The 56,305-nt window shown below is 65.1% G+C and carries 48 protein-coding genes and 2 pseudogenes (2 of these 50 running past the window's edge); 26 read left to right on the forward strand and 24 right to left on the reverse strand.

Going from position 1 to position 56,305, the window contains the following annotated elements; genetic code table 11:
* The 3 genes and pseudogenes from ACI2KK_RS02845 to coaBC all read right to left on the reverse strand — a co-directional run.
* Positions 1–440, reverse strand: a pseudogene (locus ACI2KK_RS02845) (phosphomannomutase/phosphoglucomutase) (its annotated part extends 934 nt beyond the left edge of the window); the annotation flags it as partial.
* A gap of 134 nt (positions 441–574) precedes the next feature.
* A complete protein-coding gene (dut, locus tag ACI2KK_RS02850) occupies positions 575–1,030 on the reverse strand; it encodes a dUTP diphosphatase (protein ID WP_217840966.1) in 456 nt (151 codons plus the stop codon).
* Between the two features lie 5 nt (positions 1,031–1,035).
* Positions 1,036–2,247, reverse strand: a complete 1,212-nt coding sequence (coaBC, locus tag ACI2KK_RS02855; RefSeq protein ID WP_404667794.1) for a bifunctional phosphopantothenoylcysteine decarboxylase/phosphopantothenate--cysteine ligase CoaBC — start codon at positions 2,245–2,247, stop codon at positions 1,036–1,038.
* A 131-nt stretch (positions 2,248–2,378) separates the two neighbouring features.
* Between coaBC and radC the strand changes: the two genes are divergently transcribed.
* Positions 2,379–3,059: a DNA repair protein RadC gene (gene radC / locus ACI2KK_RS02860; protein WP_404667795.1), complete on the forward strand. Its 681-nt coding sequence runs from the start codon at positions 2,379–2,381 to the stop codon at positions 3,057–3,059.
* Between the two features lie 22 nt (positions 3,060–3,081).
* Here the strand turns inward: radC and ACI2KK_RS02865 are convergent, their stop codons facing one another.
* Positions 3,082–4,671: an ABC transporter substrate-binding protein gene (locus ACI2KK_RS02865; RefSeq protein ID WP_404667796.1), complete on the reverse strand. Its 1,590-nt coding sequence runs from the start codon at positions 4,669–4,671 to the stop codon at positions 3,082–3,084.
* Between the two features lie 363 nt (positions 4,672–5,034).
* Here ACI2KK_RS02865 and rpmB point away from each other — a divergent pair, with 363 nt between their 5' ends.
* The gene (gene rpmB, locus ACI2KK_RS02870; protein WP_054894119.1) at positions 5,035–5,271 is read left to right on the forward strand and encodes a 50S ribosomal protein L28; all 237 of its coding nucleotides are present in this window, start codon (positions 5,035–5,037) and stop codon (positions 5,269–5,271) included.
* Positions 5,272–5,282: 11 nt separating this feature from the next.
* On the forward strand, positions 5,283–5,438 hold the full coding sequence (gene rpmG / locus ACI2KK_RS02875) for a 50S ribosomal protein L33 (protein ID WP_003253507.1): 156 nt from the start codon (positions 5,283–5,285) through the stop codon (positions 5,436–5,438).
* A 143-nt stretch (positions 5,439–5,581) separates the two neighbouring features.
* On the opposite strand, the gene ACI2KK_RS02880 is transcribed toward rpmG, so the two are convergent.
* The gene (locus ACI2KK_RS02880) at positions 5,582–5,941 is read right to left on the reverse strand and encodes a cupin domain-containing protein (RefSeq protein WP_217840961.1); all 360 of its coding nucleotides are present in this window, start codon (positions 5,939–5,941) and stop codon (positions 5,582–5,584) included.
* 196 nt (positions 5,942–6,137) lie between these two features.
* Between ACI2KK_RS02880 and ACI2KK_RS02885 the strand changes: the two genes are divergently transcribed.
* Both ACI2KK_RS02885 and ACI2KK_RS02890 read left to right on the forward strand, forming a co-directional pair.
* Entirely contained in the window at positions 6,138–7,631 is a 1,494-nt protein-coding gene (locus ACI2KK_RS02885; RefSeq protein ID WP_404667797.1) for an aldehyde dehydrogenase, read from the forward strand.
* A 200-nt stretch (positions 7,632–7,831) separates the two neighbouring features.
* The gene (locus tag ACI2KK_RS02890) at positions 7,832–8,971 is read left to right on the forward strand and encodes an MFS transporter (RefSeq protein WP_404667798.1); all 1,140 of its coding nucleotides are present in this window, start codon (positions 7,832–7,834) and stop codon (positions 8,969–8,971) included.
* Positions 8,972–9,136: 165 nt separating this feature from the next.
* Here the strand turns inward: ACI2KK_RS02890 and ACI2KK_RS02895 are convergent, their stop codons facing one another.
* Together ACI2KK_RS02895 and ACI2KK_RS02900 are read right to left on the reverse strand one after the other, a co-directional pair.
* On the reverse strand, positions 9,137–10,693 hold the full coding sequence (locus ACI2KK_RS02895; RefSeq protein ID WP_404667799.1) for a phospholipase D family protein: 1,557 nt from the start codon (positions 10,691–10,693) through the stop codon (positions 9,137–9,139).
* Between the two features lie 60 nt (positions 10,694–10,753).
* Positions 10,754–12,184, reverse strand: a complete 1,431-nt coding sequence (locus ACI2KK_RS02900) for a PLP-dependent aminotransferase family protein (protein ID WP_404667800.1) — start codon at positions 12,182–12,184, stop codon at positions 10,754–10,756.
* 177 nt (positions 12,185–12,361) lie between these two features.
* Here ACI2KK_RS02900 and ACI2KK_RS02905 point away from each other — a divergent pair, with 177 nt between their 5' ends.
* Entirely contained in the window at positions 12,362–12,592 is a 231-nt protein-coding gene (locus tag ACI2KK_RS02905) for a DUF1127 domain-containing protein (RefSeq protein WP_217840956.1), read from the forward strand.
* Between the two features lie 102 nt (positions 12,593–12,694).
* Here the strand turns inward: ACI2KK_RS02905 and ACI2KK_RS02910 are convergent, their stop codons facing one another.
* A complete protein-coding gene (locus ACI2KK_RS02910) occupies positions 12,695–13,987 on the reverse strand; it encodes an NAD(P)/FAD-dependent oxidoreductase (RefSeq protein WP_404667801.1) in 1,293 nt (430 codons plus the stop codon).
* Positions 13,988–14,138: 151 nt separating this feature from the next.
* Between ACI2KK_RS02910 and ACI2KK_RS02915 the strand changes: the two genes are divergently transcribed.
* On the forward strand, positions 14,139–14,492 hold the full coding sequence (locus tag ACI2KK_RS02915) for a YkgJ family cysteine cluster protein (protein ID WP_404667802.1): 354 nt from the start codon (positions 14,139–14,141) through the stop codon (positions 14,490–14,492).
* Positions 14,493–14,663: 171 nt separating this feature from the next.
* On the opposite strand, the gene dadR is transcribed toward ACI2KK_RS02915, so the two are convergent.
* Positions 14,664–15,152: a transcriptional regulator DadR gene (gene dadR / locus ACI2KK_RS02920; protein ID WP_003258963.1), complete on the reverse strand. Its 489-nt coding sequence runs from the start codon at positions 15,150–15,152 to the stop codon at positions 14,664–14,666.
* 155 nt (positions 15,153–15,307) lie between these two features.
* Between dadR and dadA the strand changes: the two genes are divergently transcribed.
* The 5 genes from dadA (at position 15,308) to ACI2KK_RS02945 (ending at position 21,110) form a co-directional block, all read left to right on the forward strand.
* Positions 15,308–16,609 (forward strand): D-amino acid dehydrogenase, encoded by a 1,302-nt coding sequence (gene dadA, locus ACI2KK_RS02925; protein ID WP_404667803.1) that lies wholly within the window; start codon positions 15,308–15,310, stop codon positions 16,607–16,609.
* 131 nt (positions 16,610–16,740) lie between these two features.
* A complete protein-coding gene (gene alr, locus ACI2KK_RS02930; protein WP_404667804.1) occupies positions 16,741–17,814 on the forward strand; it encodes an alanine racemase in 1,074 nt (357 codons plus the stop codon).
* Positions 17,815–17,923: 109 nt separating this feature from the next.
* On the forward strand, positions 17,924–18,472 hold the full coding sequence (locus ACI2KK_RS02935) for a cupin domain-containing protein (RefSeq protein WP_404667805.1): 549 nt from the start codon (positions 17,924–17,926) through the stop codon (positions 18,470–18,472).
* A gap of 136 nt (positions 18,473–18,608) precedes the next feature.
* Complete coding sequence (locus tag ACI2KK_RS02940) at positions 18,609–19,031, forward strand: c-type cytochrome (RefSeq protein WP_404667806.1); 423 nt, start codon at positions 18,609–18,611, stop codon at positions 19,029–19,031.
* Positions 19,032–19,250: 219 nt separating this feature from the next.
* Complete coding sequence (locus tag ACI2KK_RS02945) at positions 19,251–21,110, forward strand: acetyl-CoA hydrolase/transferase C-terminal domain-containing protein (protein ID WP_404667807.1); 1,860 nt, start codon at positions 19,251–19,253, stop codon at positions 21,108–21,110.
* Positions 21,111–21,299: 189 nt separating this feature from the next.
* On the opposite strand, the gene ACI2KK_RS02950 is transcribed toward ACI2KK_RS02945, so the two are convergent.
* Together ACI2KK_RS02950 and rep are read right to left on the reverse strand one after the other, a co-directional pair.
* Positions 21,300–21,872 carry a xanthine phosphoribosyltransferase gene (locus ACI2KK_RS02950; protein WP_217840949.1) on the reverse strand — a complete coding sequence of 191 codons (573 nt, stop codon included), beginning with the start codon at positions 21,870–21,872 and terminating at the stop codon, positions 21,300–21,302.
* Positions 21,873–21,935: 63 nt separating this feature from the next.
* The gene (gene rep, locus ACI2KK_RS02955; protein WP_217887034.1) at positions 21,936–23,945 is read right to left on the reverse strand and encodes a DNA helicase Rep; all 2,010 of its coding nucleotides are present in this window, start codon (positions 23,943–23,945) and stop codon (positions 21,936–21,938) included.
* A 300-nt stretch (positions 23,946–24,245) separates the two neighbouring features.
* Here rep and ACI2KK_RS02960 point away from each other — a divergent pair, with 300 nt between their 5' ends.
* Complete coding sequence (locus tag ACI2KK_RS02960) at positions 24,246–25,913, forward strand: putative bifunctional diguanylate cyclase/phosphodiesterase (protein WP_404667808.1); 1,668 nt, start codon at positions 24,246–24,248, stop codon at positions 25,911–25,913.
* A 130-nt stretch (positions 25,914–26,043) separates the two neighbouring features.
* On the opposite strand, the gene ACI2KK_RS02965 is transcribed toward ACI2KK_RS02960, so the two are convergent.
* On the reverse strand, positions 26,044–27,426 hold the full coding sequence (locus ACI2KK_RS02965; protein WP_404667809.1) for a NorM family multidrug efflux MATE transporter: 1,383 nt from the start codon (positions 27,424–27,426) through the stop codon (positions 26,044–26,046).
* A gap of 153 nt (positions 27,427–27,579) precedes the next feature.
* Between ACI2KK_RS02965 and ACI2KK_RS02970 the strand changes: the two are divergent.
* Positions 27,580–28,506, forward strand: a pseudogene (locus ACI2KK_RS02970) (LysR substrate-binding domain-containing protein).
* 256 nt (positions 28,507–28,762) lie between these two features.
* Positions 28,763–30,670, forward strand: a complete 1,908-nt coding sequence (locus ACI2KK_RS02975) for a methyl-accepting chemotaxis protein (RefSeq protein WP_404667810.1) — start codon at positions 28,763–28,765, stop codon at positions 30,668–30,670.
* A gap of 93 nt (positions 30,671–30,763) precedes the next feature.
* Here ACI2KK_RS02975 and ACI2KK_RS02980 read toward each other — a convergent pair whose 3' ends face one another.
* Positions 30,764–32,149: a VOC family protein gene (locus ACI2KK_RS02980; RefSeq protein WP_404667811.1), complete on the reverse strand. Its 1,386-nt coding sequence runs from the start codon at positions 32,147–32,149 to the stop codon at positions 30,764–30,766.
* Between the two features lie 185 nt (positions 32,150–32,334).
* On the reverse strand, positions 32,335–33,225 hold the full coding sequence (locus ACI2KK_RS02985; RefSeq protein ID WP_404667812.1) for a LysR family transcriptional regulator: 891 nt from the start codon (positions 33,223–33,225) through the stop codon (positions 32,335–32,337).
* A 134-nt stretch (positions 33,226–33,359) separates the two neighbouring features.
* Here ACI2KK_RS02985 and ACI2KK_RS02990 point away from each other — a divergent pair, with 134 nt between their 5' ends.
* Positions 33,360–34,850 carry an aldehyde dehydrogenase family protein gene (locus ACI2KK_RS02990; protein ID WP_404667813.1) on the forward strand — a complete coding sequence of 497 codons (1,491 nt, stop codon included), beginning with the start codon at positions 33,360–33,362 and terminating at the stop codon, positions 34,848–34,850.
* Positions 34,851–34,997: 147 nt separating this feature from the next.
* Positions 34,998–36,284, forward strand: a complete 1,287-nt coding sequence (locus tag ACI2KK_RS02995; protein WP_217840940.1) for an FAD-binding oxidoreductase — start codon at positions 34,998–35,000, stop codon at positions 36,282–36,284.
* Between the two features lie 156 nt (positions 36,285–36,440).
* Here the strand turns inward: ACI2KK_RS02995 and ACI2KK_RS03000 are convergent, their stop codons facing one another.
* The gene (locus ACI2KK_RS03000; RefSeq protein ID WP_404667814.1) at positions 36,441–37,868 is read right to left on the reverse strand and encodes a mechanosensitive ion channel domain-containing protein; all 1,428 of its coding nucleotides are present in this window, start codon (positions 37,866–37,868) and stop codon (positions 36,441–36,443) included.
* 329 nt (positions 37,869–38,197) lie between these two features.
* Between ACI2KK_RS03000 and ycaC (ACI2KK_RS03005) the strand changes: the two genes are divergently transcribed.
* The 4 genes from ycaC (ACI2KK_RS03005) (at position 38,198) to ACI2KK_RS03020 (ending at position 42,565) form a co-directional block, all read left to right on the forward strand.
* A complete protein-coding gene (ycaC, locus tag ACI2KK_RS03005; protein ID WP_217887042.1) occupies positions 38,198–38,827 on the forward strand; it encodes an isochorismate family cysteine hydrolase YcaC in 630 nt (209 codons plus the stop codon).
* Between the two features lie 117 nt (positions 38,828–38,944).
* Positions 38,945–39,511: an antibiotic biosynthesis monooxygenase gene (locus ACI2KK_RS03010; RefSeq protein ID WP_404667815.1), complete on the forward strand. Its 567-nt coding sequence runs from the start codon at positions 38,945–38,947 to the stop codon at positions 39,509–39,511.
* Positions 39,512–39,552: 41 nt separating this feature from the next.
* Positions 39,553–40,371 (forward strand): alpha/beta fold hydrolase, encoded by an 819-nt coding sequence (locus ACI2KK_RS03015; protein WP_404667816.1) that lies wholly within the window; start codon positions 39,553–39,555, stop codon positions 40,369–40,371.
* 352 nt (positions 40,372–40,723) lie between these two features.
* Entirely contained in the window at positions 40,724–42,565 is a 1,842-nt protein-coding gene (locus ACI2KK_RS03020) for an amidohydrolase (RefSeq protein WP_404667926.1), read from the forward strand.
* A gap of 185 nt (positions 42,566–42,750) precedes the next feature.
* Here ACI2KK_RS03020 and ACI2KK_RS03025 read toward each other — a convergent pair whose 3' ends face one another.
* The 3 genes from ACI2KK_RS03025 to ACI2KK_RS03035 all read right to left on the reverse strand — a co-directional run bounded on the left by ACI2KK_RS03025 (position 42,751) and on the right by ACI2KK_RS03035 (position 46,619).
* On the reverse strand, positions 42,751–44,340 hold the full coding sequence (locus ACI2KK_RS03025) for an MFS transporter (protein WP_404667817.1): 1,590 nt from the start codon (positions 44,338–44,340) through the stop codon (positions 42,751–42,753).
* Position 44,341: 1 nt separating this feature from the next.
* Positions 44,342–45,595, reverse strand: coding sequence for an OprD family porin (locus ACI2KK_RS03030; protein WP_404667818.1), 1,254 nt, complete (start codon positions 45,593–45,595; stop codon positions 44,342–44,344).
* A gap of 160 nt (positions 45,596–45,755) precedes the next feature.
* On the reverse strand, positions 45,756–46,619 hold the full coding sequence (locus ACI2KK_RS03035) for a LysR family transcriptional regulator (RefSeq protein WP_404667819.1): 864 nt from the start codon (positions 46,617–46,619) through the stop codon (positions 45,756–45,758).
* A gap of 129 nt (positions 46,620–46,748) precedes the next feature.
* On the opposite strand from ACI2KK_RS03035, the gene ACI2KK_RS03040 reads away from it, so the two are divergent.
* A complete protein-coding gene (locus tag ACI2KK_RS03040) occupies positions 46,749–47,948 on the forward strand; it encodes a YbfB/YjiJ family MFS transporter (RefSeq protein ID WP_404667820.1) in 1,200 nt (399 codons plus the stop codon).
* On the opposite strand, the gene ACI2KK_RS03045 is transcribed toward ACI2KK_RS03040, so the two are convergent.
* Positions 47,909–48,820, reverse strand: coding sequence for a LysR substrate-binding domain-containing protein (locus ACI2KK_RS03045; protein WP_404667821.1), 912 nt, complete (start codon positions 48,818–48,820; stop codon positions 47,909–47,911). The genes ACI2KK_RS03040 and ACI2KK_RS03045 overlap by 40 nt on opposite strands.
* 273 nt (positions 48,821–49,093) lie before the next feature.
* Between ACI2KK_RS03045 and ycaC (ACI2KK_RS03050) the strand changes: the two genes are divergently transcribed.
* Complete coding sequence (gene ycaC / locus ACI2KK_RS03050; RefSeq protein ID WP_111533157.1) at positions 49,094–49,723, forward strand: isochorismate family cysteine hydrolase YcaC; 630 nt, start codon at positions 49,094–49,096, stop codon at positions 49,721–49,723.
* Between the two features lie 295 nt (positions 49,724–50,018).
* Entirely contained in the window at positions 50,019–50,648 is a 630-nt protein-coding gene (ycaC, locus tag ACI2KK_RS03055; RefSeq protein ID WP_404667822.1) for an isochorismate family cysteine hydrolase YcaC, read from the forward strand.
* An 83-nt stretch (positions 50,649–50,731) separates the two neighbouring features.
* Here ycaC (ACI2KK_RS03055) and ACI2KK_RS03060 read toward each other — a convergent pair whose 3' ends face one another.
* The 4 genes from ACI2KK_RS03060 to ACI2KK_RS03075 form a co-directional block, all read right to left on the reverse strand.
* Positions 50,732–51,109: a hypothetical protein gene (locus ACI2KK_RS03060; protein WP_404667823.1), complete on the reverse strand. Its 378-nt coding sequence runs from the start codon at positions 51,107–51,109 to the stop codon at positions 50,732–50,734.
* A gap of 96 nt (positions 51,110–51,205) precedes the next feature.
* Complete coding sequence (locus ACI2KK_RS03065) at positions 51,206–51,586, reverse strand: hypothetical protein (protein ID WP_404667824.1); 381 nt, start codon at positions 51,584–51,586, stop codon at positions 51,206–51,208.
* Complete coding sequence (locus ACI2KK_RS03070; protein WP_404667825.1) at positions 51,583–52,959, reverse strand: PAAR domain-containing protein; 1,377 nt, start codon at positions 52,957–52,959, stop codon at positions 51,583–51,585. Before ACI2KK_RS03070 ends, ACI2KK_RS03065 begins: the two co-directional genes overlap by 4 nt.
* 177 nt (positions 52,960–53,136) lie before the next feature.
* Positions 53,137–53,433, reverse strand: coding sequence for a DUF6124 family protein (locus ACI2KK_RS03075; protein WP_217887048.1), 297 nt, complete (start codon positions 53,431–53,433; stop codon positions 53,137–53,139).
* A 519-nt stretch (positions 53,434–53,952) separates the two neighbouring features.
* On the opposite strand from ACI2KK_RS03075, the gene ACI2KK_RS03080 reads away from it, so the two are divergent.
* Together ACI2KK_RS03080 and ACI2KK_RS03085 are read left to right on the forward strand one after the other, a co-directional pair.
* A complete protein-coding gene (locus ACI2KK_RS03080) occupies positions 53,953–54,231 on the forward strand; it encodes a type II toxin-antitoxin system RelE/ParE family toxin (protein ID WP_404667826.1) in 279 nt (92 codons plus the stop codon).
* Positions 54,232–54,244: 13 nt separating this feature from the next.
* Positions 54,245–54,529 carry a HigA family addiction module antitoxin gene (locus ACI2KK_RS03085; protein WP_404667827.1) on the forward strand — a complete coding sequence of 95 codons (285 nt, stop codon included), beginning with the start codon at positions 54,245–54,247 and terminating at the stop codon, positions 54,527–54,529.
* Positions 54,530–54,532: 3 nt separating this feature from the next.
* Here the strand turns inward: ACI2KK_RS03085 and ACI2KK_RS03090 are convergent, their stop codons facing one another.
* Positions 54,533–56,305: the 3' portion of a monovalent cation:proton antiporter-2 (CPA2) family protein gene (locus ACI2KK_RS03090; protein WP_404667828.1), read on the reverse strand. It continues 15 nt past the right edge of the window; only the last 1,773 of its 1,788 coding nucleotides appear in the window; its start codon lies off the right edge, out of view; it ends in the stop codon at positions 54,533–54,535.

Raw genomic sequence — 56,305 nt, forward strand, 5'->3', positions numbered from 1 at the left:
ACTTTTTGCACGCTGCCTTCAGCGCGGGTCAGGTCGTTGGTCTTCAGGCGGGTCAGCAGGGCCTGGATCTGTTCGTTGGCCAGGGTGTCGCCGGCGATGACGATCTTGAAACCGTTGTAGTCCGACGGGTTGTGGCTGCCGGTGAGCATCACCCCCGACTTGCCGGCCAGCACGTTGGCTGCGTAGTACAGCGCAGGGGTGGGCACCAGGCCGACGTCGGTCACCTGGCAGCCGGCCTCGACCAGGCCCTTGATCAGTTGCTCGACCAGCATCGGGCCGGACAGGCGGCCGTCACGGCCGACCGAGATCTGCGGCTCGCCCTGGGCGAGGGTCTGTGCGCCGATGGCGCGGCCGATCCAGTAGGCGGTTTCGCCGTGCAGGGTCTTGCCCACCACACCGCGGATGTCATAGGCGCGGAATATGCTGTCGGGCAGTGCGGGGACCAGCTGGGCCATGTCGTTCATCTCTGGGACTCCAAGTATTCAAAGGCTTCTGGGCAGGCACAAACTGAACGCTTGGACGGTGGAATGCCCCGAGAGTTCGCCATCCATGGCCCGAACGGTCGGTGTTCGGCTCAGCGGGTGCCGGAGTGGCCGAAGCCGCCAGCGCCGCGTTGGGTCTCGTCGAACTGCTCGACCAGCTCGAAATGCGCCTGCACTACTGGCACCAGAATCAGCTGCGCAATGCGCTCGCCAACGGTGATGGTGAACGGCGTATTGCCGCGGTTCCAGCAGCTGACCATCAGCTCGCCCTGGTAGTCCGAGTCGATCAGGCCGACCAGGTTGCCCAGCACGATACCGTGCTTGTGGCCCAGGCCCGAGCGCGGCAGGATCATTGCCGCCAGGCCCGGGTCGCCGATGTACACCGACAGGCCGGTGGGGATCAGCAGGGTCTGGCCCGGCTCGAGGACGGTGTCCTCTTTGAGCAGGGCGCGCAGGTCGAGGCCGGCGGAGCCGGGGGTGGCGTATTGCGGCAGCGGGAATTCGCTACCCAGGCGGGGGTCGAGGATCTTGGCTTGAAGAGCGTGCATGTAACTTATTGAACCTGGTTGAGCCGTTCGGCGATGAAGGCAACCAGCTGGCGGGCGATCTTGCCCTTGCTGGTCTGCGCGAAGAGGGTCTGGTGCTGCTGGCGGTCGATCACGGTCAGGGCGTTTTCCTCGCTGTTGAAGCCGATGCTGGGGTTGGCCACATCATTGGCGACGATCAGGTCGAGGTTCTTGTCCTTGAGCTTGCGCGTGGCGTAGTCGAGCAGGTGCTCGGTTTCGGCGGCGAAGCCTACGCTGAACGGGCGGTCGGGCCGGCCGGCAATGGTCGCAAGGATATCGGGATTGCGCACCATCTGCAGCAGCATGCCGTCGCCGGTGGTGGGATCTTTCTTCAATTTTTGCGGGGCGACGACTTCCGGGCGGTAGTCCGCGACCGCAGCCGAGGCAATGAACAGGTCGCAGCCCATGGCCGCTTCGCAGGCCGCGAGCATGTCCCGCGCGCTGACCACGTCGATGCGGCTGACCCGGTCAGGGGTGGGCAGGTGCACGGGGCCGGTGACCAGGGTCACCCGGGCCCCGGCTTCGGCGGCGGCTTCTGCCAGGGCGAAGCCCATCTTCCCTGAACTATGGTTGGTGATGTAGCGCACCGGGTCGATGTTTTCTTGGGTAGGGCCGGCGGTGATCAGCACGTGCTTGCCGGTGAGGGCCTCGCGCTTGAAGCTTTCGGCGGCGCACCAGGCAAGGTCGGTGGCCTCGAGCATGCGGCCCAGGCCTACGTCGCCACAGGCCTGGCTGCCCGAAGCCGGGCCGAACACCTGGATGCCGCGGCGCTTGAGCAGCTCGAGGTTGTCCTGGGTGGCCGGGTCGCGCCACATGGCCTGGTTCATCGCCGGGGCCACGGCCACGGTGGCGTCGGTGGCCAGTACCAGGGTGGTCAGCAGGTCATCGGCCATGCCCTGGGCCAGGCGCGCCATCAGGTCGGCGGTGGCCGGGGCGATCAGCACCAGGTCGGCCCACTTGGCCAGTTCGATGTGGCCCATGGCCGCTTCGGCGGCGGGGTCGAGCAAGTCCATGTGCACCGGGTGGCCGGACAGCGCCTGCAGGGTGAGCGGGGTGATGAATTCGGCACCGCCGCGGGTCATGACCACGCGCACCTGCGCGCCGTGTTCCAGGAGTCGGCGAATCAGCTCGGCGCTCTTGTAGGCGGCAATGCCGCCACCCACGCCGAGAACGATGCGCTTGCGATACAGCCGCTGCATAGGCTTGCCTTTATCCAGTGAAAGCGGGCGGCGACGTTCACAACTGCCTGCGGCAGAACGTCGCATTTTCGAAGCGAACTAGATTAACACAGCGGTCAAATTCGCCGCAGTACCACGCGAGGAGGGGGTGGATGAACATCAGGGAGTGGCCGCTCGAGGAGCGGCCGAGGGAAAAACTGTTGCGGCGTGGCGCGGGTAGCCTGTCGGATGCCGAGTTGCTGGCGGTGTTTCTCGGTTCGGGGGTAAAGGGCCGTAGCGTGCTGGACCTGGCGCGCGGGCTGCTGGTGAAGTTTGGCGGTTTGCGCCAGGTGCTCGAGGCCGACCGGCAGGCTTTCGTTGGCGAACTGGGGCTGGGGCCGGTGCGCTACAGCCAGTTGCAGGCCTTGCTGGAAATCGGCCGCCGGCACCTGGCCACGTCTATCGAGCGCGAGTCGGCCATGGACAGCCCGCAGGCCGTGCGGCGTTACCTCAAAGCCATGTTGCGGCATGAGGTCAGTGAGGTGTTCGGTTGCCTGTTCCTCGATACCAAGCACCGGCCGCTGGCATTCGAGATCCTTTTTCGCGGCACCATCGATCGGGCCAGCATCTACCCGCGTGAGGTAGTACGCCGGGCCTTGCTGCACAACGCGGCGGCGCTGATCCTGTGCCACAACCACCCGTCAGGCAATTGTGAACCGAGCCAGGATGACGTGCACCTGACCCAGGTGCTCAAGCGCTCACTGGCGCTGATCGATGTGCGGGTGATGGACCATGTGATCGTCGGCGACGGCGAGCCGCTGTCGATGGTCGAGCGGGGGTGGTTGGCGGGTTAGTGCTGTACAGGCTGTACCGGCCTCATCGCCCCACCGAAACCTTGCTGAAATCCAACCGCCCGAACGGGCTGGCCTGATACCCCTGCACATCCTGGCGCAGCAGCGTCGCGGCGGTCGGATGCGCCAGCGGCACCCACAGCGCCTGCTGCTGGATCAACGTCTGCGCCTGCTGGTACAGCCGGCTGCGCACGCTCTGGTCGTTGGTGGTGCGCCCGGCGTTGATCAACTGGTCCAGGCGGTTGTCGCAGAACCGCGCGAAGTTGGTCCCGGACTGCACCGCCGCGCAGGAAAACTGCGGGCTGAGGAAGTTGTCCGGGTCGCCGTTGTCGCCGGCCCAGCCCATGAACAGCAAATCATGCTCGCCCGCTTTGGCCCGGCGGATCAGCTCGCCCCATTCGATGGTGCGGATCTCGGCCTTGATGCCGACCTTGGCCAGGTCTGCCTGCAGCATCTGCGCGCCTAGCGCCGGGTTGGGGTTGAGCAGGCTGCCCGACGGGCGGGTCCAGATGGTCGTCTCGAAGCCTTTGGCTAGGCCAGCCTTGTTCAGCAGCGCCTTGGCCTTCTTCTGGTCCATGGCATAGCCCGGCAGGTCCTTGGCGTAGCTCCAGGTGTTGGGCGGGTAGGGGCCATTGGCGGCGGTGGCGGTGTCTTCGAACACGGCCTTGATGTAGGCCTGCTTGTCGAAGGCCAGGTTGATTGCCTGGCGCACCTCGGGCTTGTCCAGCGGCGGGTGCTGGCTGTTGATGGCCACGAACGCGGTCATGAACGCAGGCGTTGTTGCCACCTTGAGGTTGCCATCCTTGCCGGCCTCGGCCACATCCAGCGGCTTGGGCGACAGCGCTACCTGGCACTCGCCGCGCTTGAGCTTCTGCAGGCGCACGTTGGCGTCGGTGGTGATGGCGAAGATCAGCGGGTCGACCGCCGGCTTGCCGGCGAAGTAGTCGGGGTTGGCGCGGTAGCGCACCACGGCGTCCTTCTGGAAGCGCTGGAACACGAACGGGCCGGTACCGATCGGCTGGCTGTTGAGCTTCTCGGGGGTGCCGGCCTTGAGCAGCTTGTCGGCGTATTCGGCCGAGTAGATCGAGGCAAAGCCCATGCTCAGGGTGGCCAGGAAGGTGGCGTCCGGGTGGGTCAGGGTGAAGCGCACGGTGTGCGGCTCGGGGGCGTCGATCGACTTGATCAGGCTGCCCAGTTGCAGCGACTGGGCGTGCGGGTAGCCGCCAGGTGCGGTCTTGTGCCAGGCATGGGCGGGGTAGAGCATGCGCTGGAAGCTGAACAGTACGTCATCGGCGTCCAGTTCGCGGCTGGGCTTGAAGTACGCCGTGCTGTGGAATTTCACGTCTTTACGCAGCTGGAAGTCGTAGATCAGCCCGTCCGGCGACACGCTCCAGCTTTCGGCCAGGCTCGGCACCACCTTGCCCTGCTGGGCATCGAACTCGACCAGGCGGTTCATCAGCACGTCGGCCGAGGCGTTGGTGGTGGTCAGCGAGTTGTACTGGACCACGTCGAAGCCTTCAGGGCTGGCTTCGGTGCACACCGACAGCGGCGCAGCCTGGGCCAGGCCGGTGGCGCACAGGGCGGTGAATAACAAGGAAAGGGCGGCGGCACGCATGGTGGCTCCTTGGCTGGTCAGATGGCCCATCTGCCGGTGCAGTCTGGAAATGGCCCTACCCTAGTGTGCGTAACAGCAAATGACCACCTTCTTTTTCAGACCCTTGGCGACGAGCGGTCGACAGCGCGGCGAGCGAGTCGCTATGCTGCTCGGCCGCGATTGGCAGTACGTGGATGCTCACTTTCTGTTGTTGCGGCGTAGTCTTTCTGGTATAAAGCAGCGCTCTTTTCTAGGGGCTCGGCCTGTCGCATCAGCGGATCCGGTCGATAAGACCTCCAGAATCACGGCGCCTGGCGCCAAAGACTGAGAGATTAAGCGGCCAACCCATGCCGGGTTGGGCATGTGGTTTTAGAGGGCTGAGTCATGTCGAGAGTCTGTCAAGTTACTGGTAAGGGTCCAGTAACCGGGAACAACATTTCCCACGCAAACAACAAAACCCGTCGTCGTTTCCTGCCGAACCTGCAGCACCACCGTTTCTGGGTTGAATCCGAGAACCGTTTCGTGCGTCTGCGTGTATCCGCCAAAGGCATGCGTATCATCGACAAGCGCGGCATCGATGCCGTTCTGGTTGACATCCGCAAAGCTGGCGCCAAGGTTTAAGGGAGAACATCATGCGTGAATTGATCCGTCTGGTTTCGAGTGCCGGTACCGGCCACTTCTACACCACCGACAAGAACAAGCGCACCACCCCGGACAAAATCGAGATCAAGAAATACGATCCGGTTGTTCGCAAGCACGTGGTGTACAAGGAAGCCAAGATCAAGTAATTGGTCGGCAACCTGAAAAAAACCCGCAACCGAAAGGTCGCGGGTTTTTTTATGCCTGCTTCCACAGGGATTGCATAAGCTTCATACCCGTGCGGTACCTGTAGGAGCCGGCTTGCCGGCGATGAGGCCAGTACAGGCCTAAATCATTTCTGCTCGAACAGCACATAGATCTTGCGGCACGGCTCCAGCACTTCCCAGGTGCCCTTGAAGCCCGCCGGGATGACGAAGCGGTCGCCAACGCGCAAGGTCTTGGCATTGCCGTCCTGGTCGCGTAGCACCGAAACACCCTGCACGATCTCGCAGTACTCATGCTCGGTGTAGTTCACCGTCCACTGCCCCACCTCACCTTCCCAGACACCCGCGGCAAACTGCCCGCAGGGGCTGGAGTAATGGTTGTAGACAGCCTGGTCCGGCTCGCCCTTGAGGATTTTCTCGGCGGCCGGGCGGTAGCGTTCGGCCTCGGTAAGCACCTGGGCGAAGTCGACGATGCTGGCAATGCTCATGCTGGATACCCTGTGGTTGTTTAATAAAATGAACATCAGTAGGCGTTTAGGCCTTGAGTGTCAAATATATTGATAGTTTGGCCCGCCTGGTTTAGGGTGTCGGATGCCGGTGTGCGTTCATCGCCCGGGCAGAATTTCTGACAGCACCCGTGAGTCCTCAGTGCGGTGCTGCACCTTAACAACAGAGGAGTTTCCTATGACCACCCTGACTCGTGCGGACTGGGAACAGCGTGCCCAGCAACTGAAGATCGAAGGCCGCGCCTTCATCAACGGCGAATACACCGATGCCGCATCCGGTGAAACCTTCGACTGCCTGAGCCCGGTGGACGGACGCTTCCTGGCCAAGGTTGCCAGCTGTGACCTGGCCGATGCCAACCACGCCGTCGACAACGCCCGTGCGGTGTTCGAATCCGGCGTCTGGTCGCGCCTGGCCCCGGCCAAGCGCAAGGCTACCCTGATCCGCTTCGCAGACCTGCTGCGCAAGAACGTCGAAGAGCTGGCCCTGCTGGAAACCCTCGACATGGGCAAGCCGATCGGCGACTCGTCGACCATCGACATCCCGGGCGCTGCCAACGCCATTCACTGGACCGCCGAAGCCATCGACAAGGTCTACGACGAAGTCGCCCCCACCCCGCACGACCAGCTCGGCCTGGTTACCCGCGAGCCGGTGGGCGTGGTCGGTGCCATCGTACCTTGGAACTTCCCGCTGCTGATGGCCTGCTGGAAACTCGGCCCGGCCCTGGCCACCGGTAACTCCATCGTCCTCAAGCCGTCGGAAAAGTCGCCGCTGACCGCCATCCGCATCGCCCAGCTGGCGATCGAGGCCGGCATCCCGAAAGGCGTGCTGAACGTGCTGCCAGGCTACGGCCACACCGTGGGCAAGGCCCTGGCCCTGCACATGGACGTCGACACCCTGGTGTTTACCGGTTCCACCAAGATCGCCAAGCAGCTGATGGTGTACGCGGGCGAATCGAACATGAAGCGCGTGTGGCTGGAAGCTGGCGGCAAGAGCCCGAACATCGTCTTTGCCGACGCCCCGGACCTGCAAGCGGCCGCCGAAGCCGCTGCCAGCGCCATAGCCTTCAACCAGGGCGAGGTCTGCACCGCAGGCTCCCGCCTGCTGGTCGAGCGTTCGATCAAGGACAAGTTCCTGCCCATGGTGGTCGAGGCCCTCAAGGGCTGGAAGCCTGGCAACCCGCTGGACCCGCAGACCACCGTCGGCGCGCTGGTCGATACCCAGCAGATGAACACCGTGCTGTCGTACATCGACGCCGGCCATCAGGACGGCGCCAAGCTGCTGGCCGGTGGCAAGCGCACCCTCGAAGAGACCGGCGGCACCTATGTCGAGCCGACCATCTTCGACGGCGTGACCAACGCCATGCGCATCGCCAAGGAAGAGATCTTCGGCCCGGTGCTGTCGGTAATCACCTTCGATACCGCCGAAGAAGCCGTGGCTATCGCCAACGACACCCCGTATGGCCTGGCCGCCGGCATCTGGACCTCGGACATCTCCAAGGCCCACAAGACCGCCCGCGCCGTGCGTGCCGGCAGCGTCTGGGTCAACCAGTACGACGGCGGCGACATGACCGCGCCGTTCGGTGGCTTCAAGCAGTCGGGCAACGGCCGTGACAAGTCGCTGCACGCCCTGGAGAAGTACACCGAGCTGAAGGCGACCTGGATCAAGCTGTAATCCAGAGGGCCGCTGTGCGGCCCATTCGCGGGCAAGCCCGCTCCCACAGGTGCTGCGCTGCTCTCTAGGCCAGCGGCGGCCCTGTGGGAGCGGGCTTGCCCGCGAATGGGCTGCACAGCAGCCCCAGCCATAGCCGGGTCGGCCATGCTGCCCCGGCTTTGTTGTTTCTGCTGTTCAAGCATTCTGCCTGGGAGGCTTTCATGCGTTGGGGAACCTACTTTGCCGTACTGGCGTCGGTGCTCAGTGTCGGGCTCGCGCTCGGCGTGAGCATGCCGCTGGTGTCCCTGCGCCTGGAGGGCTGGGGCTACGGTGGGTTCGCCATCGGTGTCATGGCTGCGATGCCGGCGGTCGGCGTGCTGATCGGTGCCAGCCTGGCCAGCCGCCTGGCCGGCTGGGTCGGGGTGCCCATGGCCATGCGCCTGTGCCTGTGGGGCGGAGCGCTGTCGATCGGCTTGGTGGCGCTGCTGCCCAGTTACCCGCTGTGGCTGGGGCTGCGCCTGCTGATCGGCATGTCGCTGACGGTGGTGTTCATCCTTGGCGAAAGCTGGATCAACCAGTTGGTGGTCGAGCACTGGCGCGGCCGCCTGGTGGCTTTGTACGGCAGCAGCTATGCGCTCAGCCAGCTGGCCGGGCCGCTGGTGCTGGGCTTTCTCGGCTCGAACGACGACTTCGGCTTCTGGGCCGCCACCGGCCTCTTGTTGCTGGCACCCTTGATACTGCTTGGCCGCGGCGGCGCACCGACCACCGAGGCCTGCAGCGTCACCCTGGGCGACCTGGTCGGCTTTTGCCGGCGTCTGCCGGTGATCGCCTGGGCCATCGCCCTGTTCGCCGCCTTCGAAGCGATGATTCTCACCCTGCTGCCGGTGTACTGCCTGCAGCAGGGTTTTACCACTGAGCTTGCGCTGTTCATGGTCAGCACCGTGGTGGTCGGCGATGCGGTGCTGCAGTTGCCCATCGGCGCGCTGGCCGACCGCATGTCGCGGCGCACGTTGTTCAGCGGCTGTGCTTTGACCCTGATGGTATCCAGCCTGGCGATTCCGCTGTTACTGCACACGCCGGTGATCTGGCCGTTGTGGGTGCTGTTCGGCGCCAGTGCCGGCGGGTTGTTCACCCTGTCGCTGGTGCTGATCGGCGAGCGTTATCGGGATGATGCGCTGGTACGGGCCAATGCCCATGTGGCGCAGTTGTGGGGCATCGGCTGCCTGATCGGCCCGCTGTTGGCCGGGGCCGGCAGCCAGTGGATCAGCGGGCATGCGTTGCCGCTGCTGATGGCGGCGGGGGCGGCGGGGCTGGTGCTGCTGACCCGGCGCAAGGATGCTTTCGAGCCAGAGCCGGCCTGACCCCTGTAGGAGCCGGCAAGCCGGCTCCTACAGGTACAACGCAGGCTTGAAGCTTATGAGGTCCCTGTGGGAGCGGCTTTAGCCGCGAAGCAGGCGACGCGGTGGCTGGCACCGGCTTGGCCGGTGTTCGCGGGTAAACCCGCTCCCACAGGGCGCGCGATAGGTCTACAGCATCTTTTCCAGGCCCACCGCCTTGCTCACCCAGGCATTGAAGCGCCGCCACCAGCCACCCGGCTCGGTCAGCAGCACATGCCGCTGGCCGTTGTCCTCGGTCACCCACACCATCTTGCCGTCCACCAGCTGCGGCTGGTAGCTCAGCGCCGGGGCCATGCCCTGCAGCGCCAGTTCGCGGGTGTACTCGGCCAACTCCGGGCTGTCCACCAGCACCCCCACCTCGGTGTTCCACAGCACCGAGCGCGGGTCGAAGTTGAACGAGCCGATGAAGGTCTTGTGCCGGTCGAACACCATCGCCTTGCTGTGCAGGCTGGAGTCGGAGCTGCCGTGGAAGGTCAGCCCGCGCCGGGTAATCGCATCGCCCGGCTGGCGGCGCAGCTCGTACAGCTGCACGCCATGCTCCAGCAAGGCGCGCCGGTAGGGTGCGTAGCCGCCATGCACCGCCGGCACGTCAGTGGCCTCCAGCGAGTTGGTCAAAAGCTTCACCGAAGTGCCGGCGTCGGCATGGCTGGTCAGGTACAAAAGCCCCGGCTCGCCCGGCACGAAGTAGGCCGACACCAGGATCAGCTCGCGGTGCACGCCGTTCAGCTCCGGTGCCAGCTGGTGGCTCATCAGCAACTGCGGGTCGGGCTCGTCGTCGGCCAGCACCTTGCTCGGCGCATCCCACAACGCCTGGCTGTGGGCCCAGATCAGCTCGTTGCGCCACACGTCCAGGCGCGGCTGGGTCTGGTAGGCCATCAGCCGCTCGTAGGCCGCCTTGCGCTCGATGCGCGCCCGGGCCAGCCAGGTTTCCAGGCGCTGGCGGCTGGCCTGCAGGTCGGCCGCGTCGGGCTGCCACCACAGGTAGTCGCTGATCGGTCGGCTCAGGGCGCTGTTCCAGTACTGGTCGAAGCTGTGCCCCAGCTGCTCGGCCACCGGCCCCACCCCCAACAGGTCGATGTCGGTGAAGTTCAGGTTGGGTTCGGCGTCGAAATACTCGTCGCCCAGGTTGCGCCCGCCGACGATGGCCATGCTGTTGTCCACCAGAAACAGCTTGTTGTGCATGCGCCGGTGCTGGCGCGACAGGTTGAACAGCCGCCCGGCCGCGCGGGTGAAGCCGGTGCTGCGCCCCAGGTGCAGCGGGTTGAACACACGGATCTGGATGTTCGGGTGGGCGGCGAGGGTGCCGATCAGGCTGTCCAGGCCATCGCTGGCGGTGTCGTCCAGCAGCACCCGCACGCGCACGCCGCGGTCGGCGGCGCGCAGCAATTCATGCACCAGGGCGCGGGTGCTCAGGCCATCGTGGACGATGTAATACTGCACATCGATGCTGGCCTGGGCGTTGCGGATCAGCTCGGCGCGGGCGCGGAACGCCTCGTTGCTGTTGGGCAGCAGGCGAAAGCCCGAGCGGCCCTCGTAGGGCGCGGCCTGGCGCTGCACCGAACGGCCGAACGCCGAGTCGCTTGCGGGTAAAGCCTGGCTCACGTCACGGAGCGTGCTGACGCTGGCACAGCCCGAAAGGCCAAGCAGCAGCGCCAGCAGCAGGGGCAGAGTGCGCTGGAGTCTCAAGGGTGGGGCGTCCTGTGCAGCAAGGGCTTATGGGGTTGGACCGTGGCAGGCGGTGCAAAGTTACCCGGCGGGCTGTTCCTGATCCAGTAGACGAATGGCGCTTTGCCCCACCTTGCGTACGGCCTCCTCGATTTGCGGCGTCGGCCGCGCGGCGAAGTTCATGCGCAGGCAGTTGCGGTACTTGCCCGAGGCCGAAAAGATGCTGCCCACGGCAATCTGCACGCCCTGCTCCAGTAAAGCCCGGTTCAGGCGCAGCGTATCGAAACTTTCCGGCAGTTCCACCCACAGCATGAAGCCGCCCTGGGGCCGGCTGGCGCGGGTGCCCGGCGGGAAGTACCGGGTCACCCAGTCGCACATCTGATCGCGGCCGCGCTGGTACTGGCTGCGCATGCGCCGCAGGTGCGGCTGGTAGTGGCCGTCGGCGATGAAGTCGGCAATCGCCAGTTGCGGCTGGCAGGCGGTGCTGCCGGTGCTGATGTACTTCATGTGCAGCACCCGCTCCAGGTAGCGCCCCGGCGCCACCCAGCCGACCCGCAGGCCTGGGGCCAGGGTCTTGGAGAACGAGCTGCACAGCAGCACGCGGCCATCGTCGTCGAACGACTTCACCGTGCTTGGGCGCGGGTAGGTGTAGGCCAGGTCGCCGTACACATCGTCTTCCAGAATCGCCACGTCGTAGCGCTGGGCCAGGGTCAGCAGGGCCTTCTTGCGCGCCTCGGGCATGATGTAGCCGAGCGGGTTGTTGCAGTTGGGGGTGATCTGGATGAGCTTGATCGGCCACTGCTCCAGGGCCAGCTCCAGGGCTTCGAGGCTGATGCCGGTGATCGGGTCGGTGGGGATCTCCAGGGCCTTCATCCCTAAGCCCTTGAGGGTCTGCATGGCGCCGTGGAAGCTCGGCGAGTCCACTGCGACGATATCGCCGGGCTGGCACACTGCGCGGATGCTGCACGACAGCGCCTCGTGGCAGCCGGTGGTCACCACCAGGTCAGCCGGGCCCAGGCGGCAGCCGGAGTCGAGCATCAGCCGGGCAATCTGCTCGCGCAACTGTAGGTTGCCGTGGATGTTGTCGTAATACAGCCCGGGCATGTCCATGCGCCGGCTGATCTGCGCCAGGCTTCGCAGCAGCGGCTTGAGGGTCGGGCTGTCGACGTCGGGCATGCCGCGCCCGAGCTGGATCACGTCACGCTGCGGGGTGCTGCGCACCAGTTCCAGCACCTGCTCCCACTGGGAGATATCCACAGGCCGCTGGGCCGGCCGGCTGATGTCCGGCAGCGCCGGCAACTGGCGGTCTTCGGCGACGAAGTAGCCGGACTTGGGCCTGGGCGACACCAGGCCGTTGTCCTCCAGCATGCGGTAGGCCTGCTGCACGGTGCTCAGGCTGACGCCGTGCTCGACGCTCAGCGCCCGCACCGACGGCAGGCGCTGCCCGGGGCGGTACAGGCCCTGCTCGATGCGCGAGCCGAGCAGTTCTGCCAGGTTGAGGTAGAGGGTCACGGCATACTCCGGGAGTTTTGTAGGAGGCGACCAATACAGATCGTAGGAAAATACTCCATTCAGCCCACTTTCCGCCAATTCTGTATGGAGATAATAAACAGCGGTTGAATCTGTATTGCAAAAGGCTGCAAAGCGCAAGCTGTGCCCACAGTATTAACCGAGTGGGAGTACGCAGTGATGGGCAGCTTGAGCGATGTGCGTGTGCAACTGTTGGCCAAGGAACTGGAGGCCGGGCAACGAACCAGAATCTACGACCCGCTGGCCAACCTCAGCCGCTGGGGCCTCATGCTGCATCGCTGGCGCACCCGCAAGGCGCTGCTGGAGCTGGATGCACGCCAGCTGCGCGATATCGGCCTGAGCTGGGAGCAGGCGCGGGAGGAGGGGTGCAAGCCGTTCTGGCGCGAATGACTGGGCCTTTGTAGGAGCCGGCTTGCCGGCGATGGCGCCCGGCCTGGCAGCATCATTGCCGGGGCGGGCCCTATCGCCGGCAAGCCGGCTCCTACAGGGGCCTCACATCAATTCTTTGAGCCGGTACCACAACATCCCCAACGCCAGCACCGGCGAGCGCAGTAGCTTGCCACCCGGGAAGGTCGGGTGCGGCACCTTGGCGAACAGGTCGAAGCGCCCGCCCTGCTGCCCGCAAATGGCCTCACCCAGCAGCCGCCCGGCCAGGTGCGTGGCGTTCAGGCCATGCCCGGAATAGGCCTGGGCGTAATACACGTTGGGCTGGCTGGCCAGCCGGCCGATCTGCGGCAGGCGGTTGGCGCCGATGCCGATCATGCCGCCCCACTGGTAGTCGATGCGCACATCGGCCAGTTGCGGGAACACCTTGAGCATCTTCGGGCGCATGTACGCGGCAATATCCTTGGGGTCGCGCCCGGAGTAATGGCAGGCACCGCCGAACAGCAGGCGGTGGTCGGCCGACAGCCGGTAGTAGTCCAGCGCCACGCGCTGGTCGCACACCGCCATGTTCTGCGGCAGCAACTTGCGCGCGTGCTCCTCGCCCAGCGGCTCGGTGGCGATGATGTAGCTGCCGGCAGGCAGCACCTTGCCGCCCAGCTCGCGGTTGAGGTCGTTGTGGTAGGCGTTGCAGCACAGCACCAGGGTCTTGGCGCGCACCTGGCCCTGGGCGGTGTGCACCTTAACCTGCGGGCCGTAGTCGATGCGGGTGACCTCGGACTGCTCGAACAGGCGCACCCCCAGGCGGGCGGCGGCAGCGGCCTCGCCGAGGGCCAGGTTGAGCGGGTGCAGGTGGCCCGAGCCCATGTCAATCAGGCCGCCGGCGTATTGCTCGGAGCCGACCACGCTGTGGATATCGTCCTTGGCCACCAGGCGCAGCTCGTGGCGGTAGCCGAGGCTGCGCAGGGCGTCGGCTTCCTCGGCGAAGCCTTTGAGTTCGTCGGGCTTGTTGGCCAGGTCGCAGTAGCCCCAGGTCAGGTCGCAGGCGATGGCGTGGCGCTCGATGCGTTCGCGGACGATTTCCACCGCTTCCAGGCCCATGAGTTTCATGGCCCGCACACCGTCCTCGCCGATCACCGGCAAAAACTGCTCCAGGCCATGGCCGACGCCGCGAATCAGTTGCCCGCCGTTGCGTCCGCTGGCGCCCCAGCCAAGCTTGCGCGCCTCCAGCAAAATCACCGACAGGCCGCGCTCGGCCAGCTCGATGGCGGTGTTCAGGCCTGAATAGCCGCCGCCGACGATGCACACATCGGCGCTGTGCCCGCCCTGCAGAAAGGCGTGGTCGGAGTGTGGCGCGCTGCTGGCGGCGTAATAGGAGGCGGCGTGCTGCGCGCTGTGGACCATGGGTCGATTCCTGACGTGGGGCGGGGAAGGGGAGGATAGGCATCAGGCCAATCGCGGGGCAAGCCCGCTCCCACGACCAGTCTTGCGTAGGAGCGGGCTTGCCCCGCGATTGGGCCTATAATCCAGCACCAAAATTCCAGATGCACCGCCCATGCCCTGCAACCGCCACAAGATCCACTTCCTGCGTGAACTCATCCCCTCGTTCGAGTGCGAGCCCGGCTGCCATGACTGCTGTGGCCCGGTCACCACCTCGGCCGAAGAGATGGCCCGCCTGCCGCGCAAGAGCCAGGCCGAACAGGATGCGGCCCTGGAACACCTGAACTGCGTACACCTGGGCCCCAACGGCTGCACTGTCTACGAAGAACGCCCGATGATCTGCCGGTTGTTCGGCACCACCCCGCGCCTGGCCTGCCCCCGTGGCCGCGGCCCGGCGCAGCCGATCGACCCGGGAGCCGAACAGCTGGTGCATCAGTTCATCGCCACCACCCGGCAAGTTTTGGTCTGAATCCGCTGGACCCATTCGGGATTGCCGGGGCCGCTTCGCGCCCCATTCGCGACACAAGGCCGCTCCTACAAATTATCGCGGTTTCTGTAGGAGCGGCCTTGTGTCGCGAATGGGGTGCGAAGCGCCCCCAGCGAGCTGAAGACGAACCAAATGCGTCGAAGGGGCAGCCTCTCAATCCGGAATCGGCAGGCAAAGGCTCTCTTTCACCTCTTCCATCACGATATAGCTCTTCGACTCGCGCACGTGTGGCAGCTTCAGCAGGATGTCGCCGAGCAGCTTGCGGTACGACGCCATCTCCGAAATGCGCGCCTTCACCAGGTAGTCAAAGTCGCCCGACACCAGGTGGCATTCCAGCACGTGGGGCAGCTTGAGCACCGCGCGGCGGAACTCCTCGAAGGTGTCGCCCGATTTGTAGTCCAGGCTGATCTCGACGAACACCAGCAGGCTGCCCTTGAGGTGCTGCGGGTTCAGCCGGGCGTTGTAGCCCATGATGATCCCCTCGCGCTCCAGGCGGCGCACGCGCTCGGTGCACGGGGTGGTCGACAGCCCGACTTTCTCGCCCAGTTCGGTGAACGAGATACGGCCGTCATTCTGCAGGATCCGCAGGATGTTGCGGTCGATCTTGTCCAGTTCACGCTTGCTCTGGTGCTGGGTTCTCATAGGGGATGCCGCTCCGTCAAAGGCGTTTTTGCCGAGAATTCTCGCCAAATATAGGCCTTTATATAGTGAATTGCACTGGGCTCGGATTCATATACTGCGCGCATCCATGCCATTTCAACAAAAGACTGCGGTGCGCCGCGTGCGAGGGATAAACAATGCGAGTTCTGGTACTTGGTAGCGGTGTGATCGGAACCGCCAGTGCCTATTACCTGGCCCGGCAAGGTTTCGAAGTAACGGTGGTCGACCGCCAGCCGGCGGTGGCCATGGAAACCAGCTTTGCCAACGCCGGCCAGATCTCGCCGGGCTATGCCTCGCCCTGGGCCGCTCCGGGCGTGCCGCTCAAAGCCATCAAGTGGCTGCTGGAGCGCCACGCGCCTTTGGCCATCAAACTGACCGGCGACGTCGACCAGTACCTGTGGATGGCGCAGATGCTGCGCAACTGCACCGCCAGCCGCTATGCGGTGAACAAGGAGCGCATGGTGCGCCTGTCCGAGTACAGCCGCGACTGCCTCGACGAGCTGCGCGCCGAAACCGGCATCGCTTACGAAGCTCGCACCCTGGGCACCACCCAGCTGTTCCGTACCCAGGCCCAGGTGGACGCCGCAGCCAAGGATATCGCCGTGCTGGAGCAGTCCGGCGTGCCTTACGAGCTGCTCGACCGCGACGGCATTGCCCGCGTGGAGCCGGCCCTGGCCGGTGTCAAAGGCATCCTCGCCGGCGCCCTGCGCCTGCCCAACGACCAGACCGGCGACTGCAAGCTGTTCACCACCCAGCTGGCTGAGCTGGCGATCAAGGCAGGCGTCGAGTTTCGCTTTGGCCAGGACATCCAGCGCCTGGACTTTGCCGGCGACCGCATCAACGGTGTGTGGGTCGACGGCAAGCTGGAAACCGCCGACCGCTACGTGCTGGCCCTGGGCAGCTATTCGCCGCAAATGCTCAAGCCGCTGGGCATCAAGGCGCCGGTGTACCCGCTCAAAGGTTATTCGCTGACCGTGCCGATCACCGATGCCGCCATGGCGCCGACCTCGACCATTCTCGACGAAACCTACAAGGTCGCCATCACCCGTTTCGACAACCGCATCCGCGTCGGCGGCATGGCCGAAATCGCAGGCTTCGACCTGTCGCTGAACCCGCGCCGGCGTGAAACGCTGGAGATGATCGTCAACGACCTTTATCCTCGCGGCGGCGACCTGAGCCAGGCCGATTTCTGGACCGGCTTGCGCCCGGCCACCCCCGACGGCACCCCGATCGTCGGCGCCACCCGGTACCGCAACCTGTTCCTCAACACTGGCCACGGCACGCTGGGCTGGACCATGGCCTGCGGCTCCGGCCGCCTGTTGGCGGACCTGATTGCGCGCAAGAAGCCGCAGATCAGCGCCGCAGGCCTGGATATTTCCCGCTACGGCAACGAACCGGAAGTGGCCAAGCAGGGTCATACGGCGCCTGCCCACCAGTAAGGCAGGCACCTGTGCCGGCCCTTTCGCGGCTAAAGCCGCTCCCACAGCAAGCGCGTCCCCTGTGGGAGCGGCTTTAGCCGCGAAGAAGCAAACAGCGTTTTCAACCTGAACCACCATAAGGCAAAGCCGCCATGCGCCCCGCCCGCGCCCTGATCGATCTCCAGGCCCTGCGCCACAACTACCGCCTTGCCCGTGAACTGACTGGCGCCAAGGCCCTCGCCGTGGTCAAGGCCGACGCCTACGGCCATGGCGCGGTGCGCTGCGCCCTGGCTCTGGAAGCCGAAGCTGACGGCTTTGCCGTGGCCTGCATCGAAGAGGCGCTGGAACTGCGCGCAGCCGGTATCAAGGCCCCGGTGCTGCTGCTCGAAGGCTTTTTCGAGGCCAGCGAGCTGGCGCTGATCGCCGAGCACGACCTGTGGTGCGTGGTGCACTCGCCGTGGCAGCTCGAAGCCATCGAAAAGACCCCTGTGCGCAAGCCGCTGACCCTGTGGCTGAAGATGGACACCGGCATGCACCGGGTCGGCATCCACCCCAAGGACTACCACGACGCCTATCAGCGCCTGCTGGCCAGCGGCAAGGTGTCGCGCATCGTGCTGATGAGCCACTTCGCCCGCGCCGACGAGCTGGACGCCGCCGCCACCGAGCAGCAGGTGGCCGTGTTCGAAGCCGCCCGCGAGGGCCTGAAGGCCGAATGCAGCCTGCGCAACTCGCCGGCGGTACTGGGTTGGCCGAGCATCCAGAGTGATTGGGTGCGCCCGGGCATCATGCTCTACGGCGCCAGTCCGTTCGAGGCCGAGCAGGCCCAGGCCAGCCGCCTGCAACCGGTGATGACCCTGCAATCGCGGGTTATCAGCGTGCGTGAACTGCCTGCCGGCGAGCCGGTGGGCTACGGCGCCAAGTTCATCAGCCCGCGCCCCACCCGGGTGGGCGTGGTCGCCATGGGCTACGCCGACGGCTACCCGCGCCAGGCGCCCACCGGCACCCCGGTGGTGGTGGCCGGCAAGCGTGCCCAGCTGATCGGCCGAGTGTCGATGGACATGCTCTGCATCGACCTCACCGAGGTGCCCGAAGCCACGGTCGGCAGCCCGGTGGAGCTGTGGGGCAAGCAGGTGCTGGCCAGCGATGTGGCGCAACAGGCCGGGACCATCCCCTACCAGATCTTCTGCAACCTGAAGCGCGTGCCGCGGGACTATATCGGCGAATAACGCCGTGAAGCGGACAGGCTGTGGGGCGGTGTGTTGTAAATACTGAACGGCATTGCCATCATATCGTTCACACTTCCCCCCACCTCGACCGTTTCTGGAGGCGCACGCTTTGGACGTCGGTGAACGACTGCAAGCCATCCGCAAGCTCAAGGGCCTGTCCCAGCGCGAACTCGCCAAACGCGCCGGGGTGACCAACAGCACCATCTCGATGATCGAGAAGAACAGCGTGAGCCCGTCCATCAGCTCCCTGCGCAAGGTGCTCAGCGGCATCCCCATGTCCATGGTCGAGTTCTTCTCGGTGGAGCTGGCGCCGGAAAGCCCCACGCAGATCGTCTACAAGGCCCACGAGCTGATCGACATCTCTGATGGTGCCGTGACCATGAAGCTGGTCGGCAAATCGCACCCCAACCGCGCCATTGCCTTTCTCAACGAGGTCTACCCGCCCGGCGCCGACACCGGTGAAGAAATGCTCACCCACGACGGCGAAGAGACCGGCATCCTGCTCGAAGGCCGCCTGGAGCTGGTGGTCGGCACCGAGACCTTCCTGCTCGAAGCCGGCGACAGCTACTACTTCGAAAGCACCCGCCCGCACCGTTTTCGCAACCCGTTCGCCGAGCCGGCACGCCTGATCAGCGCGGCTACCCCATCGAACTTTTGATCCAGCGCAGTGCATTGATTCGCCAATACCCTTTCGCCAAGTAGGGTCGTTTCACGCCTTCCGGGTTCCCGCTATACTTTTCAACGCTCGCAATTCCGTGGCCGCGGGCGTGATTAGCCACCATGAGGGTGTTCGCGTGAACCAAATCAAGAAGATGCTGGCCGTACCAGCAGCCGTATTCGCCCTATGGGCAATCAGCGCAACCGCTGCGACCAACGACGACCTCGCCAAGCGCCTCGAGCCGGTGGGCCAGGTGTGCGTGCAGGGCCAGGAGTGCAAGGGCATGGAAGTGGCGGCCTCGGCCGGCGGCGGCGGTGCCAAGACCCCCGATGACATCATCGCCAAGCACTGCAACGCCTGCCATGGCAGCGGCCTTCTGGGCGCGCCGAAGATCGGCGACAGCGCAGCCTGGAAAGAGCGTGCCGACCACCAGGGCGGCCTTGACGGCTTGCTGGCCAAGGCCATCACTGGCCTCAACGCCATGCCTCCCAAAGGCACCTGCGCGGACTGCTCGGATGATGACCTGAAGGGCGCGATCAAGAAGATGTCGGGGCTGTGAGTCATAGCTAAATTGCACAGGGCCCGCCTTTGATGGCGGGCTTTGTTTTTGTGTTGTCAGTGCCGGCCCTATCGCGGGCAAGCCCGCTCCCACAGGACCCGAATTCAGCGCCGTCCCCTGTAGGAGCCGGCTTGCCGGCGATAGGGCCCGAACAGGCAACCAATCCCCTGCCGCCCCTGTCCAACCCCTGAACCCAAGGACGACTCAGGAGGCCCCCGCATGCACCTCTGCTCCATCGACCTAGCCGTCGAGCAGGCCCTGCAGCGCCTGCCGGCGCATATCCACATGGGCCTGCCCCTGGGCCTGGGCAAACCCAATGCCTTCGTCAACGCGCTGTACGCACGCATCCGCGAGCTGCCCGAGCGCCGCCTGACCATTTACACCGCCCTGTCCCTCGGCCGCCCACCGTTGGGTGACGGCCTGCAACGGCGCTTCCTCGAGCCCTTCGTCGAGCGCGTGTTCGCCGACTATGAAGAACTCACCTACCTCGCCGACCTACGCGCCGACCGGCTGCCTGCCAACATCCGCGTCGAGCAGTTCTTCATGCAGCCCGGCAGCCTGCTGCACAGCGACGCCGCGCAGCAGGGCTACGTCAGCAGCAACTACAGCCATGCCGCCCGCGACATCAACGCCAAGGGCCTGAACCTGGTGGCCCAGCTGGTCGCCGCCACGCCCGAGCGCCCCGGCCACCTGAGCCTGGCCTGCAACCCCGACATCACCCTCGACCTGCTGCCGATGATCGAAAAGCGCCGTGCCGCCGGCGAAACCATCCTGCTGCTCGGCCAGGTACACAGCGAGCTGCCCTACATGCCGGGTGATTCGGAGCTGGCCATCGACGCTTTCGACCTGTTGATCGACAGCCCCGAGCAGCGCCGCCTGTTCAGCACCCCAAACATGCCGGTGTCCACCCAGGACCACTGCATCGGCTTGCACGCCAGCACCCTGGTGCGCGACGGCGGCACCTTGCAGATCGGCATCGGTGCCATGGGCGACGCGGTGGCAGCCGCGTTACTGGCGCGCCAGGGCGACAACGAGGGTTACCGGGCGCTGCTCGCCGAGCTGGATTGCGCCCCGTGGCAGGCGCTGATCGAGCGGGAAGGGGGCCTGGATGCCTTCGCCCAAGGCCTGTACGGCTGCAGCGAGATGTTCGTCAACGGCCTGCTGGCCCTGGCCGAGGCCGGCGTGGTGCGGCGCCCGGCAGACGAGCAGGGCGTGCTGGTGCACGGCGGTTTCTTCCTCGGCCCGCAGGCGTTCTACCAGCGGCTGCGCGACATGCCGCTGGCGCAGCGGGCACAGTTCGCCATGACCCGCATCAGCTTCATCAACGAGCTGTACGGGCAGGAAGAACTGAAACGCCGCCAGCGCCGCGATGCGCGCTTCGTCAACACGGTATTCGGCATGACCCTGCTTGGCGCCGGGGTTGCCGACCAGTTGGAAGACGGCCGCGTGCTCAGCGGCGTGGGCGGGCAGTACAACTTCGTCGCCCAGGGCCATGCCCTGGACGGGGCGAGGTCGATCCTGCTGCTGCGCAGCTGGCGCGAAGCGGGTGGGGAGGTGACGTCCAACCTGTACTGGGCCTACGGCCACTGCACCATCCCGCGACATTTGCGCGACATCGTCATCACCGAATACGGCATCGCCGACCTGCGCGGGCAGACCGACAGCGCATGCATTACGCGGCTGCTGGCGATCAGTGATTCACGTTTTCAGGGTGAGCTGATGGCGCAAGCCAAGGCAGCGGGCAAGCTGGCGAAGGATTTCGAACTGCAAGAGCGCTACCGCGACAACACCCCCGAGCGCCTGGAGGCGGTCCGCATGCAGCATGCGCGGCTGTTCCCGGAGTACCCGCTGGGCAGTGATTTCACCGGCGAGGAGCGCGACCTGCTGCGGGCGCTGAACTGGCTCAAGAGCAAGTTCAAGCTGAGCGAGGTGCTGGAGCTGGGCAAGGCGGCACTGGAGGCGCCTGGGCCTGAAGGGTATGAGGCGCACCTGGTGCGCATGCAGTTGGACCGCCCGAAGGGGCTGAAGGAGGAGCTGTACCAGCGGTTGTTGCTGGCGGGGTTGCAGGCGACCCAGTAACCGACACGTGGGAGCAACTGTCTTGTGCTGGCTGAACCGGCCTCATCGCCGGCAAGCCGGCTCCTACAGGTACAACGTAGGCTTGAAGCTTATGCGATCCCTGTGGGAGCGGGTTTACCCGCGAATGCAATGTTGAACCCACCATCGCATTCGCGGGTGAACCCGCTCCCACAGGCTCGCTGTGCGGCCTTACTCGATGAAGGTAACCACACCACCTTCCAGCGACTTGACCCGGGCCAGCGACTCAACGCGGTAACCCTGGCTGTCCAGCTCGGCGCGGCCGCCCTGGAACGATTTCTCGATGACGATACCCAGGCCCGCCACGGTGGCGCCGGCTTGCTTGATGATCGAGATCAGCGCCTGGGACGCCTTGCCGTTGGCCAGGAAGTCGTCGATCACCAGCACGCGGTCGCTGCTGTTGAGGTGGCGCGGCGAAATGGCCACGGTGTTTTCGGTCTGCTTGGTGAAGGAATACACCTTGGCGGTCAGCAGGTTTTCGGTCAGGGTCAGCGACTGGTGCTTGCGCGCGAAGATCACCGGCACGCCCAGCTTCAGGCCCGCCATCACCGCCGGGGCAATCCCCGAGGCTTCGATGGTGACGATCTTGGTCACACCGGAGTCGGCGAACAGGCGGGCGAATTCGTCACCGATCAGCTGCATCAGCGCAGGGTCGATCTGGTGGTTGAGAAACGCATCGACTTTCAGAACCTGATCGGAAAGCACGATGCCTTCTTCGCGAATTTTCTGCTGCAGTGCTTCCACTGTGTATCTCCGATGTAACAAAGGTGGCCGCATCAAAGCGGCAACGTTAAGAGTAAGGGTTGATCAGCGTTTGAGCATTGCCCGAATATCGGCCAGGGCGTTGTTGCCCCGGGCGGCTTTCACTTCCACGGGCGCATCGTCCAGGCCTTCCCAGGCCAGGTCGTCCGGCGGCAGCTCGTCGAGGAAGCGGCTTGGCGTGCAGTCGATGATTTCACCGTACTGCTTGCGCTTGGCGGCAAAGGTGAAGGCCAGGGTCTGGCGCGCGCGGGTGATGCCCACGTAGGCCAGGCGGCGTTCCTCTTCGATGGTGTCGGCCTCGATGCTCGAGCGGTGGGGAAGGATCTCCTCCTCCATGCCCATGATGAACACGTAAGGGAATTCCAGGCCCTTGGAGGCATGCAGGGTCATCATCTGCACGCCCTCGGCGTTCTCTTCCTCTTCCTGCTGGCGCTCGAGCATGTCGCGCAGCACCAGCTTGCCGATGGCATCCTCGATGGTCATCTCACCCTCTTCGTCCTTCTCGAGGGTGTTCTTCAGTGCTTCGACCAGGAACCAGACGTTGCTGATACGGAACTCGGCCGCCTTGTCGCTGGCGGTCTGCTGGCGAATCCAGTTTTCGTAGTCGATGTCGCGGATCATCTCGTGCAGCGCGGCGATCGGGTCTTCCAGCGCCACCTTGTGGCGCACCCCGTCCAGCCAGTGCTTGAAGCGTTGCAGGCGCTCGGTGTAGCGGGCATCCAGGTGTTCGCCCAGGCCCATCTCGTCGCTGGCGGCGTACATCGAGATGCCGCGCTCGGTGGAGTAGTTGCCGAGCTTTTCCAGGGTGGTCGAGCCGATTTCCCGGCGCGGCACGTTGATTACCCGCAGGTAGGCGTTGTCGTCGTCCGGGTTCACCAGCAGGCGCAGGTAGGCCATCAGGTCCTTTACTTCCTGGCGGCCGAAGAAGCTGTTGCCGCCGGAGAGGCGGTACGGCACCTGGTGGTGCTGCAGCTTCAGTTCGATCAGCTTGGCCTGGTAGTTGCCCCGGTAGAGGATGGCGAAGTCGCTGTACGGGCGGTTGGTGCGCAGGTGCAGGGTGAGGATTTCCATGGCCACGCGCTCGGCCTCGGCTTCCTCGTTCTTGCAACGGATCACGCGGATCTCGTCGCCCACGCCCATCTCGCTCCACAGCTGCTTTTCGAAGGCATGCGGGTTGTTGGCGATCAGCACGTTGGCGCAGCGCAGAATGCGGCTGGTGGAGCGGTAGTTCTGCTCCAGCATGACGATCTTCAGGGAGGGGTAGTCCTCCTTGAGCAGCATCAGGTTCTCCGGCCGCGCGCCGCGCCAGGCGTAGATCGACTGGTCGTCGTCGCCCACCACGGTGAACTGGTTGCGCATGCCGATCAGCATCTTCACCAGCAGGTACTGGCTGGCGTTGGTGTCCTGGTATTCGTCCACCAGCAGGTAGCGCACGCGGTTCTGCCAGCGCTCCAGCACGTCGGGGTGTTCCTGGAACAGTTTGACCGGCTGCAGGATCAGGTCGTCGAAGTCCACCGCGTTGAACGCCTTGAGCGTGCGCTGGTAGTGGGTGTAGACGATGGCGGCGGTCTGCTCGCGCGGGTTGCGTGCTTTTTCCAGCGCCTCGGGCGGCAGGATCAGGTCGTTTTTCCAGGCACCGATCATGTTCTTGATCTCGTCGATGCCGTCGTCGCCGGAGTATTCCTTCTGCATGATGTCCGACAGCAACGCCTTGATGTCGGACTCGTCGAAGATCGAGAAGCCTGGCTTGTAGCCCAGGCGCTCGTGCTCCTTGCGGATGATGTTCAACCCCAGGTTGTGGAAGGTGCACACCGTCAGGCCCCGGCCCTCGCCCGGGCGCAGCAGGGTGGCGACCCGTTCCTTCATTTCGCGCGCGGCCTTGTTGGTGAAGGTCATCGCGACGATGTACTGGGCACGGATGCCGCAGTTCTGGATCAGGTGGGCAATCTTGCGCGTGATCACGCTGGTCTTGCCGGAGCCTGCACCAGCGAGCACCAAAAGAGGGCCGCCGACGTAGTCACGGGCTTCCTGTTGCCGGGGGTTGAGTCGGGACATGCTAGAAACCGGGGGTCGCCAGAAAATAGCCGCGCATTCTAGCAGGCATGAGGGGTTTGTGGCGTGACCGTCTGACGCGAGAGTCAACGTTTTTGCCCGATTGCCACGGCTTGCGGGCAATGTCCGTGCAAATCGCCGAAATCCCGTTTGCTGCCTGCGCCGCTTTCGAGCAGGATGCACGTCAAAATGCGTCGGGTAGCCGCCACGGAAGGTTAGTGACTAAAAGTGAAAATCATTTTCATTTGTTGCGGTAGGATAGCCCGCGCCCGCCGATACACCGCCCACGCCTAAGGAGCCCGCTTGTCCACGCCCGCCGAACCCCTGCGTTTGCTGCTGTTGGCCGATGAGCCCGAGTGGGCCGCGCGCCTGCGCGAGTGTTTGCAGCCGCTGGCGGGCAGTGCGGTGCTGTTGACCGCGCCGGACTGGGCGGCGGTCGACAGCCTGTTCGCCAATGACCGCCAGGCCGTGGTGTTGGCAACCCCGGCCTTGCAGCCGGCGCCCGGGCGCTGCGAGCTGCCGACCATCCTGTTGCTGGAGCAGGAACCGGCCAGTGCCCCGGTGGGGGTCAGCGACTGGCTGGTGCTGGCACAACTGACCAGCGACACCCTGCGCCGCTCGCTGCGCCACGTGCGCGAACGCGGCGTGCTGGTGGCCACCCTGCAGCGCCTGGCCGAGCAGGACCCACTCACCGGCATCGCCAACCGCCAGGGCTTCCAGGCCCTGCTGACCGCACGCCTGGCCGAGAACGACGGCCGCGGCGTGGCCCTCGGGCACCTGGACCTGGACAACTTCCGCCACGTCAACGACGCCCTCGGCCACCAGGGCGGCGACCGCCTGATCCTGCAGGTGGTGGCACGGCTGCAGAAGCAGCTGGAGGCCGGCGACCAGCTGGCGCGCCTGGGCAGCGACGAGTTCGCCCTGCTGATCGACACCCGCCGCGACGCCAACCGCGCCGAGTGGCTGGCCGAACGCATCGTCGAGGCTCTGGCCGAAGCCTACTGGATCGACGGCGAGAGCCTGCTGCTGGGCTGCAGCCTGGGCCTGGCCCACGCCCGCGCCCAGGCCGGCGCCGACCCGTTGATGTGGCATGCGCACATCGCCATGCGCCAGGCCAAGGGCAGCCAGGGCTGCACCTTCCATGTGTTCAACGAGCGCATCAACCGCAATGCGCGCAGCCTCGCCGACCTGGAAAGCGAACTGCGCCGCGCCTTGCGCCGCGACGAGCTGGAGCTGCATTACCAGCCACGTTTGAACCTGGCCGATGGCCGCATCGTCGGCCTCGAAGCCCTGGTGCGCTGGAACCACCCCGAACGCGGCCTGCTACCGCCCAGCGAGTTCGTGCCGCTGGCCGAGCAGAGCGGGCTGATCGTGCCGCTGGGCTACTGGGTGATCGCACGCGCCTTGAAAGCCATGCAGGCCCTGCGCGAAAGCGGCCTGGCGCCGCTGCACATGGCGGTGAACCTGAGCTTTCGGCAGTTTCAGGACAGCCAGCTGCTGGCCACCCTGAGCCGCCTGATCGTCGAGCACGGCGTGGATGCGCGCTGGCTGGAGTTCGAGCTGACCGAAACCGCGGTGATGCGCCGCAACGAGCTGGTACGCCAGACCATGGACGCCCTGGGCCGCCTGGGCGTGCGTTTTTCGCTGGATGACTTCGGTACCGGGTTCTCCTCGTTCGTGCACCTGAACAGCCTGCCGATCACCCTGCTCAAGGTCGACCGCAGCTTTGTCGGCGGCATGGAGCAGCGTGAAGAGAACCGCAAGCTGGTGCACGCGATGATCAACCTGGCCCACAACCTCAACCTCGAAGTGGTCGCCGAAGGGGTCGAGAGCGACGAGCAGATGGCGCTGTTGCGCGGGTTTGGTTGCGACCAGGTGCAGGGCTTTCTGGTCAGCCGCCCGCTGCCGGTGGCCGAGTTGATCGAGTACCTGCTGCAAGCCGCAAAGCCCCGCCTGGTAGAGAGCCTGTAGGAGCGGCCTTGCCGGGGCGCCGGACCGGTCGGAAAGGGCTGCGCAGCAGCCCCGGCGATATCAGCTTGATGCGCAGATCATTGGGGGCGCTGCGCACCCCTTTCGCGACACAAGGCCGCTCCTACAAGGTTTACGCGGCGGCGGTTTTCATTGCTTGCGCGCGGCCAATCATCCGCTTCATCCGCCATTCGAAGGCAAAGGTCAGCGCCACCGAAGCACAGGCCAGCCCCAAGGCCAGCCCCCACCAGATCCCCGGAGCCCCGCCCCCCAGGGTAAAGGCGAACAGCCAGGCCGCTGGCGCGCCCACCAGCCAATAGCACACCGCACCGATCAGGAAGGTGGTGCGCGCATCCTTGAGCCCGCGAATCGAGCCCATGGCGATGGTCTGCACGCCGTCGAACAGCTCGAACCACGCCGCCACCATCACCAGTTGCACCGCCAGCTGGAAGATCGCCGCAAAGGCCGGGTCGTCGCGGTTCACCAGCAGGCCCACCAGGTTGTCCGGCAGTACCAGGAACAACCCGGCGAACACCAGCATCAGCACCGCGCCAAAGCTGATCCCCACGCGCCCGGCGCTGCGTGCCGCCAGCAGGTTGCCGGCGCCGTAGTAAAGGCCCACACGCATGGTCACCGCATACGAAAGCCCGGTCGGCACCATGAACGCGGTGGAGACGATCTGCAGGGCGATCTGGTGCGCCGCAAGTTCGGTGCTGCCCAGCACGCCCATGCACAGCGCGGCGAAGGCGAACAGGCCGACCTCGACCATGTAGGTGCCGCCAATCGGCAGCCCCAGCCGCCACAGCTCACGCAGCGCCGGCAGCGAGGGCCGCGACAGGCCCTTGCGCAGCGGGTAGTCGGCATAGGCCTTGTGCCAGCGGATATACAGCGCCAGCGACACCGCCATGCCCAGCGACACCAGCGCGGTCACCAGGCCGATACCCATCAGCCCGAGCTTGGGCAGGCCGAACATGCCCTCGATCAGCGCGTGGTTGAACAGGTAGTTGAGTACCGTGCCCACCAGGCTGAGGACCATCACCGGGGTCGAGCGCCCCAGGGCGCTGGTAAAGCCGCGCAGGGCCATGAACGTCAGGTAGCCGGGCAGGGCCAGCGGCAGCAGGGTGAGGAACTGCATGGCCGCCTCGACGTTGTCCGGCTGCTGGCCGAACAGCAGCAGCGCAGGTTTGAGGTTCCACAGCACCAGTGCCGCCGCCAGGGCCAGGCCCCAGGCCAGCCACAGGCCGTTTTGTGCCAGGCGGGTAGCGCCCTCGGTGTCGTTGGCGCCCTTGCGGATCGCCACCAGGGTGCCCACTGCGGCAATGATGCCTAAGCAGAAAATCGACACGAACGAATAGCTCGCCGCCCCCAGGCCGCCGCCGGCCAGGGCCTGGGGGCTGATGCGGGCCATCATCAGGGTGTCGGTGAGCACCATCAGCATGTGCGCCAGCTGCGAGGCGATCAGCGGCCCGGCCAGGCGCAGCAGAGCCTTGAGTTCGGTGGTGGGCGCGACATGCATGGGGTGGTCCTTGTTCCGGGTGTGGGCGAGGGGTCGATTCTGAGGCCTGGGTCAACTTTGCACAAAAGGATAAAAGCGATCCTTGCCATGAGTTTGACTCATGCCGGTATGATTCTGCCAAAGGCCGCCACGGCCCCACATCACAGGTGCGCCATGTCCCGCCAACTGCCCCCGCTGTATGCGCTGCGCGCATTCGAGGCTGCCGCCCGGCTGAGTTCCTTCACCCGCGCCGGTGACGAGCTGTCGATCACCCAGAGCGCGGTCAGCCGGCATATCCGCACGCTGGAGCAGCACTTCGCCTGCCGCCTGTTCGTGCGCAACGGCCGCAGCCTGCAGCTCACCGAAGCCGCGCGCATGCTACTGCCCGGTGTGCGTGACGGCTTCGCCGCGCTGGAGCGGGCCTGCGATACCTTGCGCGGCGAAGATGACATCCTGCGCATGAAGGCGCCCTCGACCCTGACCATGCGCTGGCTGCTGGCCCGGCTGAGCCGCTTTCGTCACCTGCAGCCGGGCAACGAGGTGCAACTGACCAGCGCCTGGATGGACGTCGACCATGTGGACTTCAACCAGGAGCCGTTCGACTGCGCGGTGCTGCTCAGTGACGGGGTGTTCCCGGCGGACTGAGAGGTGCGCCGGCTGTTCAGCGAGTTGCTGATCCCGGTGGGCGCGCCGGACCTGTTGGACGACGCGCCCTGGGACGAACGGCGCCTGGCCGGCATCGAACTGCTGCACCCCACCCCCGACAAGCGCGACTGGCGCGCCTGGCTGGCGCGCATGGGGCTGAGCGAAGCGGTGTCGCTGCGCGGTGGGCAGGTATTCGACACCTTGGAGCTGGGCATGATCGCCGCCGCGCGGGGTTATGGCATCTCCATGGGCGACCTGCTGATGGTTGCCGAGGACGTAGCCCAGCGGCGTCTGAGCCTGCCGTGGCCGACTGCGGTGGCCAGTGGTCTTGATTACTACCTGGTGTGGCCGCGCACCCGGCCGGGTGGCGAGCGCTTGCGGCGCTTGAGCCTGTTCTTGCAGGACGAAGCGGCGGCAATGGACTTGCCCGCAGTGGAGATTCTGACGCAACTGTAACCGGCTGTTACAGCTTGTTAGCGGGTAAAACCGCTCCCGACCGCGCTGCGCCGGGCCTGTGGGAGCGGGTTTACCCGCGAAGGGCTCAACACACAGCGCAAAGGTTTGCGAATACCCAGCGCCGACGCTCAAGTATTTATTCACGTCGCCGATCCACTGGCACCAGCGTCCCGGAAGAGGACGCGATTACCCGTTCATAAGAAGCGGGCGGTCAGCGTGATCAGGACGATCCCGGCCTCTTGCCAGGAGCTTCCTCATGTCTCAACCGCGTGCCCGAATCGCCTCGCAGCTGGGTGTCGCCCTCGCCATCGTACTGGCGCTGGTGATCACCGGCAGTACCCTGTTCGCCCTGCGTTCGCTGGACGATGCCAACCTCGCCACCCGCCAGCAGCACCTGGGCAGTGAAGCGCGCCTGTTGGCCGACCAGCTCGACACCTTCCACGGTTCGCTCAAGGACAACACCCAGCGCCTGAGCGGCCTGTTCGAGCGCCGTTTCGCCACTGGCCTCAACCTGCACCCAGGGGAAACGGTCAATGTGGCCGGCGCTGCCACCCCGGCGCTGTACCTGGGCGACAAGCTCTTGAACAACGACTTCCAGGTGGTCGACGAATTCCAGCAGATGACCGCCGGCATCGCCACGCTGTTCGTGCGCAGCGGCGATGACTTCGTGCGCATCAGCACCAACCTGAAAAAACAGGACGGCAGCCGCGCCATCGGCACCCAGCTCGATCGCCAGCACCCGGCCTACGCCAAGCTGCTGGCCGGGCAGATGTACGTTGGTCGCGCGGTGTTGTTCGAGCGCAACTACATGACCCGCTACGTGCCGGTCAGTGACAGCAGCGGCCGGGTGATCGCCGTGTTGTTCGTCGGTTTCGACTACACCGATGCGCAGAACGCCCAGTTCGCCAACCTCAAGCGCTTCCGCATTGGCGAAACCGGCTCGCTGGCCATTCGCGACGACCAGGGCCAGTGGCTGGTGCCGCCGGCCAACGCCGAGCAGGACCTGTTCAGCGTCAGCGCACCCTTCGCCGAAGGCCCCTGGACCGTGGTGGCCAGCATGCCCAAGGCAGAAATCCGCGAAGTGACCTGGAGCGTTGGTACCCGCCTGGCCATCGGCAGCCTGCTGGCCATGCTGTTGGCGGTGGCCGCCACGCTGTGGCTGCTGCGCCGCAAGCTGCGCCCGCTGGACGACCTGGTGCGCCAGGCCGAAGCCCTGGGCGCTGGCGATCTGAACGCGCGCCTGAACGTCACCAGCCACGACGAAATCGGCCAGCTGGCGCGCAGCTTCAACAAGATGGGCGATGCCCTGGCGACCATGGTCGAGCACATCCGCAGCGCCTCCGAGCAAGTCGCCAGCCGCGCCCGTTCGCTGTCGGGCCTGTCCTCCGGCGCCTGCGAAGGCATGGAGCAGCAGTCCGGCGAGATCACCAGCATGGCCGGTGCGGTGGAGGAGTTCAGCGCCACCTCGTCGAACATCGCCGACAACATGGCCGGTACCGAGCGCATGGCTCGCGACAACGCCCAGCAGACCCGCATCGGCCGCAGCGCCATGGACGAAGCCTCGGCCTCGCTCAAGCAGATCGCCGAATCCCTCGGTGGCACCGCCACGGTGATGGACACCCTGGGTGCCCGTTCGCAGGAAATCGGCGGTATTGTCGGCACCATCACCGCGATTGCCGAGCAAACCAACCTGCTGGCGCTCAACGCCGCCATCGAGGCTGCGCGTGCCGGCGAGCAGGGCCGCGGCTTTGCCGTGGTTGCCGACGAGGTGCGTGGCCTGGCTGCGCGTACCCGCCAGGCCACCGACGAGATCTCTGGCATGATCGCCAGCATCCAGCAGCAGACCGGCCACGCCATCAGTACCCTGGAACAGGGCAACAAGCTGATGCAGGAAGGCCTGACGCGCAACGACAAGGTGGCCGAGGCGCTGGCGCGCATCGATGAGCAGAGCCGCGCCGCCGGCGAGCAGTTCACCGCCATCAGCACCGCCACCCAGGAGCAGAGCAGCACCGCCACGGTGCTCAGCCGCAACCTGCAAAGCATCGCCCAGGCCAACAGCGAGCAGCGTGATGTGGCCAACGAGCTGGCCAATACTGCGCGTGAGCTGGAAGGTTTGGCCGGGCAGCTGCGCCAGGAAGTGGACCGGTTCCGGGTTGGGCGTTAAGGGCTGAGGGCCCTATCGCCGGCAAGCCGGCTCCTACAGGGGATCGCATACCCTTGTAGGAGCCGGCTTGCCGGCGATGAGGCCGTCAGCTTCTTACAAATTCCCCAGCCCCAACGCCTGCGCACACGCCTGCAACGAGCGTTGCTCGCTCTGCGCATACAGCGCCAGCTCATCCTGTACCTTGAGCCCCAGCGCCGCCTCGAACGCCTCGCGGTTGGCATTGCTGCCGTACTCCGCCTGCCCCTCATCCCCCAGATTGGACTGGAAGATCCCCGCCGCACTCACCGGCAAGAAGTCCTCGTACACCAACGCCTCGTAATGCACGTGCCCGGCGTCGATCAGCCCCTGCAGGGTGCTCGGCCGACCCTGCTGCCCACGGGCTGCCAGGCCTTTGTCGGTGGCGAAGTAACGGAAGTACGCCAAGCCCTGCTCGCGCATCTGCGCCAGGTCATCCGGGAACTCGCTGAAGGTCTGCGCCAGCAGCGCGTTGTAGCGCTCTGCATTGGCCTCTGCCGGTACACCGCCCAGGGCTGCACGGGTGGCATCCAGCAGCCGGTCGTACAGCTGGCGGCCCTTGGGCGTCAGCGCCGCGCCGCGCTGTTCGATCTCGCCAAAGCGTGCGGTGTGGCTGCCTTGCGCGTCGCTGAAGGCGACCTTCTCCTGCAAGGCCTTGAAGCTGGTCTGGCGCAGCAGGATGGCATGCCGGCGGGTGGGTGGCCCCTCGACCACAGCCTTGGGCGGGATGCCCTTGCCCGGCATGCCCAGCTGGATGGCGTCGATATCCAGGGTGCGCGGGGTCAGGTGGTTGATGTGCGGGCCCTTGAACGCCACCACGTCGGCGATCAGCCGGTGCTGGTCGTGCAACTGCTGGTACTGCTCGGCGCTGACCGTGGCCTGCTGGTGCCAGCGGAAGGTGTGCAGGGCCTCCTGCACGAAGGTTTCGGCGTCGCTCGCATTCAGGCCGCCGTCGCGCTCGCATTGGGCGATCAGTGCCAGTGCCCGTGGGGTGAAGATCTGCCGCTTGGCCAGAATGCCCTGGGCCAGTTCACGCAACTGCGGGTTGTCGATCAGTTCCAGGCGCAGCAGCGAGGTGAACACACGGAACGGGCTGACGTGCAGCGCCTTTTCATGCACCGCGCGAAAGGCCGTGGAATGCACCGGCACCCCGGCCGAGCTCAAGTCGTAGTAACCCACCGGCTGCATGCCCATCACCGCGAACAGGCGGGCGATGGTGGCCAGTTCCTCGGCCGTGCCGACGCGGATGGCGCCGTGGCGCTCCTGGTCCAGGCGCTCGACCTCGCCGGTCCAGCGCAGGGCCTCGGCCACCTTGGGCTGCTCGGCCATGACCTGCTGGTTGATCTCGCTCACCAGCTCAAGCAGCGTGCCGTACAGGGGCACTTCCTGTTTGTACATGAGCGACATGGCGGCAGAGAACTGCGCGCGGATGCTGTCGGGGCTGACGAAATCGAGGGCGGGCATCGCAAGCTTCCTGGTTGGGTTCGGACCACTACATGAAAGCTGGGAATGGAGTTGCCGTACAAGCGAAAAAAAGTGGGTGTTTCATTCCTTTTATGATCGACCTTTTAAGGCCATTTCGCGGGTAAACCCGCTCCCACAGGGCTGTCGCATAACCTGTGGGAGCGGGTTTACCCGCGAAGAGGCCCTCACATGGGCAACTGCTCGCGCACCCACTCCACCAACGCCCGCACCTTCGGCACCTCCGCCGCATGCTCGGCATACGCCAGGTAATGCGCGCCACTGCTGCGCATCGCATGGTCCCAGGCCAGCACCAGGCTGCCTTCGGCCAGCTCCTTGGCCACCAGGTAACGCGGCACCAATGCCACCCCACAGCCCGACTGCGCCGCACTCAATGCCATATAGAACGTATCGAAACGCGGCCCGTGGTAGCTGTTGTCGGTGTGCAACCCCTGGTCGAGGAACCACTCGTGCCAGGCCTCTGGCCGCGAGGTGCTTTGCAGCAACACCAGCTCCGCCACCTCGGCAGCCCCTGAAAGGCTGCGCTCCTGCAACAGCTCCGGCGCGCACACCGGCAGCACTTCCTCGCCGAACAACTCCACGCAAGTCGCCCCCGGCCAGGTGCCCTGGCCATAGAAGAACACCACGTCGGCCGAGCCCTGCAGCAGGGCGAACGGCTCCATCTCGTTGCGGATATCCAGGTGGATGTTCGGGTGGCGCTTGCCGAAGCCCTTCAGGTGCGGAATCAACCAGCGCACACCGAAACTCGGTTGAGTGGCTACTTTCAATACTTCGGTCTGCGTGCCGTAGGTCTGCACGTAGCGGCTCGACATGTCGACCTGGGTGAGGATCTTGTTGACCTCGGCCAGGTACAGCGAGCCTGCGGGAGTGAGCTGCAGGCGCCGGCGAATGCGCAGGAACAGGTGATGGCGCAGCATCTCTTCAAGCTGCGCCACCTGCTTGCTCACTGCGCTCTGGGTCAGGTGCAGCTCTTCGGCGGCGCGGGTGAAGCTCAAGTGGCGCGCTGCAGCCTCGAAGCACTGCAGCGCGGTCATGGACGGTACCAGGCGTTTGGACATGGCGGTCTCTGCGGTTCAAATCATTACCTGGCGGAATGATATGCGGAATAAAGGTCGTTTGTTGCACCTGTGTAATCGGATTAATACTGACCCACGTCATTTTCCAACCCTTCACCGATGAAAGGAGAAGCACAATGGTTGCTGCATTGCTCGAGCGTCTTGGCGTTGCCGCCGCGGCTCACACCCAGGGCGACTACCCTGTCCACACCCCGATCGACGGCAGCCAGATCGCCTCGGTGAAACTGCTCGGCAAGGCCGAAACTGTTGCCCGCATCGACCAGGCGCAACAGGCCTTCGAAGCCTGGCGCAGCGTACCGGCCCCGCGCCGCGGCGAGCTGGTGCGCCTGTTCGGCGAAGTGCTGCGCGAGCACAAGGCCGACCTCGGCGAGCTGGTGTCCATCGAAGCCGGCAAGATCACCCAGGAAGGCCTGGGCGAAGTGCAGGAAATGATCGACATCTGCGACTTCGCCGTGGGCCTGTCGCGCCAGTTGTACGGCCTGACCATCGCCTCCGAGCGCCCGGGCCACCACATGCGTGAAAGCTGGCACCCGCTGGGCGTTGTCGGGGTGATCAGCGCCTTCAACTTCCCGGTTGCCGTGTGGGCCTGGAACACCGCCCTGGCCCTGGTGGCCGGCAACTCGGTGGTATGGAAGCCGTCCGAGAAAACCCCGCTCACCGCGCTGGCCTGCCAGGCCCTGTTCGAAAAGGCCCTGAAGGCCTTCGGTGATGCCCCGGCCGGCCTCAGCCAGCTGGTGATCGGTGGCCGCGAGGCCGGCGAAGCCCTGGTCGATGACCCGCGCGTGCCGCTGGTCAGCGCCACCGGCAGCACCCGCATGGGCCGTGAAGTGGGCCCACGTGTGGCGGCGCGTTTTGGCCGCAGCATCCTCGAGCTGGGCGGCAACAACGCGATGATCCTGGCCCCCAGCGCCGACCTCGACCTGGCCGTGCGCGGCATCCTGTTCTCCGCCGTCGGCACCGCCGGCCAGCGCTGCACCACCCTGCGCCGCCTGATCGTGCACCGTTCGATCAAGGACGAAGTGGTGGCCCGGGTCAAAGCCGCCTATGCCAAGGTGCGCATCGGTGACCCGCGCAAGGACAACCTGGTCGGCCCGCTGATCGACAAGCTGTCGTTCGACGCCATGCAGGGCGCGCTGGCCAAGGCCCGTGACGAAGGCGGCCAGGTATTCGGCGGCGAGCGCCAACTGGCCGAGCAGTACCCCAACGCCTACTACGTGACCCCGGCCATCGCCGAAATGCCGGCGCAAAGCGATGTGGTGCGCCACGAGACCTTCGCGCCGATCCTCTACGTGCTGGCCTACGACGACTTCGAAGAGGCCCTGCGCCTGAACAACGAAGTGCCGCAAGGCCTGTCGTCGTGCATCTTCACCACCGACATCCGTGAGGCCGAGCGCTTCCAGAGCGCCTCGGGCAGCGACTGCGGCATCGCCAACGTCAACATCGGCACCAGCGGTGCGGAAATTGGCGGGGCGTTCGGTGGCGAGAAGGAGACCGGCGGTGGCCGTGAGTCGGGGTCGGATGCCTGGAAAGGCTACATGCGCCGCCAGACCAACACCGTGAACTACTCGCGTGAACTGCCGCTGGCGCAGGGTATCGTTTTCGACTGATGATCGCAGGCGGGGGCTTTGCCCCCGTTTCGCGGCACAAGGCCGCTCCTACAGGGAATTGCGTCGCTTCTGTAGGAGCGGCCTTGTGTCGCGAAAGGGCCGCGCAGCGGCCCCATAGGCAATAAGAACAATAGCTGGAGCCGGGCCATGTCCGAACTGCGTCAAGAATGTCTGTGGGAACACGTCACCCAACCGGCCGTCGCCGCCCAGGCCCTGGCCGGTGAGCACAAGGCCGATGTCTGTGTGATCGGTGGTGGCATCACCGGGCTGTCGGCGGCCATCCACCTGCTCGAACAGGGCAAGTCGGTGATTTTGCTGGAGGCCTGGAAGATCGGCCACGGCGGCTCCGGGCGCAACGTCGGGCTGGTCAATGCCGGCACCTGGATCCGCCCCGATGACGTCGAGGCTACCCTGGGCCATAAGCAGGGCAGCCGCTTGAACCAGGTGCTCGGCGAAGCCCCGGGCGAGGTGTTCGCGATGATCCAGCGTCTGGGCATCGACTGCCAGGCGCAGCACAAGGGCACCCTGCACATGGCGCACAACGCCACCGGCATTGCCGACCTGGAAGCCCGCCACCAGCAATGGTCGCGCCGGGGCGCCGACGTCGAGCTGCTGACCGGCGCGCAGTGCCAGGAATACTGCGGTACCGACAAGATTTCTGCCGCGCTGCTCGACCGCCGCGCCGGCACCATCAACCCCATGGGTTACACCCAGGGCCTGGCCGCGGCGGTGACCCGGCTGGGCGGCAAGCTGTTCCAGCAGTCCGCCGTCGAAGGGCTGCAGCGCGACGGCGATGCCTGGCAGGTGCAGACCGCCCGCGGCGTGGTACGTGCCGACAAGGTGGTGATCTCCACCGGCGCCTACACCGAAGGCGACTGGAGCAGCCTGCAAAAGCACTTCTTCCGGGGTTACTACTACCAGGTGGCGTCCAAGCCGCTGCACGGCGCAGCAGCCGACAAGGTGTTGCCCCATGGCCAGGGCTCATGGGACACCCGCACCGTGCTCAGCAGCATCCGCCGCGACGACCAGGGCCGCCTGCTGCTGGGCAGCCTGGGCCGGGTCGACAACAAGCCTGCGTGGTTCGTGCGCAGCTGGGCCGACCGTATCCAGAGCCATTACTACCCGGAGCTTGGCAAGGTGGAGTGGGAGATGCACTGGACCGGCTGCATCGACTTCACCCCCGACCACCTGATGCGCCTGTTCGAACCGGCGCCCGGGCTGGTGGCGGTGACCGGTTACAACGGCCGCGGCAACACCACCGGCACGGTGATCGGCCGGGCGTTTGCCGAGTTTCTGCTCAAGGATGAACCGGACAGCCTGCCGCTGCCGTTCTCGCCGATGAAGCCGGTGAGCGCGCCGTCGTTGCGTACGGCGTTCTATGAGTCGGGGTTCTCGCTGTACCACGCCGGGCAGTGCCTGCGCGTGGTCCTGTAATCAGCGCCGACACGTTCCCTGTAGGAGCGGCCTCGTGTCGCGAAAGGGGTGCGTAGCAGCCCCGGCGATATCAGCGTGATGCGCAGATCGTGGGGGCGCTGCGCACCCCTTTCGCGGCACAAGGCCGCTCCTACAGGGGATCGCGTTGCTGGCGGGCTACTTGTGCAACCAGCTCAGGAACCCACCCTTCTTCACGGCGACCGGCCGTTGCAGCAACAGCGACTCGCGATTCTGCTGGCGGAAGCGCTGCAGTTTCACCAGCGCCGTCTGCACATCGCCACGCTCTGCCAGGCAACTGCGCACCTGCTGCTTGTCGATGCGGTACAACAGGCAACTGGTCAGGGTGCGGAACTCGGCCTGCGAGTCGTCATCGTCCACCAGCCCCTCGATCCCCAGCACCTCGCCCGGCCCCATGCGCCCGGCCTCCAGCAGCTTGTCGCCATTGCGCACCGAGGCCTGGATCACCCCGCTGCCAATCACCAGCAGGTGGTCGGAGTTGTCGCCGATCTCCAGGATCACCTGGTCGGCCAGGTACTCCACCGCCGTCATGCGCTGGCTCAGCGCATCACGCTCCTCGCTGCTGAGCGAACGGAACACCCGCACCTCATCCAGCAGCTCGCGCTGGCGGCTGCGTGGGGCCAGTGCCAGGTCAACGTTCCACATCACCCCGCTGGCCTCGAGGTGGCGGTGGGCCAGGTCGAACAGCTGGTTGCGCACCTCGGTCTTGATCGCCGCATCGGCGACGAAGCCACTGGCCTCGTACTCCACCGACTCCAGCGTGGAGGCCTTTACTGTGACCTTGGGCGCGGGTGAGGCGAGCAGGGCGCTGGTGCCTTGCAGGGCCTTTTCCAGGGCGTCGAACACCCGCTTGGGGCGCACCTTGGCCGGCACCACCACGCTGATCGCCAGGCCATGGCGGTCGGCCGGGCGGCTGTGGTTGAGCAGCCGCGCCTTGGCTGCCACCGAGTTGGGGATCACCGCCAGGCTGCCGGTGCCGGTGATCAGCCGGGTGGCGCGCCAGTCGATGTCCACCACCTTGCCCTCGGTGCCGTCGATGGAGATGGAATCGCCAATCTGATAGGGCCGCGTGGTGTTCAGCACGATGCCGCTGAACACGTCGCTGAGGGTGCTCTGCAGCGCCAGGCCGATGACGATGGCCATCACCCCCGAGGTGGCCAGCAGGCCCTTGACCGGCAGTTGCATCACATAGGCCGCGGCCGCCACCACCGCGGCGAGGAAGATCAACGCCCCGATCACATCCTGCAGCAGGCGCCCGCCATGGCTGCCACGCGCCACCAGCAGCAGGCCGAACACCACCGTGACCGTGCGTGCGCCGAACAGCCACCAGGCGATCGACAGCACCGTGGCCATCAGGTTGCGCGCCGCATCGTCAGCCCACGGCGGCGGCTGCAGCGGGCTCAAGCCTGCGGCCAGCAGCAGGGCGCTGAACAGCAGGAAGATCCCCAGCCGCGAGGCGATACGCCAGGCCCGGCGTTCGAGCGGGATCAGCTGCCACAGCAGCAGGTCGAGGAAGATCAGGAAGAAGCCGAGCAGCAAAGGGTAGGACTGGATGAGGGCCAGCATGGAGGTCTCGGTGCGAGGGGGAGGGCTGGTGCGTAGTAATAGAGCAGGTTGCGGGGGCAGGCAATCAGTTCGGATGTTTTGTTGTTGCCCATGGCCTCTTCGCGGGTAAACCCGCTCCCACAGGGATCGCGCCTGTTTCGGCAACGGCGCCAAACCTGTGGGAGCGGGTTTACCCGCGAAGAATCCAACGCAACTCTATCGTTCATAAAATGGAACGCTAAAGCCAATTTTCGCTATCTACCGCCACAAAGGTCTTGGTTTTAATCTTCTCCCATCAACGCGAAACACCCAACGCACCGAACAAACTCAAAACCTTAGGAGCAACAACCATGACCAACTTCAAATACAACCGCCTGAACAAAGACGACGCCGCCGTACTGCTGGTTGACCACCAGGCTGGCTTGCTGTCCCTGGTCCGCGACATCGAGCCGGACCGCTTCAAGAACAACGTGCTGGCCCTGGCTGACCTGGCCAAGTTCTTCAACCTGCCGACCATCCTCACCACCAGCTTCGAGCAAGGCCCCAACGGCCCGCTGGTACCGGAACTGAAAGAGCTGTTCCCGGACGCCCCTTACATCGCCCGCCCAGGCCAGATCAACGCCTGGGACAACGAAGACTTCGTCAAGGCAGTGAAGGCCACCGGCAAGAAGCAACTGATCATCGCCGGCGTAGTGACTGAAGTGTGCGTCGCCTTCCCGGCCCTGGCCGCCCTTGAAGAAGAGTTCGAGGTGTTCGTGGTCACCGACGCCTCCGGCACCTTCAACGAGATGACCCGCGACGCCGCCCACGACCGCATGAGCCGCGCCGGTGCGCAGCTGATGACCTGGTTCGGCGTGGCCTGCGAGCTGCACCGCGACTGGCGCAACGACATCGAAGGCCTGGCCGCGCTGTGCTCCAACCACATCCCGGACTACCGCAACCTGATGACCAGCTACAACGCCCTGACCGCCGCCAAGTAAGCGACAGCGCCCGGGCACCGCCAGTCGGTGCCCGCCACCGCGCAGCACACCCATTCAATCCCCAGCCCGTCCGCCGTTGCACAGTGGATGCGGGCAAGCTCATCCCAAGGAACGCCGATGAACACCGCAACCCAAGCCAACCGCAACGTCGTGACGCTGGTGATCCAGCACAAGGTCCGCGCCCAGGCCCTGGCCGAGTACGAAACCTGGCTCAAGCGCACCGTCAGCGCCGCGCGCCACCAGCCCGGCCACCTGGACGTCAACGTGATCCGCCCCGACGACGGCGGCCGCCATTTCACCACCGTGGTGCGCTTCGCCGACGCGGGCTTGCTGCAGGCCTGGGTCAACTCCGCCGAACGCCAGGCGCTGGTCAGCCAAGTGCTGCCACTGCTCGAAGACGGCGACCACACCCAGGTGCACGACGACCCGGAATTCTGGTTCACCCCGCCAAGCACCACCGCTGCGCAACCGCCACGCTGGAAGCAGGCACTGCTGACCTACCTGGTGATCTGCCCGATGACCATGGTCATCCCGCAACTGCTGGCGCCGTTCTTCACCCGCTACCCTCAGTTGGGCGGCCCGATCACCGGCAACCTGATCGTCAACCTGTTCGTCATCCTGCCCGTGGTGTTCTACATCATGCCTTGGGTAACCCGCCGCTGCGCCAACTGGCTGCGCGGCTGAGCTCTGCACAACTCACTCGTCACTTTTCAGGAGATACCGATATGAGCACGCTCGTCACCCGCGATGGCACCTCGATCTACTTCAAGGACTGGGGCAGCGGCAAACCCGTGCTGTTCAGCCACGGCTGGCCGCTGGACGCCGACATGTGGGACTCGCAGATGGAGTACCTGGCCAGCCGCGGCTACCGCACCATCGCCTTCGACCGCCGCGGTTTCGGTCGCTCGGACCAGCCGTGGACCGGCTACGACTACGACACCTTTGCCGATGACATCGCCCAGTTGATCGAGCATCTGGACCTGCGCGACGTCACCCTGGTGGGCTTCTCGATGGGTGGCGGCGACGTCAGTCGCTACATCGCCAAACACGGCAGCGAGCGCGTTGCCGGCCTGGTGCTGCTGGGCGCGGTGACCCCGGTGTTCGGCAAGCGTGATGACCACCCCGAGGGCGTCGACCTGTCGGTGTTCGAAGGCATCCAGGCCGGCCTGCGCGCTGATCGTGCGCAGTTCATCGCCGACTTCGCCGCGCCGTTCTACGGCATCAACCACGGGCAGAAGGTCTCGCAAGGCGTACAGGCACAAACCCTGAACATCGCCCTGATGGCCTCGATCAAGGGCACCCTGGACTGCGTCACTGCGTTCAGCCAGACCGACTTCCGCCCGGACATGGCCAAGATCGACGTGCCGACCCTGGTGATCCATGGCGACGACGACCAGATCGTGCCGTTCGAGACCACCGGCAAGCAGGCCGCCGAGCTGATTCGCGGGGCTGAGCTCAAGGTTTACAAAGGCGCGCCCCACGGCTTCGCCGTGACCCATGCGCAGCAGTTGAACGAGGACCTGCTGGCGTTCCTGCAGAAATGACGGTGTGAGGCATTCGCGGGCAAGCCCGCTCCCACAGGGCAGGCACAGTACCTGTGGGAGCGGGCTTGCCCGCGAAGAGGCCCGCCCAGGCAACACAACTGTTCGACAGGGCTGACCTTCGGTAGCCCCACCGCACATCCATCCAAGCCCTGAGCCAGGGTCAACCGGCATGCTGCGCCGTTGCGCCTGCCGCCCCCCGATGGAGAACACCATGTCCCAGGACCCGAACGACAAAAGCCGTCGCCAGTTCCTCGCCACCAGCACCGTACTCGGTGCCGCCGGGGCGTTGTGGGCGGCACTGCCTTTCACCGGCGACGCCGGTTCCGCCCATGCATCCACCCAAGGAGGCTCCATGACCGCCGATCTCATCCTGTTCAACGGCAAGCTGCACACCGTTGACCGCGAAAACCCCACCGCCACCGCCGTCGCCATCAAGGACGGCCGTTTCATCGCCGTGGGCAGCGACGCCGAAGCCATGGCCCACAAGGGCGCTTCTACCCAAATCATCGACCTCAAGCAGCGCACGGTGATCCCGGGCCTGAACGACTCGCACCTGCACCTGATCCGCGGTGGCCTGAACTACAACCTGGAGCTGCGCTGGGAAGGCGTGCCGTCGGTGGCCGACGCCCTGCGCATGCTCAAGGACCAGGCCGCGCGCACCCCGACCCCGCAGTGGGTACGTGTGGTCGGTGGCTGGAACGAATTCCAGTTCGCCGAAAAGCGCATGCCAACCCTTGAAGAGATCAACCAGGCCGCCCCGGACACCCCGGTGTTCCTGCTGCACCTGTACGACCGTGCGCTGCTCAACCGCGCCGCGCTCAAGGCCGTGGGCTACGACAAGAGCACGCCGAACCCGCCGGGTGGCGAGATCCAGCGCGACAAGTTCGGCAACCCCACCGGCATGCTGATCGCCCGCCCCAACGCGATGATTCTCTACGCCACCCTGGCCAAGGGGCCGAAGCTGCCGCTGGAGTACCAGGTCAACTCCACTCGCCAGTTCATGCGTGAACTCAACCGCCTGGGCCTGACCAGCGCCATCGATGCCGGCGGCGGCTACCAGAACTTCCCGGACGACTACTCGGTGATCCAGGAGCTGGCCGACAACAACCAGCTGACCGTGCGCATCGCCTACAACCTGTTCACCCAGAAGCCCAAGGAAGAGCTGGACGACTTCCGCAAGTGGACCTCCAGCGTCAAGCTGCACAGCGGCACGGATTTCCTGCGCCACAACGGCGCCGGCGAAATGCTGGTGTTCTCCGCCGCCGACTTCGAGGACTTCCTCGAGCCGCGCCCGGACCTGCCGCAAACCATGGAAGAAGAGCTGGAGCCGGTGGTACGTCACCTGGTGGAACAGCGCTGGCCGTTCCGCCTGCACGCCACCTACAACGAATCGATCACGCGCATGCTCGACGTGTTCGAGAAGGTCAACCGCGACATCCCGTTCAATGGCCTGCCGTGGTTCTTCGACCACGCCGAAACCATCACCCCGCAGAACATCGAGCGCGTGCGTGCGCTGGGCGGCGGTATCGCCATCCAGGACCGCATGGCCTTCCAGGGTGAGTACTTCGTCGACCGCTACGGCGCCAAGGCTGCCGAGCAGACCCCGCCGATCAAGCGCATGCTCGAGATGGGCGTGCCGGTAGGTGCCGGTACCGACGCCACCCGCGTGTCCAGCTACAACCCGTGGACCTCGCTGTACTGGCTGGTCAGCGGCAAGACCGTCGGCGGCATGGAGCTGTACCGCGAAGGCCTGGACCGCGACACCGCGCTGCAGCTGTTCACCCAGGGCAGCGCCTGGTTCTCCAGCGAGCAGGGCAAGAAGGGCCAGCTCAAGGTCGGCCAGCTGGCCGACCTGGCGGCGCTGTCGCTGGACTTCTTCAGCGTTGATGAAGAAGCGATCAAGGGCATCGAGTCGGTGCTGACCATCGTCGACGGCAAGGTGGTGTACGGCGCCGGTGAGTTCGACCGCCTTGGCCCGCCGCAGGTGCCGGTGCTGCCGGAATGGTCGCCGGTGGCCAAGGTGCCGGGGCACTGGCGCGTGGGTACGCCGTCGCTGGCTGCCGCCGTGCACCAGTGCTCGGGGCCGTGCGGGGTGCATGCCCACAGCCACGACAAGGCGCGCCAGTCCAAGGTGCCGGTCAGTGACTTCCAGGGGTTCTGGGGGGCGTTGGGTTGCTCGTGCTTTGCTTTCTAAGCTGAGCTGATATGAAGAAGGGGCCAGTGATGGCCCCTTTTTTGTGTCCCGGCTGTACACAAATCCCTGTAGGAGCGGCCTTGTGTCGCGAAAGGGGCGCGCAGCGGCCCCAGGATCTTCGCTTCAAATCGAGGCTGCTGGGGCTGCTTTGCAGCCCTTTCGCGACACAAGGCCGCTCCTACAAATCAGTGTTGCTTGCCACCCAGCAGGTGCCGAATCTTCACCTCGACCCCCTCGCTCTGCAGCATCCGCACCCGCGCCTCGATCTTCAATTCGCCACGGGTCACCCGGTGGTGATGGCGCAGGTGCTCCAGCCACGACTCTTCAAAGAAGAACTCCAGCCACAGGCACGGGTCGCTGCTGTCCTGCATCAACCCCCACGACAACGCACCATTGCGCTTGCGCATGGCTTCCAGCTCACGGGTTGCCAGGCGGAAGGCTGCGACCTTGTCGGCTGCGATGTGGTACTCGACGGTAACCATCACCGGCCCGCTGTCCTTGTCCAGCTCTTCGCTGAGCAACGGCGCCGGCCAGTGCAGCGACGGGGTCAGCTCTTCGGCTTCGGTCTCCGGCAGGGTCACCTTGCAGGTCAGCAGCGTGCCCAGCGCCAGGCCACCGGCGGCCAGCAGCAGGCTCAGGGTGATCGAGGCATGGCTGGCCAGGGTGCCCCACAGCAAACCACCGGCGGCCATGGCGCCGAAGAAGATCAGGATGTACACCGACAGTGCCCGCGCCCGTACCCAGGCCGGCACCGAGGTTTGCGCCGCCACCTGCAGGTTGGACAGCACGGCGATCCACGCCGCGCCGCTGAGCAGCATGGCCGGCAGCAGCGCGTAGAAGTTGCGCACCAGCGCCAGGGCCAGCAGGAACAGCGCATACAACAGGCTCGCCAGCAGCACCAGGCGGTCGCGGCTGACCTTCTCGCGCAGCTTGGGCAGCAGGGTGGCGCCGGCTACCGCGCCGATGCCGATGGCTGCCAGCAGCAGGCCGAAGTCGGCCGCGCTGCCTTGCATCTCGCCACGCACGATCAGCGGCAACAGCGAGGTGCCGGCGCTGGCGCAGAAGAAGAACGCCAAGGCGCGCAACAGCACGGCCTGCAAGGGTTTGGCACTGCGCGCAAAGCGCAGCCCGGTGCGCATGGCGCCGACGAAGCGCTCGGCCGGCAGCAGCGGCTCTTTCACTTCGCGCTTCCACAGCAGCAACACCAGGATCACCCCGGCGAACGACACGGCGTTCAGGGCAAAGGTCAGCCACGGGCCCACCAGGCTCACCACCACCCCGGCCAGCGCCGGGCCGATGGCCCGCGACACGTTGATGCCGACGCTGGAAATCGCCACCGCGTTGGCCAGGTCCTGCTTGGGCACCAGCTCCGGGGTCAGCGCGCTCCAGGCCGGCATCATCAGCGCGGTGCCGATGCCCAGCGCCAGGGTCAGGCCCAGCAGCAGGGTGACGTTCATCAGGCCGAGCAGGGTCAGTGCCGCCAGCACCACCGCCACGGCCGACATCCACAGCTGCACCAGCAGCAGGTAGCGGCGCTTGTCGACGATATCCGCCGCCGCGCCGGCCGGCAGGGCCAGGAAGAACATCGGCAGCGAGCCTGCCACCTGGATCAGCGCCACGTGCAGCGGGTTGCTCGACAGCGAAGTCATCAGCCAGCCGGCGCCGACCTCGTGCATCCAGGTGCCGATGTTGGAGGCGATGGTGGCGATCCACAGCATGCGGAAGGTGCTGTTGCGCAGGGGGCTCCAGGCGCCGGAGGTGCTTGCGGTGCTCATGTCAGAAGCTGCCTTTGAGAGGGTATTCGAGGATCACGTAGATACGGTCGATATCATCGCCCGCCTGGGCATCGTTGCCCCGGTGGCTGACGTGGGACAGCGACAGGGTCAGGTCCTTGGCCGTGCCTGATTGCACCACGTACTTGAGGTCGATATCCCGCTCCCAGTGCTTGCCGCCATCGCCGTATTGCCCAGCGTAGGCGCCGTTTGCCGGGGCGTGGCTGCCGTCGATGCCACGGCCGCTGACGTAGCGGCCCATCAGGCTCAGGCCGGGTACGCCGAGGGTGGCGAAATTGAGGTCGTAGCGCAGCTGCCAGGAGCGCTCGCCGGGGCCGTTGAAGTCGGCGTACTTGATCGAGTTGGCCAGGTAAATGGAGTCGCCGCCGACGAAGTCGAACGGGGTGTCGCCGCGCACCTTCTGGTAGGCCAGGGTCACGGCCTGGGCGCCGACGGCGTATTTGGCCGCCAGGCTGTAGGCCAGGGTTTCGATGTTTCCGGCACTGGCCTTGCCGCTGTCGCGGGTGCGGTACAGGTTGCCGTCCAGGCGCCAGTTGCCCTGGGCCAGGTTGAGGTTCAGGTAGGCCTGGTCCCAGGTGTCTTCCAGCTGCGACACGTACAGCGCGCCGCCCAACGGCCCGGCCGGGGCGAAGGTGGCACCGGCCAGGCTGATGGCGTGGCCTTGGGTGCTGGCGCCGTAGCCGGCGAAGTCGTCGTGGGTGGAGCTGTTGTCCTGGTTGTTGAACGCGGTGAAACGCCCGGCCTGCAGGTGCCAGTCGGGCAGGTCGGTGTTGTCCAGCAGCCAGCCGGTGGCGTATTCGGGGTGCAGGCGTTTGTCGCCGGTGTCGAACACCGGGGTTTCCACCATCATCTCGCCGTAGCGCAACTGGGTGTTGCCCAGGCGCAGCTTCAGCGCGGCGCCGGCACTGGAGTAGTCGGACTCGGCGCGCCCGTCGCTGTCGCGGGGCAGCAGGCCGGTGCCGGCGTGGCCACGGCCGCCGTCGAGTTTCAGGCCGACGAAACCGTGGGCGTCGATGCCCACGCCCACTGTGCCCTCGGTGAAGCCCGAGCGGATTTCGCCGATGAAGCCCTGGGCCCATTCCTGGCGGTAGCTCTGGCCATTGCCGGACGGGGTGCGGTAGTCGTTGTGGAGGAAGTAGTTGCGGCTGAGCAGCGACCAGCCCGGCTCGTCGGCCAGCGCAAGCGCAGGGCCGAGGGCGAACAGGGTGGCCAGCAGGGCGCGAGGGGAATAAGGCATGGGCGCTCCGGTGTGCATGAGCCGGGACTCTGCGCCATCTGGTGTGCAAGGGTCTTGTAAGGGTGTGCTGGGAGGGCCCTGTCGCCGGCCGGCGCAAGCTCCCACAGGGTTTCCGGCCATCGTGGGAGCTGGCGACAGCCTGCGACGAAGGCGCCGCGAATCAGCCGGCGAACACCTTGGCAATCGCCTCGATTACCGCGCGCACCCGCGCCGTGTGGCGCACATCCTGGTGGGTCACCAGCCAGATGTCATAGGGCTGGCGCGGCTGCTGTGGCCATACCTGCTGCAAGCCATCGCGCTCGCCCAGCGGCAGGGGCAGCTCGCCCAGCCCCACGCCGTTGGCCAGCGCCCGGCGCACCAGCAGGCCCGAGGTGCAGGTCATGGCAATCCGCCCGTGGGTGATGGCTTCGCCGGCCAGGGTCACCTCCTTGCCTCTGTCCAGGTACGGCTGGTACAGGACCAGGTCATGCCCGGCGAAGGCCGTGCCCGGCGTGGGGCTGCCATGCCGTTGCAGGTAGTCGGCTGTGGCGAACAGGCCGCTGTGCCAGCGCGCCAGGCGGCGCACCACCAGTTCGGGGTTGTCCGGCTTGTGGGTGCGCACGGCGATGTCGGCTTCGCGCTTGCTCAGGTTGAGCATCTGCGTCGAGGCCTGCAACTGCACTTCGATGCCGGGGTGTTCCCTGCGCAGCACGGCGATCGCGGGGATGATGAAGTCCATGGCGAACGAATCGGTACTGGTGACCCGCACCACGCCGTTCAGGCGGTCGTCCAGGCCGAGGATCTGGCGCTGCAGGCCGGCGGCGGCGGCTTCCATCTCCAGGGCCGCGCGCATGGCCACCTCGCCGGCGCCGGTCAAGGCATAGCCGCTGGAGCTGCGCAGGAACAGCGTGGCGTTGAGTGCGCCTTCCAGTGCAGCCAGGCGCCGGCCCACGGTGGCCTGGTCCACGCCCAGGCTGCGTGCGGCACCGCGCAGGGTCTGTTGGCGACACAGGGCAAGGAATACGCGGGTGTCGTCCCAGTTCATCAAGGGCCTCGGTACTGATGCAAAAATGCAGGTTAGCAATGAGAACTCGCTGCACTTGCTCATCGCTCGGCGACTTTATGCTGTTCCCATCCACATCGACAAGCGCCGTGTGCGGCGCAAGGGAAGAACATGAACGCCTCCACTCAACGGGCCCCCTGGCTGCCGATCTGGGCCGGGTTGTGCGCCAGCCTGGTCGGGATCGGCCTGGCGCGTTTCGCCTATACCCCGCTGGTGCCTGCGCTGATCGAGGCGCATTGGTTCGCCAGTACCGCCGTGGTCTACCTGGGCGCGGCCAACCTGGCCGGCTACCTGATCGGTGCCCTGGTCGGGCGGCCGCTGGCGGCGCGAGGGTCCGCGCCGGGCGTGCTGCGGCTGATGATGGTGCTGGTCAGCCTGGCGTTCTTGGCCTGCGCCTGGCCGGTTTCGCTGGGCTGGTTCTTCGCCTGGCGGCTGCTGTCCGGGGTGGCGGGCGGGGTAATCATGGTACTGGCGGCCAGCGCCATCCTGCCGCATGTATCGGCCAGCCGGCGCGGCCTGGCCAGTGGCGCGATCTTCCTCGGCATCGGCCTGGGCATCGCCGGCGCCGCCAGCCTGGTGCCATGGCTGCTGGGCTTGGGGCTGCGCCAGACCTGGCTCGGGCTGGGCGCGTTGTCGCTATTGTTGAGCCTGAGCAGTTGGGCCGGCTGGCCGGCTGAACAGGGCCAGCACCCAGCGCCCGACGTGCCGGCAGCGGCTGCCGGTTCGCGGGCGATCCGGTTGCTGTTCGGGCAGTACGCGTTGATGGCCACTGCGCTGGTGGCGCCGATGATGTTTCTGGTGGACTACGTCAGCCGCGGCCTGGGCGCCGGCACTCATGCCGGCGCGGTGATCTGGGGCCTGTATGGCCTGGGCGCGATCGTTGGCCCGGTGCTCTACGGCTTGCTCGCTGATCACCTCGGCGCCCGCGCCGGTATCCGGCTGGTGCTGCTTGCGCAGTTGCTCGCGCTGGGCGTTCTGCTGGCCAGCCGCGATTTGCGCCTGCTCGGTGGCGCGGCGCTGCTGATCGGCTCGTTCCCGCCCGGCATCGTGCCGCTGGCGCTGGCCCGGGTGCACCAACTGGTGGACGGCCATCATCAACAGAACGCAACCTGGAGCCGCGCCACGGTGTCGTTCGCCAGCTTCCAGGCCCTGGCCGGTTACGCCTATTCAGCGCTGTTCAGCGCCAGCGGCGGGAACTACTGGCTGCTGTTCGGCATGGCGGCGGGGGCGGTGCTGCTGGCGCTGCTGGCTGACCTGCTGCTCAAGGGCGATCAGGCCATGTCGCTGCTGGCGAACTCTTCGGCCAGGTGATCGATCAGCGAGCGCACCGACGGCAGCAGGCCGCGGCGCGACGGGAAGATCGCATGCACGATGCCGCAGCGCGGGTGCCAGTCCGGGATCAGTTCGACCAGGCGGCCTTCGGCCAGGTCTTCACGCACCGCCACCCGCGGCAGGTGGGCGATGCCGACGCCGGCCACCACGAAGTGGCGCAGGGCGAACAGGTCGTCGGTGACCATGCGCGGCTTGTGCGCGATGACGATGCTGCGGCTGGTGTCCTCGCCCCGGAACAGCTCCCACTGGTACTCACGCTGGGCGCTGCCCCAGTGCAGGCTGGGCAGTTGGCTCAGCTGTTGCGGGTCGAAGCCTGGGGGCAATTGTTCGAGGTAGGAGGGGTGGCCCACCAGGCACTGGGTGCTGTTGCTCAGCACCTTCATCACCATGTCGGTGTTCTCCAGCGGCGGGAAGCGCACCCGCAGCGCCACGTCGAAACCTTCGTGCAGCAGGTCGACGCGGCGGTTGGTGCTCTCGATGAACAGCTCCACCTGCGGGTACTTGAGCATGTAGCGGGTCAGCATCGGCCCCACCCAGGAGTTGAGCAGGGTGGTCGGGCAGCTGATGCGCACCAGCCCGCGCGGCTCGCTGCGGTTGCGCTCGATGATCTCGGCGGCGCCCTCGGCCTCCACGCGCATGGCCAGGCAACGGTTGTAGTAGGCCTGGCCGATTTCGGTCAGCGAGCAGTGCCGGCTGGTGCGGTGCAGCAGGCGCACGCCCAGGCGGTCTTCAAGGTCGGCGATGCGCCGGCTGAGCTTGGACTTGGGCATGTCCAGCGCCCGCCCGGCCGGGGCGAAGCCGCCGTGCTCCACCACCTGGGTGAAGAAGTAGAGGGAGTTGAGGTCTTCCAAAAGGGTGCTCTCCGAGCTTTGTGCCGACCCGTACGGGCCCTTTCGCGGGTGAACCCGCTCCCACAGGGATCGCGCCTGTCTCGGCAACGGCGCCAAACCTGTGGGAGCGGGTTTACCCGCGAAGAATCCAACGCCTATCCATCGTTCCCGAAATGGAACGCTAAGGCCAATTTTCGCAGTCTACCGCTTCAAAGGTGATGAATCTAATCTTTGCTCATCAACGCGAAACACCCAACGCACTGAACGAATTCAAAACCTTTAGGAGCAACAACCATGACCAACTTCAAATACAACCGCCTGAACAAAGACGACGCCGCCGTACTGCTGGTTGACCACCAGGCTGGCCTGCTGTCCCTGGTCCGCGACATCGAGCCGGACCGCTTCAAGAACAACGTGCTGGCCCTGGCTGACCTGGCCAAGTTCTTCAACCTGCCGACCATCCTCACCACCAGCTTCGAGCAAGGCCCCAACGGCCCGCTGGTGCCAGAGCTGAAAGAGCTGTTCCCGGACGCCCCATACATCGCCCGTCCAGGCCAGATCAACGCCTGGGACAACGAAGACTTCGTCAAGGCAGTGAAGGCCACCGGCAAGAAGCAGCTGATCATCGCCGGCGTGGTCACCGAAGTGTGCGTCGCCTTCCCGGCCCTGGCGGCACTTGAAGAAGAGTTCGAGGTGTTCGTGGTCACCGATGCCTCTGGCACCTTCAACGAAATGACCCGCGACGCCGCCCACGACCGCATGAGCCGCGCCGGTGCGCAACTGATGACCTGGTTCGGCGTGGCCTGCGAGTTGCACCGCGACTGGCGCAACGACATCGAAGGCCTGGCCGCGCTGTGCTCCAACCACATCCCGGACTACCGCAACCTGATGACCAGCTATAACGCGCTGACTGCTGGCAAGTAATCCGCCCACCCGAAACATCGAAGGCCGGCTCCCGTAGAGGGAGCCGGCCTTTTTGTCGTTTGTTCGGGGCCTATCGCCGGTCAAGCCGGCTCCTACAGGCTTATGCGCTCCCCTGTAGGAGCCGGCTTGCCGGCGATAGGGCCCTGAAAACCAATACAAATCCATCGTTCATAAAATGGAACGCTAAAGCCAATTTTCACTATCTACCGCACCAAAGGTCTTGGTTTTAATCTTCTCCCATCAACGCGAAACACCCAACGCACTGAACGAATTCAAAACCTTAGGAGCAACAACCATGACCAACTTCAAATACAACCGCCTGAACAAAGACGACGCCGCCGTACTGCTGGTTGACCACCAGGCTGGCCTGCTGTCCCTGGTCCGCGACATCGAGCCGGACCGCTTCAAGAACAACGTGCTGGCCCTGGCTGACCTGGCCAAGTTCTTCAACCTGCCGACCATCCTCACCACCAGCTTCGAGCAAGGCCCCAACGGCCCGCTGGTACCGGAACTGAAAGAGCTGTTCCCGGACGCCCCTTACATCGCCCGCCCAGGCCAGATCAACGCCTGGGACAACGAAGACTTCGTCAAGGCAGTGAAGGCCACCGGCAAGAAGCAACTGATCATCGCCGGCGTAGTGACTGAGGTGTGCGTCGCCTTCCCGGCTCTGGCCGCGCTTGAAGAAGAGTTCGACGTGTTCGTGGTTACCGATGCCTCCGGCACCTTCAACGAGATGACCCGCGACGCCGCCCACGACCGCATGAGCCGCGCCGGTGCGCAACTGATGACCTGGTTCGGCGTGGCCTGCGAGCTGCACCGCGACTGGCGCAACGACATCGAAGGCCTGGCCGCGCTGTGCTCCAACCACATCCCGGACTACCGCAACCTGATGACCAGCTATAACGCGCTGACTGCTGGCAAGTAATAGCAGTTGCAAAAGCCAGAAGTCCTACCCATTCGAAATGGGTAGGGCTTCTGGCTTTTTGACGTTTGTTCTACGTCTTCTGACTATATGAAGTAAATCAGCGGAAGCGAAGCAATTCCCGAGTACAGGAGTGTGTTGCCGAGCAAGAATATTCTTTTCAGGTTTTTGGGGAAGTTTTTTATGTCTGCAGGATCCAGTTTTTTCTTGCGGATGTGGAGGTTCTTAATTGGCCAGAAGACAACGCCACTCATCATGATGGTTATGTTAAGCCTGCCCCAGAAGGTTATATCGTTGTGCATTAAGTAGCTTATTCCCAGCCAGTAGCTACTGGGTAATGCTATGACCATGGATTCGAAGTGCTTGGAAGCAGCAACCCAACCGTAGACACATAATGCCAAGAGGATAATCAACCATGGTGTGCACAAGAAAATTAGCTTGAGAGCAATTGGAGTCAGTGTCATGGCTTTTGCCGCTTTGGAGTGAAAGGGTTGTGGGTTTTCATAGGTAGCACCGCAAATAATTTTTTCATGAAAAGAGGGTGTGGTTTACGTGGCAGCCTATGAGCTGGTGAAATGGGAGGCTGTTAGCCCCAGAGCGCCCATCAAAAGCAGCCAGATCGAGATGCAAAGGCGCTTTTTTATGGCGTGGGGAAGTCGTTTTATATCGTCAGGGTGAAGTAGCTTTCGTTTGATGAAGTGCTGAGGGCAAAAGGCGAGTGCGGCAATACTGCTGACTAGCGAGAGCCGAGAGTAGAAGCCATGCTCACCCCACATGAATTTGAGGCGTTCAAGGGCGAGGCTTCTTTCTAGTGATTTTATGATTGTTGGGTAGTGGCGTGAGCAGGCAAGTTGAACCTGCAGGGCTACACCTGAGAGCCCAATCAAAAATGGAAGGATTCTTAGTGTAATTTCCCATGCCAATTGCCAGGAGTTGTTCATGGGTCGATGTGCTCGTAGACGATTTCGCCAAGGGTCTCGCCCGCGCTCATGCCGGCAACGCTAGCGGTAAAAGTGCTGGCGCCTACGATGACGAGACCACAGGCAGCGGCGCTGACCGGGCCTAATCCAAGACATATGACTGTAGCTGCGCCTTTTCCAATCAACCCTCCCACCGCTCCGCCGCTCAAACCACCTGCAAAACTCCCTGTCTCGGTAAACCTGACCTTCTTGCACTCGTCAGTCTCGCCAGCACGGCAAACGTCCTGGATCTTCAGTACCGACGAAACGCCCCCTATGGCAACCCCCGCTCTCCCACCATGTTTCAGGTAGTTCGACAGCCGGGCCACCTTCTCCAGGTGTGTTGCATAGCCGGGAATCTGCCCAGGCCCACCGGCTTTGCTCCAGTGATGAACCAGGCTCTTGCTCGATATCCCAAGGTCACGGCGTAGCGTTTCGTGGCTGCCGAGGTTCATGTGCTTGTTGAGGAAGGTCATCTTCAACTGGGCGTCCAGCTTCTGGAAAAGCTGCTTGCGCGAGTTGAAAAAATCGGGGCCTCTCAAGTGCCCGTGCTTGAGAAACTGCTGCTGGTGCAGATGCTCGATGTGGCGCAGCGTGTTCTGCAACTCCTCGACCGCCTTGGCCGCCATCGCCTGGGCAACCCCCATTGCCAGGCTGGCATCGCTGAGCAGGCCTGCAATTTCTGCCTGGTGGCGCATCATGAAGTCGGCTTCTTCGCGGGTGAGGCTGGCCAGTGCCTTGCGCGCCTGCTCGGCTGCCGCCATTAACTGCGCCTCTTCACGCGTGCAGCTGTTGTGGCTGTCGGGGTCGCCTATCACGAAGATCTCGCCTGCCTTGAAGCCGCTCTCGAACGTGGGGTTGAGCATTTTCAGGCGGGTGACGGGCAGTGAGGGGTGTTGTTCGAACAGCTGGCTCAAGACCTCTGGGCCGGACATGCTGCGGGGCACGATGTAGAACCCTGATTCCTGCGTCCCGGAGTGGGCGACCACTGCGTGATTGTTCACTGGCGTGGGCTGCACTGTTGCAGGCTTCTGCTGCGGTGCCTGGCGAATGCTGGCAGGTGCAAGGCTTTGATTGAGCGGCGCGACTACCCGGTTACTGCCGCTGGGGCACCCGCATTCGACCAGCGCGCCGTCCATCGCAACTTCGCGGCCCTCGGAAATGAACCATGGCAGGCCTTCGGCGATGATGCCGGGCTGGCCGCAAACCGGGCATTCGCTTGTGCTGTCGCCTTTGCAGAGTGCGTGGCGGTAATTGGCGCTGTATCGCCTGCCACTGGCAATGCAGGTTGCACCGGTTGTGGTGAGGTCGCCGTCCAGCGCTTGTCCTTTGCCAGCAAGATCGACTCGTTGCATGCAGGTTGCTCCCTATAAAACCCAGGAAACTACCTCTGTGAAGCCGGAAATTGGGTGGCCAAAGTGGGGTTGGGAAAGGTCCTACAGAATATTGGGAGCGTTCATGCGTAGAGGGCGCGGTAACAGGTGGATGGCCGTAATCCAGATGTGGATTGCGGCCATCTACAGAAGCTTTGCCTATGAGGTGGTGGCGCCATCCTCGATCCCATCCAGCATCGCCTCGGCCAGCCCTTCGGCCATTTCGACGGCATGCAGGTTGGCCCACAGCAGGCTTCTGCCGACTTCGTCCATATGGTCGAGCGCCTTGTATCCGACGTTGTAGGCACTGCGCAGGTACTCGATGACGTGCACGAGAGCGTCGTGGGCGTTGATGTCGGGGTTTACCGAGAACAGCGGCGGGTGGCCGGCGTCGCATTTGCCGAAGGGGCGATGTTTGGTGTCGGGGAGGGGTGGGTCGGGGACGATCTTTTTCATTGCAGATTCCTCTAGGAGTTGAACTGCAACCGCCCGTTTCCACGCAGAGGGTGGCAGCCGTACGCGGGGTGGAAACCGGTTAGAGGTCAACCCGGCAGGCCAGACGGCCTCCCGCGCACAACTGCCATTGAAGGCAACAACCCTAACCGGATTTCCACGTCCGATCGCTGAATTGACAGCGACCGGGAGAGCCTAGGGGGCATGGTTTCCCGGGACAATCAGAAGGGAGTCGACAGGGTTCGTAGGATATTTACCGAGTTGTAGGATTCGCAGTGCGAAAAATCTGATGGGAATGTAGGGCTGGGATGAGCGGACGCTTCGGATCACCCATTTGAAGCTGGATATGCAACCAAGCCAGCCCACAGAATACCGAGAGCTTTCTGACGCACACCCCGGAACCATGGGGCTGCCTTTCCCCTGAGCATGCTCTTCACACTGCGCCCTTTGAGTCGCAAGGAAGTTCGGCATGTATCGGATAGTCTTGAAGGGTGTAAGGTCATGCCTTACACTTGAGCAGTCATGATTCGCAGCTTCAGGCACAAGGGCCTGCGTTCGTTGTATCTGCGAGGTGATTCGTCAGGGGTCAGGTTTGATCACGTTGCGCGTCTCAAGCGCTTGCTGGCTTCGCTTGCAGTTGCGCAGTGCCCCTCGGATATGGAGCGCCCAGGTAACCGGCTGCACCCATTGCGGGGGCAGTTGCAGGGTTATTGGGCGGTAAATGTATCGGGCAATTGGCGGTTGGTGTTCCGCTTTGTCGGTACAGATGTCGAACTGGTCGATTATCTGGATTATCACTAGAAGGCTGAAACCTATGCCCATGCACAACCCACCGCACCCAGGCGAAGCCCTGCGCGAAGACGTCCTGCCTGCAATCGGCATGAACGTCTCCACCCTTGCCCGGCACCTCGGCTATTCCCGGGGGCAGTTATCCACAGTGCTCAACGGCCGTTCGGCCATTTCCGCCGACCTGGCCTATCGCCTCGAACTGGCAGGCCTTGGCAGTGCCCGCCAGTATCTGGCCGAGCAGGCGGCCTACGACCTCTGGCAGGCCGCGCAGCGTGAGCACCCGCCCATCGCCCGGCTTGCCTTGGCCTGAGCCTCAATCGGCATCCGACTCAAACAACCGCTCCAGCTCCACCCGCGCCTCCTTGGCCGTCTGCATCACTTTGGCCCGGTCATCGCGCACCTGCCCCTGGGCCTCAAGCACCTGCTCGTCGTGCTCGGTAAAGCGCGCAATCCGGTCAGCCGCCTGCTCGTCGCTCAAGCCCAACCCCACCAGTGCCCGGCGGCTCATCTCAAGGCTCGAGTAAAACGTCTCGCGAATCGGCTCGGCGCCCACGTCCATCAGCTTGTGCACATGCTGGCGGTTACGCGCCCGGGCGATGACCTTCAGGTGCGGGTACTGGCGCTTGACCCGTTCGGCGGTGCGGGTGGCGACGTCCGGGTCGTCGATGGTGATGATGAAGTACTCGGCCTCGCCAACCTTGGCCGCATGCAGCACCTCGGGGCGCAGCGGGTCGCCGTAGAACACCGGCACCTGCTCGAACATACGAGTCATCTCGATGGTGTCCACCGAAGTTTCCAGGGCGACGAAGGGGATCTTCTGCGCGCGCAGAATGCGCGCGACGATCTGGCCCATGCGGCCCATGCCGACGATCACCGCCCGCGGCGTGCCGGCGTCGATGGTCTTGTACTGCTCGGGCACCTCGCGCGCAGGTTGCGGGCGCTTCAGGGCGCGGGCGCAGCCAAGCATCAGCAGCGGGGTGACAGCCATCGACAGGGTTATGGTCATCAGCAGCAGGTCGTAGGTGTGGGTGTCGAACAGGCCCTGGTCCTTGCCCAGCTTGAACACCACGAAGGCGAACTCGCCACCGGCGGCCAGCACCATCCCCAAGCGCAGCGCGCTGGCGCTGTTCAGCCCGCCGGCCAGGCGGCCGACGCCGATCAGCAGCACCAGTTTTACGGCAATCAGCAGCAGGGTCAGGCCCAGCAGCACCAGCGGCATTTCCAGCAGCAGGCTGAGGTTGGCGCCCATGCCGACGCTGATGAAGAACAGCCCCAGCAACAGGCCCTTGAACGGCTCGATCTGCGATTCCAGCTCGTGGCGGTACTCCGAATCCGCCAGCAGCAGGCCGGCCAGGAAGGCGCCCAGTGCCATGGAGATACCGGCTTCTTCCATCAGCCAGGCGGTGCCGATCACCACCAGCAGCGCGGTGGCGGTGGACACCTCGGGCAGGCCGGTGCGGGCCACGGTACGGAACAGCGGGCGCAGCAGGTAGCGGCCGCCGACGATCACCACGGCGATGCTGGCGAACACCTTCAGGCCGTGTTCCAGGCTGTCGCCGTGGCTGGTGTCCGGGCCGCTGGCGGCAAGCAATGGCACCAGGGCGATCAGCGGGATGGCGGCGATGTCCTGGAACAGCAGGATGGCGAAGGCCAGGCGACCATGGGGCGCGTTGAGCTGCTTGCTTTCGGCCAGGCTCTGCAGGCCCAGGGCGGTGGACGACAGCGCCAGGCCCAGGCCCAGCACGATGGCCGCCGGCAGCGTCTGGCTGAAGCCGAACAGGGCGATGGCGCCGATCACTGCACCGGTCAGCAGCACCTGCGCGGTGCCCACGCCGAACACCGACTTGCGCATCAGCCACAGCCGGCGTGGCGACAGTTCAAGGCCGATGATGAACAGCAGCAGGACCACGCCCAGCTCGGAGATGTGCGCGACGCTTTCGGTGTCGCGGATCAGCCCCAGGGCTTGCGGGCCGATGGCAACGCCAGCCAGCAGGTAGCCGATCACGGCCCCCAGTTGCAGGCGTTTGGCGAGGGGGACGGCGATGACGGCGGCGAGCAGGAAGATCACCGCGGTTTGAAGAAGGCT

The organism is Pseudomonas sp. NPDC089406 (assembly GCF_044900265.1).
Lineage (GTDB): Bacteria > Pseudomonadota > Gammaproteobacteria > Pseudomonadales > Pseudomonadaceae > Aquipseudomonas > Aquipseudomonas fakonensis.

Bases quoted from the DNA above. Each gene is read 5' to 3' on its own strand.
- dut (WP_217840966.1), bottom strand. From the start codon at position 1,030: ATGCACGCTCTTCAAGCCAAGATCCTCGACCCCCGCCTGGGTAGCGAA.
- coaBC (WP_404667794.1), bottom strand. From the start codon at position 2,247: ATGCAGCGGCTGTATCGCAAGCGCATCGTTCTCGGCGTGGGTGGCGGC.
- radC (WP_404667795.1), top strand. From the start codon at position 2,379: ATGAACATCAGGGAGTGGCCGCTCGAGGAGCGGCCGAGGGAAAAACTG.
- ACI2KK_RS02865 (WP_404667796.1), bottom strand. From the start codon at position 4,671: ATGCGTGCCGCCGCCCTTTCCTTGTTATTCACCGCCCTGTGCGCCACC.
- rpmB (WP_054894119.1), top strand. From the start codon at position 5,035: ATGTCGAGAGTCTGTCAAGTTACTGGTAAGGGTCCAGTAACCGGGAAC.
- rpmG (WP_003253507.1), top strand. From the start codon at position 5,283: ATGCGTGAATTGATCCGTCTGGTTTCGAGTGCCGGTACCGGCCACTTC.
- ACI2KK_RS02880 (WP_217840961.1), bottom strand. From the start codon at position 5,941: ATGAGCATTGCCAGCATCGTCGACTTCGCCCAGGTGCTTACCGAGGCC.
- ACI2KK_RS02885 (WP_404667797.1), top strand. From the start codon at position 6,138: ATGACCACCCTGACTCGTGCGGACTGGGAACAGCGTGCCCAGCAACTG.
- ACI2KK_RS02890 (WP_404667798.1), top strand. From the start codon at position 7,832: ATGCGTTGGGGAACCTACTTTGCCGTACTGGCGTCGGTGCTCAGTGTC.
- ACI2KK_RS02905 (WP_217840956.1), top strand. From the start codon at position 12,362: ATGGGCAGCTTGAGCGATGTGCGTGTGCAACTGTTGGCCAAGGAACTG.
- ACI2KK_RS02910 (WP_404667801.1), bottom strand. From the start codon at position 13,987: ATGGTCCACAGCGCGCAGCACGCCGCCTCCTATTACGCCGCCAGCAGC.
- ACI2KK_RS02915 (WP_404667802.1), top strand. From the start codon at position 14,139: ATGCCCTGCAACCGCCACAAGATCCACTTCCTGCGTGAACTCATCCCC.
- dadR (WP_003258963.1), bottom strand. From the start codon at position 15,152: ATGAGAACCCAGCACCAGAGCAAGCGTGAACTGGACAAGATCGACCGC.
- dadA (WP_404667803.1), top strand. From the start codon at position 15,308: ATGCGAGTTCTGGTACTTGGTAGCGGTGTGATCGGAACCGCCAGTGCC.
- alr (WP_404667804.1), top strand. From the start codon at position 16,741: ATGCGCCCCGCCCGCGCCCTGATCGATCTCCAGGCCCTGCGCCACAAC.
- ACI2KK_RS02945 (WP_404667807.1), top strand. From the start codon at position 19,251: ATGCACCTCTGCTCCATCGACCTAGCCGTCGAGCAGGCCCTGCAGCGC.
- rep (WP_217887034.1), bottom strand. From the start codon at position 23,945: ATGTCCCGACTCAACCCCCGGCAACAGGAAGCCCGTGACTACGTCGGC.
- ACI2KK_RS02965 (WP_404667809.1), bottom strand. From the start codon at position 27,426: ATGCATGTCGCGCCCACCACCGAACTCAAGGCTCTGCTGCGCCTGGCC.
- ACI2KK_RS02975 (WP_404667810.1), top strand. From the start codon at position 28,763: ATGTCTCAACCGCGTGCCCGAATCGCCTCGCAGCTGGGTGTCGCCCTC.
- ACI2KK_RS02980 (WP_404667811.1), bottom strand. From the start codon at position 32,149: ATGCCCGCCCTCGATTTCGTCAGCCCCGACAGCATCCGCGCGCAGTTC.
- ACI2KK_RS02985 (WP_404667812.1), bottom strand. From the start codon at position 33,225: ATGTCCAAACGCCTGGTACCGTCCATGACCGCGCTGCAGTGCTTCGAG.
- ACI2KK_RS02990 (WP_404667813.1), top strand. From the start codon at position 33,360: ATGGTTGCTGCATTGCTCGAGCGTCTTGGCGTTGCCGCCGCGGCTCAC.
- ACI2KK_RS02995 (WP_217840940.1), top strand. From the start codon at position 34,998: ATGTCCGAACTGCGTCAAGAATGTCTGTGGGAACACGTCACCCAACCG.
- ACI2KK_RS03000 (WP_404667814.1), bottom strand. From the start codon at position 37,868: ATGCTGGCCCTCATCCAGTCCTACCCTTTGCTGCTCGGCTTCTTCCTG.
- ycaC (WP_217887042.1), top strand. From the start codon at position 38,198: ATGACCAACTTCAAATACAACCGCCTGAACAAAGACGACGCCGCCGTA.
- ACI2KK_RS03010 (WP_404667815.1), top strand. From the start codon at position 38,945: ATGAACACCGCAACCCAAGCCAACCGCAACGTCGTGACGCTGGTGATC.
- ACI2KK_RS03015 (WP_404667816.1), top strand. From the start codon at position 39,553: ATGAGCACGCTCGTCACCCGCGATGGCACCTCGATCTACTTCAAGGAC.
- ACI2KK_RS03020 (WP_404667926.1), top strand. From the start codon at position 40,724: ATGACCGCCGATCTCATCCTGTTCAACGGCAAGCTGCACACCGTTGAC.
- ACI2KK_RS03025 (WP_404667817.1), bottom strand. From the start codon at position 44,340: ATGAGCACCGCAAGCACCTCCGGCGCCTGGAGCCCCCTGCGCAACAGC.
- ACI2KK_RS03030 (WP_404667818.1), bottom strand. From the start codon at position 45,595: ATGCCTTATTCCCCTCGCGCCCTGCTGGCCACCCTGTTCGCCCTCGGC.
- ACI2KK_RS03035 (WP_404667819.1), bottom strand. From the start codon at position 46,619: ATGAACTGGGACGACACCCGCGTATTCCTTGCCCTGTGTCGCCAACAG.
- ACI2KK_RS03040 (WP_404667820.1), top strand. From the start codon at position 46,749: ATGAACGCCTCCACTCAACGGGCCCCCTGGCTGCCGATCTGGGCCGGG.
- ycaC (WP_111533157.1), top strand. From the start codon at position 49,094: ATGACCAACTTCAAATACAACCGCCTGAACAAAGACGACGCCGCCGTA.
- ycaC (WP_404667822.1), top strand. From the start codon at position 50,019: ATGACCAACTTCAAATACAACCGCCTGAACAAAGACGACGCCGCCGTA.
- ACI2KK_RS03060 (WP_404667823.1), bottom strand. From the start codon at position 51,109: ATGACACTGACTCCAATTGCTCTCAAGCTAATTTTCTTGTGCACACCA.
- ACI2KK_RS03065 (WP_404667824.1), bottom strand. From the start codon at position 51,586: ATGAACAACTCCTGGCAATTGGCATGGGAAATTACACTAAGAATCCTT.
- ACI2KK_RS03070 (WP_404667825.1), bottom strand. From the start codon at position 52,959: ATGCAACGAGTCGATCTTGCTGGCAAAGGACAAGCGCTGGACGGCGAC.
- ACI2KK_RS03075 (WP_217887048.1), bottom strand. From the start codon at position 53,433: ATGAAAAAGATCGTCCCCGACCCACCCCTCCCCGACACCAAACATCGC.
- ACI2KK_RS03080 (WP_404667826.1), top strand. From the start codon at position 53,953: ATGATTCGCAGCTTCAGGCACAAGGGCCTGCGTTCGTTGTATCTGCGA.
- ACI2KK_RS03085 (WP_404667827.1), top strand. From the start codon at position 54,245: ATGCCCATGCACAACCCACCGCACCCAGGCGAAGCCCTGCGCGAAGAC.